Source organism: Amycolatopsis sp. NPDC021455 (assembly GCF_040640995.1).
GTDB lineage: Bacteria > Actinomycetota > Actinomycetes > Mycobacteriales > Pseudonocardiaceae > Amycolatopsis.
Window position 1 is genome coordinate 9812 of record NZ_JBFACT010000010.1, and the last position, 55999, is coordinate 65810.

A 55999-nucleotide genomic window follows, 5' to 3' on the forward strand; every position below is an offset into this window, starting at 1 on the left:
CTTCGGCGGGTCGGCCTGGGTCGCGCCGAGGGCGGCGAGCATTGCTGTTCGGTTCTTCGGCGGGTCGGCCTGGGTCGCGCCGAGGGCGGCGAGCATTGCTGTTCGGTTCTTCGGCGGGTCGGCCTGGGTCGCGCCGAGGGCGGCGAGCATCGCTCTCCGCTTCTTCCGCCGGGCCCGCGCCGCCGCCGTCGCGCGGGTCATCGCGTCCTCCGGCGAGCCAAGCCGAACCCCGCCGCAGCCGTCGCGGCCACCCCGAGAGCGGCGAACACCGCCGTCCGCTTCCGCGGAGCCGAAGCCGGCGCCGGCGCCGGCGCCGGCGCGTCGAGCCCACCGGCCAGCAACTCCGCCAGGTGCACGCCTTCCCGGCCGCCGCTGTCCAGCTCGTGCAGCTGGGTGCGGCAGCTGAACCCGTCGGCCAGCACCGCCGTCTCCCGCGACGCCTCCCGGACCCGGGGCAGCAGCACCCGCTCGGCGCACGCCTTCGAAACCTCCAGGTGTCCCTTCTCGAAGCCGAAGTTGCCCGCCAGGCCGCAGCACCCGGAGTCGAGGTGCTCGGCGTCGACTCCCGCCGCTTCCAGGAGCTTCCGGTCGGCTTCCCAGCCCATGATCGCGTGCTGGTGGCAGTGGACCTGCGCGATCGCCTTCGCGCCGCGCCCCAGCCGCGGCGGGCGGTAGCCGGGGGAGTGCTCGGTGAGCAGCTCGGCCAGCGTCACCGTCTGCGCGCGCAGCCGCCGGACGTCCTGGTCGCCCGGGAACAGCTCGTACGCGTCGGAGCGGAACACCGCCGTGCAGCTGGGTTCCAGGCCCACGACCAGCCCGCCGTCGTGCAGGTGCGGGGCCAGCTCGCGGACCGTGCGGGCCAGGATGTGCTTGGCCGCGCCCAGCTGCCCGGTCGAGATCCACGTCAGCCCGCAGCACACCGGCGCCGACGGCATCGTCACCCGCCACCCGGCGTCCTCCATGAGCCGGATCGCGGCCTGCCCGACGTGCGGGTGGAAGGAGTTGGTGAACGTGTCCGGCCACAGCAGCACCGTGCCGCGGGCCCCGGTGCCGGACGGCCCGCGCCGGGCGAACCACTGCTGCAGGGTTTCCCCGGCGAACTTCGGGATCTCCCGGTCCTCCACACCCGCGGCGAGGGTGGCCGGCCGGGACAGGCCGGGCGCGTGGGTGAGGGCGTTCACCACGCGCCCGGCCCGCAGCCTGCCGACGACCTGGGCGAACGCCGGCAGCCAGCCCATCGTCCAGTCCGAACGCGGCCGCCGCCACGGGCGCCCCTCGTAGTGGTGGCTGAGGAACTCCGCCTTGTACGTCGCCATGTCCACCTTGGCCGGACAGTCGGTCTTGCATCCCTTGCAGGCCAAGCAAAGATCCAGGGCTTCACGCACGTCGCCGGAGCGCCAGCCCTCGCCGACGGGGCTGTCCCCGTGGCCGTCGAGCATCTCGAACAGCAGCCGCGCCCGCCCGCGCGTGGAGTGCTCCTCCTCGCCGGTCACCTGGTACGACGGGCACATGACCTGCCCGCCGCTCGTGGTGTGCTGCCGGCACCGGCCGACGCCGACGCAGCGGTTCGCGGCCTGGGCGAACGAGCCGCCGTCGTCGGGGAAGCGGAAGTGCAGGTCCTGCGGGTCGGCGGGCGACCAGCCGGCGCCGAGGCGCAGGTTCTCGTCGAGCCGGTAGGGGGCGACGACCTTGCCCGGGTTCATCCGGTTCCCGGGGTCGAAGACGGCCTTCAGCCTGCCGAACGCCGTCACCAGGTCCTCGCCGAACATCTTCGGCAGCAGCTCGCCGCGGGACTGGCCGTCGCCGTGCTCGCCGGAGAACGAGCCGCCCATGGCGGCGACCAGGTCGGCGGCGCGTTCCATGAACCGCCGGTAGGCGGCGACACCGCCGGCGGAGTAGAGGTCGAACGGGATGCGGGTGTGCACGCAGCCCTGGCCGAAGTGGCCGTACAGGCTCGGGCCCGTGTCGCCGGCGTAGCCGAACTCTTCGTACAGCGCGGTCAGCTTCCGCAGGTACTCGCCGAGCCGGTCGGGCGCGACGGCGGAGTCTTCCCAGCCTTCGAAGGTGTCGGCCCGGCCCGGCAGGTGCGCGGTGGCGCCCAACCCGGCTTCGCGGACCTGCCAGAGCTCGTTCTCGCGTTCGGGGTCGTCCAGGAACTCGACGTCGGCCTCGTGCTCGGTGTCGTGGAGGGCCTCGAGCATCTTGTGCGCCTGCCGCTCGGCTTCTTCGTGCGTCCCGGCGGCGAACTGCACCATGAGGAACGCGCGGCCCTCCGGCAGCTCGCCCAGCGCCTTCGGGTTCATGTGCTTGATCTGCTGGTCGCGGATCAGCTTGTGGTCGACGCCTTCGAGGGCGACCGGCTCGTGCGGGAGGATGGACGGCACGGCGTCGGCGGCCTTCGCGATGTCCGGGTAGCCGAGGACGACGAGCGTCCGTTCGGGCAGCACCGGGACCAGCTCCAGCTCCGCACGCAGCACGGTGACCAAAGTGGACTCGCTGCCGACGAGCAGCCCGGCGACGTCGAAGTGGTGCTCCGGCAGCAGGGAGTCGAGGTTGTACCCCGAGACGCGGCGCGGGATGTCCGGGTACCGGCGGCGGATCTCCCCGGCGTACTCGTCGCGCAGCCGGCGCAGCTGCCGGTAGATCGCGGCGCGCGGATCGCCCCGGTGCTCGATCGAAGCGTACTCCTCGTCGGTGGTTTCCCCGCACCAGAACCGGGTGCCGTCGTAGGTGAGGACTTCCAGGCGCCTGATGTTGTCGACGACCTTGCCGGTCCGCTGGGCCGTGGCGCCGCACGAGTTGTTGCCGATCATCCCGCCGAGCGTGCAGTTCATGTGCGTCGCCGGTTCCGGCCCGAACCGCAGGCCGGTGTCCGCGAGCTGCCGGTTCAGCTCGTCGAGCACGATCCCCGGCTGCACCACGCAGGTGCGCGCGTCGGCGTCGACCGACTCGAGCCGGTGGCAGTACTTCGAAAAGTCGAGCACGACGGCGGTGTTGGTGCACTGGCCGGCGAGGCTGGTGCCCCCGCCGCGGGACAGGACCGGCGCCCCGAACTCCCGCGCCACCGCGATCGCCGCGACGGCGTCCTCCGGCGTCCGCGGCAGCACGACGCCGAGGGGGACCTGGCGGAAGTTGGACGCGTCGGTCGAGTACGCCGCGCGTGTTCCGCGGTCGAAGCGCACTTCGCCGTCGACGCGCTCGCGCAGGGCCGCGGCGAGACCGGCGAAGTCGTCGTGGCGCAGCACGGGGTCGGGCAGCTGGACGGTTCCCATCGCGGATCCTCCTTCAGAGTGCGTACTCGGCCGCGGTTCCGGCGCGGAAGGTCAGTCCGTGCCCGGGCGCGGCCATCGACGGCGTCACGGTGCCGCCCGCGGGGTCGAGGCAGCCGTCGAAGAACAGCCGCTCGATCCGGTCGTGGTCGGCGAACCACTCGATGTGCCGGAAGTTCTGGGTGGCCACGGCGGCGTGCGCGGAGAGGTTCGGCGCGCAGTGCGCCGAGACCTCCCGGCCGGCCGCGGCGGCCAGCGCCGTGGCCCGCCGCCATTCGGTGAAACCGCCGCACCGGGTGACGTCGACCTGCAGGCAGTCGACAACGGGGAGCAGGCGGGCGAAGTAGGGCAGGTCGTAGCCGTACTCCCCGGCGGCGATGTCCGGGCCGCCGGCCGTGCGCAGCCGGGCGAGGCCGTCCAGGTCGTCGCTGGACACCGGTTCTTCGAACCAGGTGACTCCCGCGTCTCTCAGCGGTGCCAGCAGCCGGCCCGCCTCGCCGGCCGGATAGGCGCCGTTGGCGTCCACGTACAGCGCCGTGTCGTCGCCGATCACCTTGCGCGCCAAGCCGACCCGCGCGAGATCGCGGTCGGGCGACTCGCCGATCTTGATCTTCACGCGCGGGATGCGCTGCTCGTGCGCCCAATGGCTCAGCTGGGCGGTCAGCTCGTCATCGGAGAGGGTGGTGAAGCCGCCGCTGCCGTACACGGCGACCTCGTCGTGCGCCCGGCCGAGCAGCCTGCTCACGGGCAGCCCGAGCGACCGGGCCGCGGCGTCCCACAACGCGATGTCGACCGCCGACATCGCGCACGAGACCAGGCCGGGCCGGCCGAGGTTGCGGATCGCGTGCCGCATGGCCGCCCAGCAGGCGGGCACGTCGAGCACCGGGCGGCCGCGGACGGCGCCCGCGAGCACGCCCTCGACCAGCGGCACGCAGGCCGCGTCCGCGTACGTCCAGCCCAGCCCGGTGACGTCCCCGCCTTCGACGTGCACCACGACGATCGTGGTGGCGTCCCAGGCGAGGGTCCCGTCGGCTTCGGGCTGCGGGGTCGGCACCCGGTAGGCCCGGGCGCCGACCCGCTCGATCGTGGTCACCGGTTCTTCCCGGGCAGGAACTCCTGCAGCTTCGTCTTGACGCCCTGGGCGACGAGGTGGAAGGCGTCGGGGTCGCCCTTGAGGACGGCCTGGGCGGCCGACTTCACCTGCTCGAACGTGGCGTGCGGCGGGATCGGTGGCACCTCCGGGTCGCAGCGGACGTCCAGCACCGCCGGCTTGCCCGCGGCCAGCGCGGTGTCCCAGGCCGAGGCCAGCTGATCCGGCTTGTCGACCGTGACCGCGGCCAGCCCGAGCGAGAGGGCGAAACCGGCGTAGTCGACGTCGGGCAGGGTCTGCGACTCCTCGAACTTCGGCGCGCCGCCCATCGCGCGCAGCTCCCACGTGACCTGGTTCAGGTCGTTGTTGTGGAACACGCAGATCACGCAGCGCGGGTCGCTCCACAGCGTGTGGTAGCGCGCGATGGTGATCAGCTCGGCGAGGCCGTTCATCTGCATCGCGCCGTCGCCGACGAGCGCGATCACCGGCCGGTCCGGGTGGGCGAACTTCGCGCCGATGGCGTACGGCACGCCCGGGCCCATGGTGGCCAGCGTGCCCGACAGCGACCCGCGGATGTCGCCCCGGATGCGGAGGTTGCGCGCGTACCAGTTGGTGGAGGAGCCGGAGTCCGCGGTGACGATGGCGTTCTCCGGGATCCGCTTCGACAGCTCGTTGACGACGGCCATCGGGTTCACCGGATCGGCGTCGACGGCGGCTTCCTTGTCGACGGTCTCCCACCAGGACGCGACGTTCTTCTCGATCGTCTCGCGCCACGAGCGGTCCGGCTTGCTCTTCAGCCGCGGCAGCAGCGCCCGCAGCGTGGCCGCGCTGTCCCCGACGAGGTTGACCTCGGTCGGGTAGCGCATCCCGATGAACCGGCCGTCGAGGTCGATCTGCACCGCCCGCGCCTGGCCGAAGTCCGGCAGGAACTGGCTGTACGGGAAGTTCGAGCCGACGATCAGCAGCGTGTCGCAGTCGCGCATCAGCTCGTAGCTCGGCCGGGTGCCGAGCAGCCCGATCGAGCCGGTCACCCACGGCAGGTCGTCGGGCAGGACGTCCTTGCCCAGCAACGCCTTCGCCACGCCCGCGCCGGTGACCTCGGCGACCTGGCGGACCTCCTCGGCCGCGCCGCGCGCGCCCTGCCCGACCAGGATGGCGACCTTCTCGCCGGCGTTGAGCACCTCGGCCGCCGCGTCGAGGTCCACCTCGGGCGGGACCGGGGCCGGCCACGCCGTGCTCGGCGGGCTGGACGGCACCTGCTTGAACGCGTGCTGCGGCGGGGTGTACTCCTCTTCCTGCAGGTCCGCCGGGATGATCAGGGCGGTCGGGCAGCGGGACGACTCGGCCGTCCGGATCGCCCGGTCGAGCGCGTTCGGCAGCTGCTCGGCGACGTTGACCTCGACGAGGTATTCGCTCGCGACGTCCTTGTAGAGCGCCTGCAGGTCGACTTCCTGCTGGTAGCTGCCGCCCATCGCGCTGCGCGCGGTCTGCCCGACGATCGCGACCACCGGGACGTGGTCGAGCTTGGCGTCGTAGAGCCCGTTCAGCAGGTGGATCGCGCCCGGGCCGGAGGTGGCCATGCAGACGCCGACCTTGCCGCTGAACTTCGCGTAGCCGACCGCCGAGAAGGCGGCCATCTCCTCGTGCCGCGCCTGCACGAAGCGCGGCTGGTTGTCCGCCTTGCCGAACGAGGCGACGAGTCCGTTGATCCCGTCGCCCGGGTAGGCGAAGACCTGCTCCACTCCCCATTCGCGCAAGCGCTGGAGCAGGTGGTCACCGACTGTCTGGCTCATGAGTACTCCCTTGGGCGTGCGATGCCGCTTGCGTGAGCGCCTCGTGCACCCGGCGGGCCACCACGGCGGGCCGCGGCCGCGCCGGTTCCGGCCACCGGGCCAGGACCGCGGGCTCTTCCGCGCCGTCCGGTTCGACGGCCAGGCACCACCCGCCGCCGTCGGTCCACGACAGCATCAGGAACCGGCCCGCCCGCCGGGCGGCGAGGGCGATGTAGGCGGTCGAAGCTGCTGTCGGACTGCCGTACTCGCTCCACGACGCGGCCGGTTCGACGCCCAGCAGCTCGGCGACGGTCTCGACGTAGTCGCGCAGGGCCGCGGCCTCGACGTGCCCGGGATCGGGTTTCACCGGCGCGGACGCCTCCTTTCGTGGTCGCCTTCGGCGCTCACGAATCGCTGTACCCGCTTTCGCCGTCTACCATACTTGCGTGACGCAAACGTGGCGACTGCAAGAGGAGACGGACGCGGCTCTGGCCGCGCTCCGGGCGATGGTGGCGATCGCGGACTCGACCGTCGGGCGGAACACCGAACAGCTGACGCTGACCCAGTTCCGCGCCCTGCGGGTGGTGGCCGACCGGACCCCGGTCACCATGGGCAAGGTGGCCCGCGAGCTGGCCCTGAACCCGTCCTCGGTCACCCGGGCGTGTGATCGGCTGGTGACCCTGAACCTGCTGGAAAAGGCGGCCAATCCGCTGAACCGGCGGGAGACGCTGCTGGCGCCGACGGCGGCGGGCCGTCAGCTGGTCGAGCGCGTGGACCACGACCGGCGGCAGGTGCTGACCGCCGTGCTGGACCGGCTCGATCCCGAAGCCCGCGCCGCGGTGACGATCGCGTTCGGCCGGTTCGCCGGAGCGGTCGAAGCGTACGAATCGGATTTTCCCTCATTGTTGCGTGACGCAAACCAAATCACCCGAAAATAACGTTTGCCGCGCGGGCGGGCGGGTATCCGGCGGTCGTCCGCCCACGATCGGAGGTCCTTGCGGTGGGAAAGCGCGACGGAATCACCCAGCCCTGGGGGACCAGGACGCCCTACGGGCCGGGGGAGCCGTGGCCGGCCCGGGTGGACAGCCGCCTCGCCGACGGCGTGGCGCCCGCCGACGTCGAACGGTGGGTCCGCAGCGCCGCGGTGCTGCACTCCAACGGCGACGGCCTCGACATCGCGGTGGCCGGCGGCCGGATCGCCGGGGTCCGCGGCCGCGCCGACGACCGCGTCAACCGCGGGCGGCTCGACCCGAAGGACCTCTTCGGCTGGCAGGCGAACTCGTCGCCGGACCGGCTGACGACCCCGCTGGTGCGCAGGCACGGCGAACTCGTGGCGGCGAGCTGGGACGAGGCGATGGACGTGATCGTCCGGCGCAGCGAGGAACTGCTCGACGAGCAGGGGCCCGGCGCGCTCGGGTTCTACACCAGCGGCCAGCTGTTCGCCGAGGAGTACTACACGCTCGCCGCGATCGCCCGCGGCGGCCTGGGCACCAACCACCTCGACGGCAACACCCGGCTCTGCACCGCGACCGCGGCCGCCGCGCTGAAGGAGTCCTTCGGCTGCGACGGCCAGCCGTCGTCCTACACCGACGTCGACCACGCCGACGTCATCGCCCTCTTCGGGCACAACATGGCCGAAACGCAGGCCGTCCTCTGGTCGCGTGTCCTCGACCGGCTCGCCGGGCCGAACCCGCCGGCGGTGCTCTGCGTCGATCCGCGCGACACCCCGGTCGCCCGGGCGGCGACGCTGCACCTGGCGCCGCTGCCCGGGACCAACGTCGCGCTCATGAACGGGCTCCTGCACGAGATCATCGAGCACGGCTGGGCCGACCGCGACTACGTGGAACGCCGCACGGTCGGCTACGACGACCTCGCGGCGATGGTCGCGGACTACCCGCCGGAGCGGGCCGCCGAGATCTGCGGCGTCGACGCCGAGCGGATCCGCGAAGCCGCCCGGCTGCTCGGCACCGCCGAGCGGCTGCTGTGCACGGTGCTGCAGGGGTTCTACCAGTCGCACCAGGCCTCCGCGGCCGCAGTGCAGGTGAACAACCTCGTCCTGCTGCGCGGCATGCTCGGCAAGCCGGGCGCCGGCGTGCTGCAGATGAACGGCCAGCCCACCGCGGAGAACACCCGCGAATGCGGCGCCGACGGCGACCTGACCGGGTTCCGCAACTGGGCCAACGACTCCCACGTCGCCGAGCTGGCGAAGCTGTGGAACGTCGAGCAGAGCAAGATCCCGCACTACGGGCCGCCGACGCACCTCATGCAGATGCTGCGGTACGCCGAAACCGGCACCCTGCGGTTCCTCTGGGTGTCGGCCACCAACCCGGCCGTGTCCCTGCCCGAGCTGCGCCGCATCAGGTCCATTTTGGACTCCTCGCGGCTGTTCCTGGTGGTGCAGGACGCGTTCCTCACCGAGACCGCCGAGTTCGCCGACGTCGTGCTGCCCGCGGCGCTCTGGGGCGAGAAGACCGGCACCTTCACCAACGCCGACCGCACGGTGCACCTGTCGGAAAAGGCGGTCGAGCCGCCCGGGCAGGCCCGGGCGGACCTGGACATCTTCCTCGACTACGCGCGGCGGATGGACTTCCGGGGCAACGACGGCGAACCGTTCCCGCAGTGGCACGACGCCGAAACGGCGTTCGAGGCGTGGAAGCGCGCGTCGGCCGGGCGGCCGTGCGACTACAGCGGGTTGAGCTATGCGAAACTGCGCGAAGTCAGCGGCATCCAGTGGCCGTGCACTTCGGACAGTCCGGACGGGACCGAACGGCTCTACGCCGACGGGAAGTTCTTCGCCCAGCCCGACTACTGCGAAAGCTACGGCCGAGATCTCGTCACCGGGGCGCCGATGGAACCCGTCGAGTACCGGGCGATGAACCCGGACGGCAAGGCCATGCTCAAGGCCGCCGAGTACGTCCCGCCGCATGAAACGCCGGACGCGGACCACCCGTTCTTCCTGATCAACGGCCGGACTCTCTACCACTTCCACACGCGCACGAAGACCGGCCGCGCCCCGGAGCTGCAGGCGGCCGCGCCGGAGGTCTGGCTCGAGGTGTCCGAACGGGACGCGGCCGCCGCGGGGCTCGCCGAAGGCGACCTCGCGGAGGTCTCGACACCCCGCGGCGCCGTCCACGCCCGCGTCCGGATCGGCGGGATCCGCGACGGCGTGCTGTTCCTGCCGTTCCACTACGGCTACTGGGACGTCGATCACGCGGCGGGCAAGGACGGCGACCGTGCCGCCAACGAGCTCACCTTCACCGACTGGGACCCGGTGTCCAAGCAGCCGCTGTTCAAGACCGCCGCGGCCGCGCTGCGCCGGATCGGCCCGGCGGCGCCGCGGCCGGAGCCGGTGCCCGCGGCCGTCGACGAGGAGGTCGTCCGATGAAGCTCGACCTCGTCCTGCGGGAGCTGCACCGTTCCGAGACGACCTTGGCCAAGGACCTGCTGAAGACCTCGGACCGCCACCACGCGGAGCACGAGGTCCACCACGTCGCCCGCGACCTGGCCGGCTGGTCGGCGGCGCACCTCCGCGCCATCGCCCGCGCCGGCCGGGAGCACGGCCTGGACCTCGACGAGGACGTCCCGGGCCCCGGCCCGCTCGAGCCGCTGCGGACGGCACTGGCCGAGCTGAGCGGCCGCCGTCCGGAGCCGGGCCTGCTGCTGCTCGCGGACCTGCGCCGCCTGCACCGCCGGGCGGCGGGGGTGTCGCTCGACTGGGAGCTGCTCGCCCAGGCCGCACAGGCGGCGAAGGACCCCGGCCTGCTGGAGCTGGCGAGCGGCTGCCACCCGCAGACGCTGCGGCAGCTGAAGTGGACCAACGCGATGCTCAAGGTGCTCTCGCCGCAGATCCTGACGAGCTAGGTTAGCCGCCGGACGCCCGGGTACAGCGTGATCATGCTGCCCACGGTGACGGACCTGGCCGAGCTGACCCGGCTCTTCGAGGAGGAAGGCGACGGCGACCTCTACGTCCGCTGGTCCCGCGGCCCGGACGCCGATCTCGGCGCCGAGGAGTCGAGCCGGGACGGGCTGACGGGTATCGCGCTGCCCGGCCTGTCGGCGAACTCGCTGCGCCGCGAGCCGTGGTGGGGCGGCCGCTCGATCCGGTTGTGGCTGGCGCGCCGCCTCTACGACTACGAGCACCTGCGCGACCTGCGGGGCCCGGACGTCCGCCCCTGGGTCCTGCGCGCCCGCGAAATCGCCCGCGGCCCGGACAACGAGCCGTTGGTCGTGGACGCGCGGCCGCTGGCTTGGGTGGCCGATGAGGTTTTGCGGGAGGCGCAGCGTCTGGTCGACGAGCAGGGGTCGCGTGAGTGGGGTCCGATGGACCGGCGGGCCGCCCGCTGACCTCACCCGCCTCCGGCGCCCCTGAGGAACACCAGCGGGTTGTCGCCGAAGCGGGCGAGGGTGCGTTGCCGCAGCACCGAGCTGACCGCGGCCGCCGCGACGCCCCAGAGCGCGATCACCACGACCACCGCCGGCGTCGGGAGGACCCGGTCCAGGAAGGCGAGGTTCACGGTGGCGACGACCGACGCGATCCGGGCCAGGCGGTGGTACCAGCGCCGGGAGCCGTCCGCGAAGACCCTGGTGCCGGCGAGGTAGGCCGCCAGGCCCGCGGTGAGGAGCCACACCGCCGCCGGGGGCGGGGACTCGTGCAGCGAAAGGTTCATCCCGGCCGCGACGAGCAGCAACGCGAACGCCGGGGTGAGGTGGCCGCCGGCGTACAGCGAGTAGGCGAGCGCCGGGTTGCCGCCGGAGAGACCCAGCATGCGCTCGTAGATCTCCGCGGCCGACGTGAAGTACATCCACCACAACGCGCCCGCGAGCACCAGGCCGCCGACGGTGACCAGCCAGTACGCGACGTCGTCGGCGGGGCGTTCGAGCGCCGCGGTGCCGACCGTCAGCACCAGCTCGCCGAGCAGGAGGATCATGAACAGCCCGAAGCGCTCCGCGAGGTGCGCGGAGTCGACCGCGAGGCCCGGGTCGCGCGGCGGGGCGAGCATCGCCCGCCACCGCGTCTCGCGCGTGGGCCGCTCCCGTGGTTCGCCGCGCCGCCGGTCCCGTTCGCCGAGGAGCAGCGCCCCCGCCTCCTGCAGCAGGGCCACCGTCCACAGCCCCCAGCTGCTGGGCAGGATCGCCGAGACGCCGAACAGGACCGCGGAGAGCGCGTAGGCCCTGGTGATCCGGCGCTGGTCGAGCCCGGGGCCGGCCAGCCAGCGGTGGGCGGCCGACAGGATCACGCGGACGACGGCGATCGCCACCGCGAAGACCGCGGGATGTCCCTCGAAGACGTGGTGCACCTGGGTCGCGGCGATCGCGCAGGGGATCGTGCCGGCGAGCACGAACAGCCGGTCGGCCATCCGGCTGTCGTCGCCGCGGCGGTTGTAGAGCACGGCGAAGCCGATCCACGTCCACCACAGCGTCACGAACAGGCCCAGCGCGGCGGCGACGCGCGCCCAGTGCGGCTCCGCGACGATGCTGTGCGCCACCTGGCCCACCGCGAACACGAAGACCAGATCGAAGTACAGCTCGACCCAGCCGACGCGCTTTCCGTGCCCGGCCGCGGCGCCGGTTCTCTCGTCCTCATCGGTCACGGCGGGGATTCTGCCGCCTGGCGGCCCGCGGGGTCCCCGCCGGGCCGCCGAGCTCACCTCCTTCAGAGGATGCAGAGCAGGGAACAGGCCCTGGCCGAGGACCAGTCCGTGGCGGACGGCGGTGTCCCCGGCGGCACGTTCACCGGCACGTAGGTCACCTTCGCCTTGTTGGTGATCGGGAACAGGCTCAGCAGCGCGTACGTCGTGCAGTACACCTGCTTCGCCTGGCCCGCCTGCAGCGTGAACGGACCCGTCCGGCACGACGGCTCCACGCTGTCCACCACCTGCGCGGAGGTGATCCCCACCGGACCGTGGTTCGTCACCGTGATCCGCCAGTACGCCGACGCGGAGAGCACGCCGAGGAGACCCACCGGGGCCTGTTTCGCCCACGGTCCGGCGCCGCCCGGGCCGCACTGGGCCGGGTGGACCGCCGTGCAGATCTCCTTCTCCACGGTCACCTTCGGGGTGCACGCGGCGCCCGGGGCCACCGGGAGCGTCACCGTGTTGGAGGTGAACGAGCCCGTCGAGTCGGTGCCGGCCGCCGTGTTCGCCACCGACGTCACCGTGCAGTCCGCGGCGATCGCCGTGCGGAAGCACAGCTGGGGTGCGTCACCCGCGAAGTCGGCCACCAGCGAGCCGCTGAAGCCCGCCGCGCTGTGCAGGACCAGCGTCGTCGTCACGGTGATCGACGGGTGCGCTGCTACCGAAACGCCGGTCAGGTCGACCGAGCCGTCCGGGGCGAAGCCCGGCGTCGGCACCACGGCGCCGTCCTGGTCGACGACCGTCACCCGTGATGCCGCGAAGTCGACGTTCGTCGGATCGACGCCCATCAGCCGCGCCGAGGTGTAGCCCTGGACGTGACTTCCGCCGTCGCAAGAGAAGTCGCCCGGTTTCAGCGTCACCTGCCCGCCGGAACGGACACACGGCGTGGCTCCCGTGATCGGGTCCATCGAGAACAGCACGCCCGCGTCGCCGAGGGCGATCAGGCAGCCCGACGGCGGGTCGTACGCGTACCCGTAGTCCCGCGTGGCTCCGCCGTTCACCGAGGGGTGCGTGATCGGGCCCGGCAGGCCCGCGCACGCCGTCCCCGTCGTCCAGTCGTGGCACACCGCCGCGCCCGGGTTGCCGCCGTTCCAGATCGCCAGGTAACTGCGCACGTGGCCGTTCGGATCGGTGACGACCTCCGGGTCGAAGACATAGCTCCCGCCCGTCAGCGCCGCCGCGACCGGCGGCGCCGGCAACGGCGTCCCGTCGAGCGCGTAGCACGTCGTGACGTTCGTGCCGCCGGTCGTCGACGAGCACGCGCCCACCGGAGCGCCGGTCGTGCTGAAGGCCGTGTAGGCGTTGTAGGTGTGGTTGCCGGCCGGTCCGGTCGGCCGCGACGAGCCCCAGCCGGCGCACGCGGTGGCCGTCGCCGGGTCGAAGCAGCCCAGTGCCGGCTGGAGCGCGGCGCCCGGATTCGACGTCGAGGCGAACACCTTGCCCGCCACCACGGTCATGGCGCCGTAGACGTACGCCTGGTCGACCGCCGGCAGGATCGGCGCGTACGGCTGGCCGCCGCAGGCGCTCCGCGTGGCGATGGTCCAGCAGACCACCGCGCCGGAGCTGACCACGCCGTAGAGGTTGCCGCCGCTCTCCACGAGCCCCGCGAGGTTGTGCACCGGCGGCGACCCGCCGAGGGCGGCCAGCGGCCAGTACCCGCAGTTGGCCGCGGCGGCCAGGTCGAGGCAGCCGACCCCGGCGGACGTCGCCGTGAGGGCCGGGTAGTAGACCTTCGCCGGGGCCGCGGGATCCCGGACGTACTGCTCGATGAGGGTGGTGGCGATGTCCCCGGCCCCCAGGGTGCCGAGCGGGCCGGGCGCGGTGTTGAGCACCTTCGGCCACGGCCCGCCCGGGCACCGCGCGCCGGTGGCGAGTTCGGTGCAGACCACCTTCGGCGCGGTGGCTCCCGTGTGGTGGTAGATGTTCCACGCCTGCAGCACGCCGGCCGGAGTGCGGTACAGGATCGGCGAGAAGCCGTCGCCGCCGGTCGGGGTGGTGACCGCCTGCACGGGCGGGGTGAGGGCGCCGGACAGCTGCGTCGCGTCGGGACCGGCGGCGGGGTTGGTCGCCCGGACGGCGGTCACGCCGGAGGCCGGTTCGGTGCCGGTGAACGTGCTGCCGTCGGTGGACCACTGCGGGGTCCAGCCGGGTGGCGCGTGCAGCGAGCCGGGCTGGTAGGCCTGGCCCGCGCCGACGGCGTCGGTGATGGTGGCGGCACCGGTCGTGGTGGCGTGGTCTTCGTAGCCGATCACCCAGTTCGCGGTGCCGCCGTGATCGGCCGGGGAACCGGTGCCCTGCACGGACTTCGTCAGCGCGGAGACCGGCGCGGGATCGGCGGCGGCGGGCAGCGGGACGGCGGTGGCCGCCACGAGCACGAGCGGCAGGACCGCCCCCAGGCGGCGCGCACGCATGCGTCTTCGCATGAATGGTCCTCGATTCTTCCGGAGGTTCCGGGAAACGTTTTCCCGGCCGAAGGAAAATCCTATGCCGCACCGGAAGTGCGTTGAAGCGCTCTCACCCGGGCGCCGAAAAGGCGAAACCAACAGCGCAATTCTTGTGTGTTCCCCTGGGGTTTTCACCTGCTGTGACGAGGGCTGTTCCGGCCGGTTCTCACTCGGATGCCGTCAGGTCGTCACTCGATCGGGTAATGGGTAGTCGCCAAAAACGGCCGAATCACCGGGTGGTGAAGAATTATTTCCCGGTCGTCCACAGCCGGTGCGCCAGTTCCAGGAAGGAACTCCGGTCACCGGCGGCCAGGGCGGCGCGGCGATCGGCGTAGACGTCGATGATGGCGTGGGCGCCGGAAATCCGCAGGGCGTGCCGGGGCCCGGGGCGGCGGGGCGCGGTGATGCGCAGCGTGGTCCGGCAGCGCGCGGCGTGGTCGTGGGCGTGCAGCAGGACCCGGATCCCCGAGGCGGCCAGCACCGTGACGCCGCCGAGGTCGAGGACGAGGACCTCCGGAGCGGGATCCTGCGCGAGGCACTGCGAAACGGCGCGCGCCATGATCAGGACGGTCCCGCTGTCGAGCTCTCCGGCCAGCGACACGACGGCGGGGTCGCCGTGGGACCGCGAGGTGGTCAGCCGGTCCGGTCGGGACCGATCGGCCGAAGGCATGGTGCAGGCCACCCTCCCGCTGAGGCGACGGCCAGGGGATGGCTCGGGTTTGAACCAGGGATCGCGACCAGCCTAAAACCGTGCCCCGGGTGGCCACAAACGCCGGCCGGCGCCGTCCCGCGTTCGGAGCAGTGACTACGCGCCGCGGTGGGCGGGCTGGAAGAGCTCGACGAGGTTGCCCGCGGGATCCGCGAGGAGGATCTGCCGCCCGCCGGGGCCGGAGACCACCTCGGTGCGGAAGGCCACGCCGGCGCCGGCCAGCCGCGTGATCTCGGCGTCCAGGTCGGCGACCACGAGGTGGATGCGGTTGCGGCCGGCGGCAGAGGAGTCCTCGGGAGTGGCGCGGGCGCCGGAGCTGGCGGGGCCCGACAGCAGCAGCCGCAGCGGGCCGCGGACGACGTCGGCGAAGGCCGGCGCGGCGCTCATGCGCACCGTGAAGCCCAGGTGGGTGGTGTAGAAGTCGAGGGCCGCCGGGACGTCGTCGACGACGTACCGGACACTCGCGTACTGGTCGGTCACGGCCGGGCCTCCTTGTCTTGCGGCACTGAGAGAACCGGCAGCAGGTGCCGGACGCGCGTGTCGATCTCCGCCGCGGCCCCGGCGAACGAGCCGGGCTCGCGCGACCCCGCCGGGTCGGGGATGCTCCAGTGGCGGCGCCGTGGGTGGTGCGGGAATTCGGGGCAGATCTCGCGGACCTTGTCGCACAACGTGATCACGTGGTCGAACCGGTGGCCGGCGACGGTGTCCAGGTGCCGCGGCCGCTGCCCGGCGACGTCGATGCCGAACTCCTCGCCCAGCACCCGGACCGCGCCGGGGTGCAACGCGGCCTTCGGGTGGCTGCCCGCGCTGGTCACGGTCACCTCCCCGGCGGTTCGGCGGCGCAGCAGCGCTTCGGCGATCGGGGAGCGGGCGCTGTTGCCGGTGCAGACGAACAGCACGGCGACCCGCCGCGGGAGGGGCGGGGTCTCCGGGCGCAACGCGGGGTGCAGGGCCGCGCCGGTTTCGGCCAGCGCGTCCGCGCAGCGGTCGAGGTCCAGGTGGTAGTAGCTGTCGCGGCCGTCGAAGCTGCTGCGCGTGGCGGTCACGAGCCCGCCGCGGCGCAGCAGCCGCAGGTGGTAGGAAACCAGGTTCTGCGGCTGGCCGACGTGCTCCACGAGTTCCCGGACGCGGAGGTCGCCGCCGGCGAGCGCGCTCAGCAGCGACCAGCGCAGCGGGTGCGCGGCCAGCCGGACGAAGGCGGGCGGTTCGGCAGCCATGCCCGGAAAATACATCAAACTGGTTTGATGCACCAGACGCCTGAATGGCCCATCGAGGGTCGCGGGCTCGATGGGCCATTCGCGGACGCCCTCGGCCGTGCGCGGCCGCGGGGAAGGCGTCCGGGAGGGCGAGCGTGGCGGGGTCGCACGATCGTTGGGGGGCGAAAAGATCGGCGCCCCCGCCACGCTCTGCCGGGCCACGAGGGGTGGCGTCCGCGCGCCCGGCGGGGTTCGGGCGACCTAGCCGCGGGCTCCCGGCCGCGGTCCGGTCCCCGAAACACGGACGGTCCAGGGCGGGGCGCCGCACTGCGGGCGCCAGGTGCCGACGTGCACCCATTGGCGGCCCCACGCGTGGGACATCAGGACCGTCGGCCGCTGGCACTGGGGACAGGCCTGCGGCGCCGAGTCGATGGACACCTCGTCCTCCTCCACCCCCGTCTGTGGTCGTGGGGAAGAGGATGGTCCGGAACCCCGCCGGAGTGGACCGGGGAAACTACCCGAACGACTACGCGGGTCGCCGCGGCTGGCCGGCCAGCCACGAAGCCACCTGGGCGCGGGAGGTGAGCCCGAGCTTCACCAGGATGTTCTCGACGTGCCCCTCGACGGTCCGGCCGCTGAGGACGAGACCGGCGGCGATCTCCTTGTTGGTCATTCCCCGGGCCACCAGTTCGGCGATCTCCCGCTGCCGCCGGGTCAGCCCGCCGGGCTCGCTCGTCCGCGCCGCCTTGGCTGCCTGCGCCGGTTTCTCGCCGAGCGCGTACCGGACGACCTCGTCGAGGCCGAAGCGGGACGCCGCCGCGAACGCCGCGTCGAACTCCTCGTCCCCGAGCGCTTTGCGGGCCAGCGTCGCGCACTGCTCGTCGAAGCCCTGGTACGGACTCATCTCGCCGACGCGCGCGCCGCTGAGCCGCCAGACCGCGTGGGAGCCGCCGAGCAGCCGGGCGGTCCGGTCGTGCGCGCCTTCGGACGAGTGGCACCACGCGAGGGCCTCGACGAGGAACGCGAGCAGCGTGCGGTCGGTGAGCCGGAGGGCGACGGCCTCGCGCAGCAGCTCCGCGGCCCGCCTGGGTTCGCCGGCCCGCCAGCGGTGGATCGCGACGGCCCACAGGGCGTAGCCCCGCGACCAGCGTGCCTGGTGCCGTTCGGTCAGGGCGAGGGCCTCTTCCGCGGCGGCCGCGCCACGCGGGTCGTCGAGGAAGAACCGCGCGGCGGCGAGCAGGATCAGCGTGTCGAACACGAGCAGCGCGTCGCCGGCCGTGCGGTACCCCGCGAGCGCGCGCTCCAGCAGTTCGGCGCCACCCTGGAGGTCGCCGGTGAAGAACGCGGCCATCCCGGCACACTCCGCCCGGCCCGCGCGGAGCCGTTCGTCGTCGAACTCTTCGGCCAGCTCGGCGAGCTCGGCCAGCAGCTCGGTGTGCGGCGCGCCGGTCTGGATCGCGAGGAACGCCATGCCGTACAACGCCCGCGCGCGGGTGATCGTGCGCTCTCCGCACAGCTCGAGCCCGCGCCGCAGGTACCGGCACCCCTCCGGGACGAGACCGCCGCCGTACCAGAAGTTCCACAGCGAGGCCGCGATGTCGAGCGCGTGGCCCGCCCGCTCGGGGGTGGCCAGGCAGTGCTCCAGCACGGACCGGAGGTTGGGGTGCTCACGCCGGAGCCGGTCGAGCCACTCCACCTGCTGCGGGCCGAAGCCTTCGGACCGGTACCGCCGGGCGAGGCCGGCGTAGTACCGGGCCTGCCGGGCCCGGACGCCGGGCTCGTCGTCCGCCTCGGCCAGTTTCGCGCCACCGTATTCGCGGACGGTCTCCAGCATGCGGTACCAGGCGTGCCGGCCGAAGGTGCCGTTCCGGCGGCTGATGACCGACTTGTCCAGCAGGCCCGCGACGACGTCCAGCGCGCTGTCGCCGTCGGTCTCGCGGGGCGCGCAGACGTGCTCGGCCGCGTCGAGGTCGAACCCGCCGGGGAACACCGACGCCTGCGCCCACATCCGCTGTTCCGCGGGGGTGCACAGCTCGAAGCTCCAGCCGATCGCCGCTTCCAGGGTCCGCGGCCGGGGCTTCGCGCCGAGCGGACGCGAAGTGAGCAGGCCGAGCCGGTCGTCGAGCCGCTCGACGAGCTGGTCGACCGAAAGCACGCGGAGGCGGACGGCGGCGAGTTCGATGGCGAGCGGGATGCCTTCCAGCCGGCGGCAGATCCGGATCACCGCGGCCCGGTTGTCCGGGGTCAGCTCGAAGCCGGGCGAGACGGCGGCCGCCCGTTCGGCGAACAGCGTCACGGCTTCGACCGGGCTCGCGCCGGTGTCTTCGTCCCCCGGGACGGGCAGCGGCTCGACGTGCAGGATGTGCTCGCCCTCGACGTGCAGCGTGTGCCGGCTGGTGGCGAGCACCCGGAGCCCGGCGGAGACCGCGAGCAGTTTCGCCACCAGCGTCGCGCATTCGTCGGCGACGTGCTCGCAGTTGTCCAGCACCAGGAGCACCTGCTTGTCCTCGAGGTACTCGGCGAGCCCGGCCGACTGGTCGCCGGTGCCGCGCAGCCCGAGCGCCGTCGCCACGGTGCTCGGCAATAGGTGCGGGTCGCCCAGGTCGGCCAGTTCGACGAGCCAGACGCCGTCGGGGAACGCCCGGCGCACGTCCGCGGCGACGCGCAGCGCGAGTCGCGTCTTGCCGACGCCGCCCGCGCCCGTGAGCGTCACCAGCCTGGCCGCGGACAGCCGGCGTTTCGCTTCCGCCAGCTCATGCCGCCTGCCGACGAAGCTGGTCAGCTCGGCCGGCAGGTTGCCCACGCTTCGGCGGGAACGGGCGTGCATGCGCGTGAGTGTAGAGCGGCCGGGAGGTGACAACGCTTTCTAACCACGCTCGTCGTAGATATTGTTAACAATCTGATCGACGATTAGGGTGGCGAGAGTCAAGCTTGTTTGAGCGACGAGGAAATCGCCTTGATCATCGACTGCCACGGCCACTACACGACCGCGCCGGCCGCCCTCGCGGCGTGGCGCGACCGGCAGATCGCCGCACTGGACGGCTCCGCGGCCCCGCCCATCCGCGCCGACCTGCGCATCAGCGACGACGAACTGCGCGAAACGCTCGAGCCGAACCAGCTCCGGCTGATGGACGAGCGCGGGATCGACCTGACGATCTTCTCGCCCCGCGCATCGTTCATGGCCCACCACGTCGGCGGCTTCGAGACGTCGGCGCAGTGGGCGGCGGTCTGCAACGAGCTGTGCCACCGGGTCAGCGAGCTGTACCCCCGCCGGTTCGCCCCCGCGGCGATGCTCCCGCAGTCGCCGGGTGCCGACCCGGCCACCTGCGTCCCCGAGCTGACCCGCTGCGTGGAGGAGTACGGGGCCGTCGCGCTCAACCTCAACCCGGATCCTTCGGGCGGTCATTGGACGGCCCCGCCGCTCACGGACCGGTCCTGGTACCCGGTCTACGAGAAGATGGTGGAGTACGACGTCCCGGCGATGGTGCACGTCAGCACCAGCGTCAACCCCGCGTTCCACACGACGGGCGCGCACTACCTCAACGCGGACACGACCGCGTTCATGCAGCTGGTGCAGGGCGACCTGTTCGCCGACTTCCCGGCGCTGCGGCTGGTGATCCCGCACGGCGGCGGCGCGGTGCCGTACCACTGGGGCCGGTTCCGCGGCCTCGCGGCGGCGCTGGGCAAGCCGTCGCTGGAGGAGCACGTGCTGGGCAACGTCTATTTCGATACGTGCGTGTACCACCAGCCGGGCGTGAACCTGCTGTTCGAGGTGGTGCCGGCCGCGAACGTCCTGTTCGCGTCGGAGATGGTCGGCGCGGTCCGCGGCGTCGACCCGTGCACCGGCCACCACTTCGACGACACCCGCCGGTACGCCGAAGCGGCGGGACTGTCCGAAGAGGACTGGGCGGCGATCCGGGAGCACAACGCCCGTGCCGTCTACCCGCGCCTGGACGCGTCGCTGAAGCGGCAGGGCAGGTGACCGGAGGTGAGGCCCGGCCCGTCGCGCATGAGAGACTCGATCACGGCCGTAGCCGCCGGAGGTCGGGTGGCGCACCGTCGGGGGCGGTCAGCCGAGACCGAGGACGTCATGACTCACCCGCAGTACCCCGGGCAGCCGCAGCAGCAGCCCTACCCGGCGCCAACGCCTCAGCCGGGGCAGCCGTTCCCGCCGGATTCACAGCCGTTTCCCGGGCAGCCGCCTCAGCCGGGTGCGCAGCAGCCGTACCCCGGGCAGTCGCAGCAGCCGTTTCCGGGGCAGCCGCCCTATCCGGCTTCGAGCGGGTTCCCCGCGCAGCCGTACCCCGGCCAGCCGTCGTATCCCGGCACCGCTTACCCGCCGGCGCCCTACCCCGCAATGGGCTACGGGATGCAGCCGCCCAAGCCGAACGGGGCCACCGCGATCATCGCGGGCATCCTCGCCGTCCTCGGCGGGCTGCTCTACCTCGTCGGCCTGATCGGCGGCATCGTCACGCTGGCGAGCCTCGGCCCGCTCTGGATGGGCCTCCTCGTGCTGGTCCAGAACATCGTGCTCGCGGGCACGCTGCTGCCCGGCGGCATCCTCCTGTTCCTGCGCAAGCCGGTGGGCCGGGTGCTCACGATCATCGGCAGCGGGCTCGCCATCCTGCTGTCGCTCGTATCGGTCGTGATGAGCGCGGCCGGCGTCTGGTACTACAGCGGCGGCCTCGGCGGGATGTACGCCGGCGCCGCGTTCGTCGGGCTGCTCATGGTCCTGATCCCCGCCGGGGCGACGCTGGTCCTCGCGATCGTCAAGCCGACCGCGCGCTGGTGCGGCCGCGCCGAACCCGGCTACCCGCCGCGCTGACGGACCGGCTCAGGCCCGGGGCAGGGTCGGGCGCATCGCGGTGACGACGGCCGTGGTGACGGCCGTGTGCATGAGCATCAGGCCCACGACGTTCGCCGCGGTCGCGCCCACGGTCAGCAGCAGCAGGTCCGGGATCCAGGTCAGGACGAGCACCGCGGGAACGATCACGCGCAGCGCACGCGCCGCCCGCGGTGCCCGCCGGACGATCAGCCGCCAGCCGGCCGCGCCCGCGAGGAGGCCGGCGAGGGTCGCCGGCAGGTAGGCGACGGGGGCGAGGCCGATGCCGAGGCCACCGTCGTCGAGCGCGGAAGCCGCCAGCGCGATGGCCGTGTTCACGGCGAGCGCGGCGACGGCGGCCAAGCCGAGCCGGAGCGCCAGGGTCGAGGTCCGGGTGGTGGCGGTGGTCATCGCTCCTCCTTGGGTTGCGTGTTAAACCCAAAGCTAGGTTGAGTTGCGTGTTAAAGTCAAGCGTGGAAGAGCGCAGCGTGGAAAAGCACGAAGAGGGGCCGGTCCGCTGGCTCGACGCCGACCAGCACCGGGCGTGGATCAACCTGGCCAAGGTGCTGCTGACGCTGCCCGGAGCCCTGGAAGGCCAGCTCCTGCGCGACGCCGACCTGACGTTGCTGGGCTACATGATCCTCGCCCGCCTGTCGGCGGTACCCGGCGAGACGCTGCGGATGAGCGAGATCGCGGAGATGGCGAACGGGTCGCTCCCGCGGATTTCCCATGCGGTCGCGCGGCTGGAGGACCGCGGCTGGGTGACCCGGACGGTGTGCACCGGTCAGGGGCGCCGCTTCACGGTGGCCGCCTTGACCGACGCGGGCCGCGCGCACCTCGAGGCCGCGGCGCCCGGCCACGTCGACACCGTGCGCCGGCTGGTCGTCGATCCGCTGGGGGACGACTTCGTGCGCTTCGGTGACGCGGTCGGGCGGATCGTCGAAGTGCTCGGCCTGCCCACGACGATCCTCAAGCCGTAGCGGGCTTCTTGCGGTGGCCGGCGTTGAAGCGCGCCTTCTTCTGACGGTTCCCGCACGTGTTCATGTCGCACCACTTGCGGGTGCGGCTCTGGCTGGTGTCGAAGAAGGCGGCCCGGCACGTAGGTGACGCGCACAAGGCCAGTTTTCCGTCTCGTTCGCCCGCGATGATGCTGATCGCGTCGGCGGCGATCACGCCGAGGGCGTCCTCCACGCGGGAGGCCGAGCTGAGCCGCCACTGCCGCTTGCCCTCGGGGGTCAGCACAGCCGAAGCCCGGCCCTGAATGCTGTGGTCGTTGATGACCCGGACAGCGGACGCGGGGAGCGCGTCCTGGGTCGCGGCGGCCGTCGCGGCGGCGTGGATCGCCTCCCGCAGTTCCCGGGCCAGGACGAGCTGGGCGGGGGTGCAGGAGTCCACGGCGAGGCCGGTCACGGCCAGCCAGTCGACGAGCCGCTGCGGCGTGGGAATGCGCTCCACGGCATCGCCCTGACGCTCCGTCAGTGTCGCCGTGAAGCTGGTCGCCAGCACGCTGCCGAGGCGAAAGCCGGGAAACCCACCACGCATGGAACCACCTTAGCCGGTTGCAGGCCGACTGATGCCATGTTAGAACCGTCTTAGCCGGTTCCGCGATGATCAGGAGGTCTCATGTCCTGTCTCACCAGCGACGTGCGAGCATTCGAAGCCCGCGCATCCGACGCCGACCTCGACGATCTGCGTGCGCGGCTGGCCGCGGCGCGGCTGCCGGAGGCCGAGACGGTCCATCCCGCCGCGTCCGGCGCCCGCCGATGGGACCAGGGTGTCCCGCTCGCCGACCTCGCCGAGGTCGTGGACTACTGGCGCACCGGGTACGACTGGCGGGCGTTCGAAGACCGCCTCGCCGCCATCGGCCAGTTCCGCACGACCATCGACGGCCTGGGCATCCACTTCCTGCACCGCCGGTCCGCGCGGGCGGACGCCACTCCGCTGATCTTGACGCACGGCTGGCCGGGCAGCATCGCCGAGTTCGCCGACGTGGTGGACGAACTGGCCGATCCGGAGGACGCGGCCGCGCCGGCGTTCCACGTCGTGGTTCCCTCGCTGCCGGGTTTCGGTTACAGCGACAAGCCGGCCGCCACCGGGTGGGGCACCGAAAAGATCGCGGCCGCCTGGGTGGAGCTGATGGGGCGGCTCGGGTACGGCGAGTTCGCCGCCCACGGCGGCGACTGGGGAGGCAACATCACCACGGTCCTCGGCGGCCGGTTCCCGGAGCACGTCCTCGGCATCCACACCACGTTCGCGGAGGGCCTGCCCGGGGCGTCCACGGACGGGCTGACGGCGGCCGAGCGCGAATGGGCCGAGGAAACCCGCCACTTCTGGCGCCACCGCGCGGCGTACGCGAAGCAGCAGGCGACCCGGCCGCAGACCATCGGCTACTCGCTCGTCGACTCACCGGTCGGGCTGCTCGCCTGGATCCTCGACAAGTTCGCCGAGTGGTCGGACACCGAGGACAGCCCGTTCGAGACGATTTCCCGGGACCGCGTCCTCGACGACGTCACCCTGTACTGGCTGACGCGGACGGGTGCGTCGGCGGCCCGCATCTACCACGAAAGCCACAACTCGCTCGACCCCGGCCTCCGGGTCGACGTGCCGTCGGCGATCACCGTGTATCCCCGCGACATCGAGAAGTACCCGCGTCCCTGGGCGCGGGAGCGGTACCGGCGGATCGTCCGGTGGCGGTCGCCCGACGCCGGGGGACACTTCCCGTCGCTGGAGGTTCCCGGGTACTTCGTCAAGGACCTGCGAGAGGGTCTCGCGGCCGTGCTGGCCGCGCGTCGGTGACCGTGCCCAGGTGCGCGAGCTGGTCGCGCGCCGCGTTCGCGACATCGGCGCGGACGCCGAGTTCGCCGAGCATCCCGGCGGCCGCCGCCATTTCCGCGGTGCGGCGCACGGCGTGCCGGTGCGAGCCGTCGACCAATCTGTCCACTGTGGACGCGTTCGCGGCGGTCAGTTCGTCGGTGACGACCTTCCGGAGCCAGTCTTCGCAGCCCGCGGCGCGCGCGGCGTACAGGGCTTCGACCACGGCGGCCGACAGTCCCTTGAAGAACACGCTGCGCAGCAGCTTGCGTTCGGCGGCGAGCCCCGGTTCGCCGGCCATGACCTCGACCGCCGCGCCGAAGGGGTTCAGGGTGACGGCGACGGTCCCGGCGGCGTCCCCCGTCGCGAGCATCGGCACTCGCAGGCCACGGCCCGGGACCGGTGCCATGATCGCGACGTCGGCGAACGGCACGCCGTGCCCGGCGGCGATGGCGGCCAGCCGTCGCTTGGTGCCGGGGGACGCGGTGTTCAGGTCCGCCCAGGCCGCGCCCGTCCGCAGCCCGGCGAGGCCGGCTTCGAGCGCGCCGGCGGCGGCCGACGCGCTGTTCACGCTGAGCACCAGATCGGCGCCGTCGGCGGCTTCGGCCTCGGAACGGGTGGCGACGACGCCCTCGGGTGCGGCGACGGCGGGGTCGTACCCGCGTACGGCGGCCCCTGCGGCCGTCAGGTCGCGGGCGAGCGCGCCGCCGGCCTCGCCCAGTCCCAGTACCGCGATGGCTCCGGTCATAGCAGAATCCTCTCGGCAGGATACGATCGAGTACACGATGTGCTCGACAAAATTGTCAACAAACGGAGCCGAGGTATGAGCGGGAGTGCTGTGGACCGGCAGCCGGGGGAGCGTTCCGTGGTGGCGGCCATCCGCGACGCGATCGTCCGCGGCGAGTTCGTGCCCAACCAGCGGCTGGTGGAGGCGGACCTCTCCGGCCAGTTCGCCGCGAGCCGTGCGACGGTGCGCGCCGCGCTGATCGAGCTCACCAACGAGGGGCTCGTCGAGCGGGTGCAGAACCGGGGTGCCCGGGTCCGCGCGGTGTCACTGGAAGAGGCCGTCGAGATCTCCGAGGTCCGGATGATGCTCGAGTCGCTTTGCGCGGCGAAGGCGGCGGAGCGCGTCAACGACGCCGAGGTCGGCGAGCTGCGAGAACTCGGGGAACGGATGCAGATGGCCGTGGCGGGCGGCGACGTCGTCGGGTATTCGCGGCTCAACCAGCGGCTGCACCGCCGGGTCCGGGAGATCAGCGGGCAGCGCACGGCCGCGCAGGTCCTCGAACGGCTGCGCGGCCAGAGCGTCCGACACCAGTTCCGGCTGGCGATGCGGCCCGGGCGGCCGCAGGTCTCGCTGCCGGAGCACCTGGCGATCATCGACGCGATCTGCGCCCACCACCCCGCCGAGGCGGCCGAAGCCGCGCGGGTCCACCTGGCGAGCGTGATCGAGGCGCTGAAGGCGGCCGACGCCGCCGAAGCCGTCCCGCTGCACCCCTGACCTTCCCCTGTCTTGAACGACTCGTTCCTGTCGCCGGACGACAGGAACGAGTCGTTCAAGACATCACGGTGCCGCCCCGGTCAGGTGAGGCCGAAGAACGCGATCGCGGCGGCGGCCATGCCGGCCGCGGGCAGGCTGTGCCCGGCGCCCTGGATGCTGTACGCCTCCACCCGGACGGTGCCGGAGCTGTCGGCGTAGCGGCGGCGGTTCCAGCCGGCCTGGGGCGTGTCGGTGGACGTCGGGTTCTGGCTCAGCCCGAACACGTTGGTCCACTGCTCGATCTCCTCCTGCAGCAGCGAGTACGGCACGAGGGTGTCGGCGGTGCCATGCCACAGCTGGACGCGCGGGCGGGGGCCGGTGTAGCCGGGGTAGGCCTGGCGGACCGCGTCACCCCACTGCTGGGGCGTGCGGTTGGCGCCACCGTTTCCGGTGCACTTGCTGGACCACGGCGGGAAGTCCGCGGCGTTGGCGAAGCAGTTGAAGGGCACGCCCATGAACGCCGCGCCCGCCTTGAACACGTCCGGGTAGAGGGCGAGCATCTCGTTGGTCATCATGCCGCCGGAGGACGAGCCGGTGGCGAAGACGCGGTTCGGGTCGCCGCCGTAGTGCTGCTCGGCGTAGGTCACCATCGACGCGATCGAGACCGGGTCGCTGCCGCCGCCGCGGCGCTTCGCGGCGTCCGACCAGGTGTCGAAGCAGTTCCCGAACCCGGCCTGCTGCTGGGCGCTGGGGTAGATGACGATGAACCCGTACCGGGCGGCGAGCGCGGCGAACTCGCTGCCGGAGTAGAACCCCGGGCCGGAGCCGCCGCAGCCGTGCATGGCGACCACGATCGCCGGGTTGGCCGGATGGGAGTCCGGCACGTAGACGTGCATGCGCATCCCGCCGGGATTGGCGCCGAAGCCCGTCACCTCCACCAGCGACGCGGCCGACGCCGGGGACGGGACCACGGCGGTGGCGATGGTGATCAGCAGGGTGCTGACGAATGTCACGAACGCCGTTCTGAATCCACTCATCGGTGACCTCCGGTCGGCGATCCCCCTCGCCGAGCGAGGGTAGGCATATTCGCGACGACCGTCAACGATTCATCAAATATCCGTGCGCTGCGAAACTTTCGAATTCCCGAGAACGTGCGAAAAAGCCCGACAGAAATATTGCGGTCGCGACTGAGATGACGAACAAATGCCGCCCGGTAGGTTGAGTGCCGGTGGATCGGGCGAGGAGGTGGCGCATGCCGGAAGCCGTCGACCCCGCGGGAGACGGGGCCGCACTGGTCGTGCGGCCCGAAGCGCTGCTGCTGGCGGTGTTCGGCGACCACGTGCTGGACCGCGGGATCGCCGTGTCGACCGGCGGTGTCCTCGCGGTGCTCGGCCGCCTCGGCGTCGGCGAGCACGCGACCCGGGCGACGCTGAGCCGGATGAGCCGCCGCGGCCTGCTCCGGACGGTCCGCCGGGGCCGCCAGGCGTTCCTCGCCCTGACCGAGCACGGGACGGCGGTGCTGCGCGACGGCCAGCGCAAGCTCGACGGCGACATCGTCGACCGGCACTGGGACGGCCGGTGGACCCTGCTGAGCTTCTCGGTGCCGGAGACCCGCCGCGCGGACCGGCACGCCCTGCGCACCCGCCTGGGCTGGTTCGGCTTCGGCCTGCTGCGCAGCGGCCTGTGGGTCTCGACGGCGGCCGCGGACATCGCGCCGGCCCTGGCCGAGCTCGACCTGCTCGACCACGCCGAGGTGTTCCGCGCGGAGCCGTTCATGTGGACCGACCCGGCGCGGATCGCCCGGGAGGCCTGGGACCTGCCCCAGATCGCGAACGGCTACGACGAGTTCCTCCGGCGCTGGACCGACCGGGCGTACGGCGATCTCGACGACCTCTCCCAGCGGATCCGCCTGGGCGCGGAATGGCTGCTGCTCATCCGCCGCGACCCGGTCCTGCCGCCGGAACTGCTGCCGGACGGCTGGCCGGGGACGCGCGCCGCGGCCCTGTTCCGCACCCTGCGCCACCAATGGGTCCGGCCGGCCGACAAGCTGGCCGCCGAACTGCTGGAATCCATTGTGGAGGAATGACAGCGACCTCCGGGGCCTTGCGCCCCAATGTGGCATTGGGTGCGTTGAGCGCACCCAATGTGGCGTTCGGTGCGTTGGATGCACCCAACGCCACATTGGGGCGCTTGGGCCGGGGCGTGCCGGGCGGGTGATCGGCGGCGGCCCGAGGTTGTGAGCCCGTCCTGTCGGACGAGCTGCAGCCACGCACGGCGCCCAAAGTGCCGCCGACTTGCCCGCCAAGATTGTTGACAATTTCGTCGACCAGACCGTACCGTGGCGGCATGAAGCCCGTCGTCGTGACCGATCCACCGCGTGCCGACCCGGCGCAGGTGGCGCGCCTGGCGGGCTACGGCGTCGCGACCGTCCACGAAGCGCTCGGCCGCTCCGGCCTGCTCGGCCCGGACCTGCGGCCGATCCAGGACGGCGTCCGCGTCGGCGGTACCGCCGTCACCGTGCTGTGCTGGCCGGGGGACAACCTGATGGTCCACGCGGCCGTCGAGCAGTGCCGCGAAGGCGACATCCTGGTCGTCACCACGACTTCGCCGTGCCGTGACGGCCTCTTCGGCGAGCTGTTCGCCACCGCGCTGCGCCACCGCGGCGTGCGCGGCCTGGTCACCGGCACCGGCGTCCGTGACGTCGCCGAGCTGCGCGCGCTCGGCTTTCCCGTGTGGTCGGCGGCGGTGAGCGCGCAGGGGACCGTCAAGGCGACCGCCGGCGCGGTGAACGTGCCCGTCGTCCTCGGCGGTCAGGTGATCCGCCCGGGCGACGCCGTCCTGGCCGACGACGACGGCGTCATGCGCGTCCGCCGCGAAGATGTCCGAAGTGGACTCGAAGCCGCCCGGGCCAGGCAGGACAAGGAAGCCGCGGCGCGGGAAGCGTTCGCGAACGGGCAGCTGGGCCTCGACCGGTACGGGCTGCGCGCGAAGCTCGAAGCCCTCGGCGTCCGGTACCTGACCGCCGAGGAGTACGCGAAGGAGCAGGCATGACCGGCGTGCGCTGCATGCTCATGCGCGGCGGGACGTCGAAGGGTGCCTACTTCCTCGCCGGCGACCTGCCCGCCGATCCGGCCGCCCGCGACGACGTGCTGCTGCGGATCATGGGCACCCCCGACCCGCGCCAGCTCGACGGGATCGGCGGCGCGCACCCGGTCACCAGCAAGGTGGCCGTCGTGTCCGCGGCGAACGAACCCGGTCACGACGTCGATTACCTGTTCCTGCAGCTCGGCGTGGCGGAGGCGACCGTCTCCGACCGGCAGACCTGCGGCAACCTGCTGGCCGGGGTGGGGCAGTTCGCCGTCGAGCGGGGGCTCGTGCCCGCCGGGGACGAGCACACCACCGTGCGCGTGCGGCTGCTCAACACCGGCACGATCGCCGTCGCGACCTTCCCCACTCCCGGTGGCGAGGTGGACTACCGCGGTGACACGGCCATCTCCGGCGTGCCCGGCACGGCCGCTCCCGTCGAGCTCGAGTTCACCGGGACCGCGGGGTCCGTGTGCGGCAGCCTCCTGCCCACCGGCCACGTCCGCGACGACGTCGGCGGCATCGCGGTGTCCTGTGTGGACAACGGGATGCCGGTCGTCGTGGCGCGGGCGGCCGATCTCGGTGTCACCGGCTGCGAACCGGCCGGGCAGCTGGCCGCCGACACCGCGCTCGCCGGCCGGATCGACGCGCTGCGCACCGAAGCCGGCAAGCTGATGGGACTCGGCGACGTCGGCGCGAGTTCCGTGCCGAAGACCACCCTGGTCGCCGCGCCGCGCGACGGCGGCGCGATCTGCACCCGCACGTTCATCCCCGTCGAGACGCACCCCTCGATCGGCGTCCTCGGTGCCATCAGCGTCGTGACGGCGCTGCTGCTCGACGGCGCCGTCGGCCGGGACCTCCTGGTGACGCCGCCGGCGGGGGAGCCCGTCGAAGTCGAGCACGCGAGCGGGAAGCTCGCGGTCGGCATCGAGCTCGACACCACGGTCACCCCGCCCCGCGTCCGGCGGTCGACGGTGTTCCGCACGGCGCGGAAACTGTTCGACGGCACTGTTTTCCCCCGTCCTTGAGGAGTGCCGACATGCCCGATCCGTCGCCGCGCCACGAGGTCGCGCACCTCGGCCACGTCGAGCTGCGGACCCCCGAACCCGAGCGGAGCCTGGACTTCTTCGTCCGCGTGCTGGGGCTGACCGAGAACGGCACCGACGGCGACTCGGTGTACCTGCGCACCTGGGACGACTACGAGCACCACAGCCTGAAGCTCACCGCGGCGAAGACGTCCGGGGTCGGGCGGACGGCGGTGCGCGCCTCGAGCGAGGACGCCCTCAAGCGTCGCGTGGCCGCGCTGGAGGAACGCGGCTACGGGATCGGCTGGGTCGACGGCGACACCGGGATCGGGCCCACCTACCTGTTCCGCGACCCGGACGGCCACGAGCTCGAGATCTACTGGGAAACCGAGCGCTACCGGCCGCCCGAGCACCTGCGGCCCGCGCTGAAGAACCAGGCGCAGGCGTACCCGGGGCGCGGGGTCGGCGTCCGCCGCCTCGACCACGTCAACTACCTGGCCCGGGACGCGGAAGCCAACGGCCGGTTCGTCTGCGACGTCCTCGGCGGCCGCGTGACCGAGCAGATCCGGCTCGACAGCGGCGTGATTTCCGGACAGTGGACGCATTTCGCGCAGAAGTCGTACGACATCGTCTACACGAACGACTGGACGGGCTCGAACGGGCGCCTGCACCACATCGCGTTCGCGACCGACACCCGCGAAGACATCCTGCGGGCCGCCGACATCGCGCTCGACAACGGCGTGCACATCGAAACCGGGCCGCACAAGCACGCGATCCAGCAGACGTTCTTCCTGTACGTCTACGAACCGGGCGGCAACCGCATCGAGCTGTGCAACCCGACCGCGCGCCTGATCTTCGCGCCGGACTGGGAGCCGGTCACCTGGACCGAGGCCGAGCGGGCGAAGGGGCAGGCGTGGGGGCTCAAGACGATCGAGTCGTTCCACACGCACGGCACCCCGCCGGTGGCCTGAGCGCGGGCCGGCTGGTCCCGCAGCGCAAGCCGGTTTCCGCACGCCGTCCCGGCTACCCCACCCGACACGGCCCGACCACCGGCGGTGGTGGCGGGCGGGCGCAAGCGCTACCGTGAGTTTCCAGGCAACGCTTTGGCGTGACAGCCTGGGGGTGGGGATGGCCGGCGGGCGTCCGGGTGCGACGTGGTCCGCGTTCGGGGTGCGCGGGTTCCGGCTGCTGTGGCTGGCAGGCCTGCTTTCGGTGGCGGGAGACCAGCTGGCGCGGGTCGCGCTGTCGATCCTCGTGTTCCAGCGCACCGGATCCGCGGCCTTGAGCGCGGCTACGTACGCGTTGTCGATGCTGCCCGCGCTCGTTTCGGGGGCGCTGCTGTCGTGGCTGGCCGACCGGTTCCCGCGCCGCCGGGTGCTGGTGGTGTGCGACGTCGTCCGGGCGGCGCTGGTGGGCCTGATGGCCGTGCCCGCGGTCCCCTTGCCGCTGATGGCCGCCTTGCTGGTGCTGGTGCAGCTGGCCGAAGCGCCGTTCTCGGCCGCGCAGGGCGCGGTGCTGCCGGAGCTGCTGGGCTCCCGGTACGAGGCGGGGCAGGCGGTGCAGCAGGTGACGACGCAGCTGTGCCTGGTACTGGGGTTCGCGGCGGCCGCGTTCGTGGTCGCCGGCGTCGGCGCGCACGCCGCGCTGGCGATCGACGCCGCCACTTTCGCCGTTTCCGCCCTGCTGATCCGCGCCGGCCTCGACCGCCACCCGCCGCCGGCCGCGGAACCCGAGGTGGTGGCGACCTGGTGGCGGCGGTCGTGGCGCCAGGTCGCGGCGGGCGCGGTGGTCGTCGGCCGGGACCGCACGCTCGGCACGCTGGTGTGGCTGGGCTGGCTGGCCTTGTTCACCGTCGTCCCCGAGGGGCTCGCGGTGCCGTTCGCCCACCAGGTCGGCGCGGGCGGTGGCTGGATCGGCGTGCTGCTGGCTGCGGAACCGGCGGGCGCGGTCGCCGGCGCCCTGCTGCTGCGGCTGGTCGCCCGGCCGGTGCGGGTGCGCGCCCTCGGCGTGCTCGCGGTGGGGACGGCGGCGCCGCTCGCGGTCTACTGGACCCAGCCGGACCTGGCCACGGCGTTGGCGCTGCTGTTCGTGTCCGGGCTCTGTTCGGCCTACCAGGTCACCGCCGGGGCGACGTTCGTGCAGCTGTCCCCGCCGCCGGTGCGGGGGCGGGCCCTCGGGTTCGCGCGCACCGGGATGATCGCCGGGCAGGGACTGGGAATCGTGGCCGGCGGGCTGCTCGCGCAGTTCGCCGGGCCGGCCACGGCGATCGCCTGGGCGGGCACCGCGGGAGCGCTGGTCGCGCTCGCCGCGGCCGCCGCCTGGTCGCGTCGCCGGCCGGACGCGGTCTCGGCCGCGTTGCCCGCCGAAGCCTGAGTGCTCACCAGCCTTTGTCGCTCATGGCGTGCTCCTTCCGGGTGCGTCCGGCGTGGGGATCGGTCGTGGGGGTTCACCAGCCCTTGTCGCTCATCGGCTCGCCTTTCCGTGCGGTTCGTCCCGCAAATGGTCTCAGCCGTCCGGTCGGGTCGCGCTGTGGGGAATCGGCTGACATCGAGCCGCAACGCGACTACGCTGGGCTACAGGGGGTTACTGTGCTGATCGTTACCGATCCGACCACAGTCACGGCCGCATGGCTTCGCAGCAACGGTTACCTGTCGCGCGGGGGGCGGCCTGCTTTTGGCCGGATCGGTAACGGCGCGGAGCAGGGCGGGGAGGCGCTGCGATGAGCGGAGAGGACACCACCGACGGGGGCTGGGCACCGGTGCGGTGGAAGCTGTGGTCGTTGCCCGGGCGGGTGCGGTTCCTCGTCCTGGTCGTCATCCTGGTGGCGTGCGGCGTGTTCGTGCTCGCCGCCCGGACGCCGCCGACGACGCGGCAGTGGGTGACGGCGGGCTGGCTCGCCGCGGCGGCGTTGCCGCACCTGCACGCGTCACACCTCATCGAACGGCGGCGCCGCGACCGGTCCGGGACGCCCTACGTCGACCTCTGCAGCGTCTGGATCTTCGCCGGGGCGATCGCCCTGCCCCTGGTGCTGGAAGTCGCCCTGGTGGCGGCGATCTACGGCCACCGCTGGCTGCTGGTCAACCGGTTCGACGCGGTCCGGCCACCGCACCGCACGGTGTTCACCGCGGCCACGCTCGCGCTGGCCGCCGGCGCCGCGGCCGCCGTGCTGCGGCTGACCGGGACGCACGAGCACCTCGCGCAGTTCGGCGCCGGCGGCCGGCCGGGCTGGACCGACCTGGCCGCCGTGGTCACCGCGGCCGCGGTGCAGTGGGCGGTCAACACCGCGCTCGTCGGCACGGTCATCGCCTGGACCGTCACCGTCGAGCACCCCCGGCGGCTGCTGGGCAGCGCCTCGGACAACCTGCTGGAGGTCAGCCAGCTGGCGCTCGGCGTGTTCGTGGCGCTCGCGCTGCTGTGGTGGCCGCCCGCGGCGCTGCTGATGATCATCCCGACGTTCGCGCTGCACCAGTGCGTTCAGCTCGACCAGCTCAAGCTGGCCGCCCGCACCGACCACCGCACCGGGCTGCTCAACGCGAAGGCCTGGGACGAACAGGCCGAGCACGCGCTCGAGCGCGCCCGCGCCGGCCGGCGGCGGGTCGGGGTGCTGATGATCGACCTCGACTGGTTCAAGCGCATCAACGACACCCACGGCCACCCGGTCGGCGACGACGTCCTCGCCGCGGTGGCCACCGTCCTGACCAGGGCCGTCCGGCGCGGCGACACGGTCGGCCGGTACGGCGGCGAGGAGTTCGCCGTCCTGCTGCCCGACGTCGACGAAGCCGAAGTCCGCGCGATCGCCGAGCGGATCCGGCTGCGGATCCGCGCGCTGCGCGTCTCCACGCCCACGGGCGAGCCGGTCACGCTGTCGGCGACGATCGGCGCGGCCCTGCACCCGCCGGTGCCGGAGGCCGACCTCGACGGCGTGATCCGCGCGGCCGACGACGCGCTGTACGCGGGCAAGAAAGCCGGCCGCGACCGGGTCGCGCTCGCCGGTCTCTGATCAGTTCCGGCCGGGGTCGGCCGGGCCGCGGTGGTGCTGGAGCGCGAGGCCGTGCTCGTGGTCGAACGTCACCGGGACCTCGGTGCCGACCAGGGGACAAAGCCGCAGTGCTGCGCGCGTCACGGCGTCGTAGAGGTCGCCGGTCGCCGCCGGGCTCGCCGACCGGGTAGGCGAGATCGCCGCGGCCGTCCACCCGGACGCTGCCGCGGCTCGACGTGGCTTCCGCCGAGTAGATGTCCCGTGCCATCTCCTCCGGGTTCCGGGTCGGGAGTTCGCGTCGGGTTACCCCGTGCCGGGTCCCGGAACCATGTTTGCCCGCTCTTCGGGAGGGCATCTCCAGGCCATGGCTGAAGCGGGAATCACCGAGATGTCGGGCCGCGCCGGGGTCATCGCGGCGCTGCGAAGGGTACTGCTGGCGTTCGGGGTCGGTGGTGCGCTCGCCTGCCTCGCCTGGATGGCGTTGTGGCTGGCCATGCACGTCTGATGCCGCGCGGGTGCCGGCCGGGGAGCCCGGCCGGCACCAGGGGATCACTGGCAGGCTTCGCAGTCCGGGTCGTCGATGCGGCAGGCGGCCCCGTCGGTGAGCGGGAAGTCGAAGTCCTCCAGCTCGGGCACGGCGGTGGCGGTTTCGGCCGGGGTGGTCGTAGCGGACATGGCACTCCCTCGAAGACGAACGACAACTACCCGTGTGTAGCGCGGAAGATCGACAGGCATTCCGTGACGCGCGCCACACCTGGTTCAGCGCAGCTTCTCGAGATCGGCGACGAGATCGGTGATCGGCGGCAGCTCGGCGATGCCACGCCGGAAACCGCGGGCGGCCGACCGGTACGAAGGCTCGGCGAGGACGCGGGAAACGGCGCCGGCCAGCCGTTCCGGCGTGAGCCCGGCCGCGTCGACCCGGAGCCCGGCGCCGAGTTCCCGGACGCGCTCGGCGTTCGCCGGCTGGTCGGCGAACAACGGCACCGCCACCATCGGCACCCCGGCCGACAGCGCCTCGCGCACGCCGCTGAACCCCGCGTGCGTCAGGAAGACGTCGCTCGCGGCCAGCAACGCGCGTTGCGGCACGAAGCCCGCCAGCTCGACGTTGTCCGGGCGCGGGCCCGTCCACGACGCCACGGCCTCGTCGCTCCCGAGCGCGACGACGGCCCGCACCCCCACCGTGCCGAGTGCCGCCACCGTGATGGCCGTCAGCTCGGAGTCCGGGGCGAGCAGGGAAGGCACGTTCGAGCCGAAGGCGGCCAGCACGACCGGGCCGTCGCCGGCGGGGGCCACGGCGGGTTCGGGGACGCGGTAGTACCGGTGCCCCGGCGTGCGCAGCGCGGCCGGGTACCACGCCTGCGGCAGCAGACCGGCGGTCAGCGCGGCCGTCGCCGACCCGGACGGCGGCAGCCCGAAGCCGCCCCGCAGGACGTCGAGCCGGGCGGCCAGGTCCGGCACGAGCCGGGGAAGCAGCGGCGCGATGTCGGCCACGGCCGAAGGCACGCCGAGCACCTCGGCGGCCAGGTGCCCGCCGTACTCGTTGGTCTCCCGCACGATCACGTCCGGGCGCCACCCGGCGTCGACGACGTCGGCGGCGAACTTCGCGGTCATCGTGTCGTCGAACAGCGGCACCGGCAGGACCCCGGTCACTTCCGGCCGCCAGTGCCGCATCCGCGCCAGGAGTGACCGGTCCAGCAGTTCGGGCCGCCGCCCCAGTTCCCCGGGCGCGAGCACGGCCGGCAGGACCACGACCGGCACCCCGAGCCGCTCGACGTCGTCCGCGACCGCCGCGCCGGTGGCGATCGCGACCTCGTGACCGGCTTCCCGCGCCGCCCGTGCCAGCGGGACCAGCACGGGCACCAGGTGCGACCGGATCGGCAGCCCGGTCAGCAGAACCCGCATCGCGCCCCCTTGATCCACTCCGGCCCAGCGTAGCCGGACGGCCGGCGACCGAAGGGGCGGAATCCGCTGCCCGGATGGCACACACGGCCGGGTGATCTTCCGGACGGCGAGGGCGCCGAAGCTGCGTTACCGTCGCGGTCGGGGTCCCGGGGGAAGGCAGGAGATGACGATCGACCACGCGGGCGGCCCGGTGCGCAAGCGGGGCCGCCGGGCCCGCCGGCCCGATCCGGACGGCGGCCCGGTCGCGGAGTTCGCGCACGCGCTGCTGGTGCTCAAAGAGGCCGCGGGCGACCCGTCCTACGACCGGATGCGCGCCGAATTCGGGGCGATGGCCTCGAAGTCGGCACTGGCGGCCGCCGCGCGCGGGCTGCAGCTGCCCAGCTGGGAAACGACCTGGGAGTTCGTGCGGCCCCTCGCCGTCACCGTGCTCGGCCGGGACGAAGAAGAGACCCGGCGCGAGTGGCGGGCCCGCTGGGGCGCTGCCCGCCGAGACGGCGACGGCGATGGCGGCGGCGAGACCCGGCCGGGACGCCACGGGTGGCTGCTGGTCGCCGTGGTCGTCGTCGTGGTGGCGGCGGGCGTCGTGGTCGCCGTGAACGTGCCGCGCGCCCGCGGCGGCGGCGAGCCGTCTCTGCCGATCGAAGGCGACGCCTCCAGCCTGGTCGCCGACGTCACCTACCCGGACGGCAGCAAGGTCGCCGTGAACCAGCGGTTCGTCAAGACGTGGCGGTTGCGCAACGCCGGCACGGTCGCGTGGCACGGCCGGTTCCTGCAGCGGCTGCCCCCGCTCGACGGCCTGGACGTCTGCCACACCGATCCGCGCGTGCCGCTGCCGGACGCCGAGCCCGGCGCGGAGGTGGCGGTCAGCGTGCCGGTCCAGGCCCGCGGCACGCCGGGGCCGTGCCAGGTGTTCTGGAAGATGGTCGACTCCGGCGGGCGGTTCTACCTGCCGCAGTCGAGCGGTATCTACTTCCAGGTCGACGTGACCGGCTGAGCCCGGCCCCGCGGGTTTCCGCGGGGCCGGGGCCGGCTCGGCCGAACTCAGATGAAGTAGTCGACGTTGGCGATCAGGCTGGTGCCCATGCCCTTAACCCGGACCTCGAGGTTCGAGGCGGTGTTGGCGGGCCACTTGACCGTCCCGACCCCCGACTTCCCGCAGCCGATGCCCTGCCACGCGTCGGGGTGGGCCGCCTTGCCCATCCGGGCCTCCACGCACGCGGCCTGGTTGGTGCCCGACTGCGTGTTCCACTCGACCCGCAGCTTCCCGCGCCAGCCGCTCGCCGGGCTGGTGTACGAACAGTGCTTGGACACCGGGCCCCACTTGCCCACCGCGCCGGTGGCCGTGCCGGAGCACAGGGCGAAGGTGCTGAGCGTCTCGGCGCCGGCCGGGGCCGCCGTCAGGCCCGACGACAGGGCTGTCAGCGCGACGGCCGTGCCGACGACGGCGGCGACCCGGCCGCGGGCCGGCTTGCTGCTCTTGGTGCGCATGGGAATGTCCGTTTCCTTTCTCGACGGCCGGCGGTCTTCCGCCGGTGCCACCGGAGCCTGTCGGCGTGGCGGGAGACGGCACAAGAAGGGGAATGTCCGGGGAATGTCTTCGCACATCAGGACAATGTTCGGCGGGGTGAGGTGTCCCCGGCGGCCCGCGTGGGTAGTCCCTTCCCGGACGATCACGTGCCGGCGGAAAGGTGGCTCTCGTGCCGCAATGGGCAGAGGCGGGGCTGTGGGGCCTCGTCGGCGGGATCGCGCTGGTCCTCGGCGCCGCGGTCGCGTGGTGGGTGCGCGTGTCCCGCCGGGTCGTCGCCGGGATCATGGCCTTCGGGGCCGGGGTGCTGATCTCCGCGCTGGCCTTCGACCTGGTCGACGAGGCCCAGCGGGCCGGCGGGCTGGGGCCGACCGCCGGCGGGTTCCTCGGCGGTGCGGCCGTGTACGTCGGCATCAACGTGCTGCTGGCCCGGCGGGGTGCCCGGCACCGCAAGCGCTCCGGCGACCAGCAACCGTCCGAACAGGACACCGCGGGCAGCGGGGCCGCCATCGCCGTCGGCGCCCTGCTCGACGGGATCCCGGAATCCGTCGTGCTCGGCGTGTCGCTGCTGGGCGGCGGGGGAGTCGGGATCACGGTGCTGGCGGCGGTGTTCATCTCGAACGTCCCGGAAGGACTCTCCAGCGCCGCGGGCATGAAGGCGGCCGGGCGCGGTGCGGGCTACGTCTTCGGGGTGTGGAGCGGCATCGCCGTGGCCAGCGGGGCCGCGGCGCTGGCCGGCAACCTCCTGCTGCGGACGGCGTCCCCCGCGACCGTCGCCGCGATCACGGCGGTGGCCGCGGGGGCGATCCTGGCCATGATCGCCGACACCATGATCCCGGAGGCGTTCGAACGCACCGAGCTCTACACCGGCCTGCTCGCCACCATCGGCTTCCTGACGGCGTTCGTCATCGGGCACGCCGGCGGCTGACGGTGGGTCTCACCCGGTCTGCTCGCGGATCCAGTCCGCCACGACGTCGACGCGGGCGATCGTCTCGGCGCCGGGCTGGGGGCACGGCGGGCCGGTGTTGACGATGGCCACCAGCGTCCCGCTGTGGTCGTCGTCGGAGAGGAAGAACGGGCCGCCCGAGTCCTGCGGGCACGGGCCGTTCTCGACCGTGCGCGTGCCCACCGGCTGGGCTTCCAGGGTCACCCGGTCGACGCCCGACACCCGGAAGTGCCCGCGTTTGAGGTGGTCGGACGGGCCGAGCACGGTCGCCGAGTGCGAGCCCCAGCCGGCGAACTGGAGCTCTTCACCGACCGAGGGGCGCGTCTCGGCCAGCTTGACCGGGGCGATGCCGGGGACCGGGCTGCTGAGCTTCACCACGGCCAGGTCGTTGACCGGCGACTGCCGGACGTCGACGACCTCGGCCGTGTGCCCGCCGGGATCGCTGTCCTTGAGCCGGCCGACGGTCACCGTCATCGTGTACGGCGACCGGCCGCCGACCCGGACGTCGTGCACGTCGTGGAAGCAGTGCCCGGCGGTGACGACCCACTGCGGCGCCACCAGCGAGCCGCTGCAGGCGCCGCTGCGCACGCCGCCGCCGAGGACGGGGATGTCGTCCGAGGTCAGCTTCGCGTTGAAGGGCAGGATCGGGTTCGGCGCCGGTGGCGTGGTCACGGGCGCCGGGGCCGCGGTGTCGGGCAGGCCTTGCCCGGTCGTCGACGCGGCCAGGACGGGTCCCCCGGCCGCCGCCCCGGTCACGGTGTGGGCGAACGCGAGACCGGCCCCCGCCAGCACCGCGATCCCGGTCGCACGCAGCCGGAAGAGCCGCCGTCGTTCCGAAGTGGTCCTCACACTCTGATGCACGGATGAGGGCCCGGAATGGTTGCGAGATCCGGCCGTTCTCACACCCTCCCACCCGCCGAACCCCGAGCTTTCACGTGAAAGCTCGGGGTCATCCACGGGCGGGGCGCTCTCCGGCGCAGTCGCCGGTGTCCCCGTCCGCCAGCATGCGGCGGTTCGCCTCGCCGAGCCCGTCGGCCAGCGCGCTCAGCTGGTCCGGGGTCAGGACGTCGATCAGGAGCTCGCGCACCAGGGCGACGTGCCCGGGCGCGGCCCGTTCCAGCAGGGCCATGCCCTCGTCGGTGAGGCCGGCGTAGACGGCGCGGGGGTCGCTCTCGCACGCGCGGCGGCGCACCAGCCCGGCCTGTTCCAGCTGGCCGACCTGGTAGGTCAGCCCGCTCTTGGAGTTGGACACCGCGCAGGCCAGCTCGGCCATCCGCAGCTCGCGATCCGGGGCCCCGGACAGCCGGGCCAGGATCACGTACTGCAGGTGGGAGATTCCCGAGTCCTGCTTGAGCTGCTGGTCCAGCCGCCGGTTGAGCAGCTCGTAGGTGCCGAGGAACGCGTTCCAGGCGCGCTTCTCCTCGGCGTTCAGCCACCGCGGACGACCCATGTCACAACGGTACCTGTTGTTCAAATTCGAACTCAAGGGGTACGGTCGGTCCCAGGTTCAAATTTGAACGAGACAGGAGCCACCATGATCCCCGCCGCCACCGTCCGCACCCGGGTGCGGGTCCCGCTGCGTTTCGCCGACGGCTACTCGGCGACGGCGGAGGTCGTGACCTTCGACGGCCTCGCCGACGGCCGCGAGCACCTCGCCCTGGTCTTCGGCGACCCCGCGACCCCGCTCGTCCGGATGCACTCCGAGTGCCTGACCGGGGACGTGTTCGGCTCCGCCCGCTGCGACTGCGGGCCCCAGCTGCGCGAGGCCGTCCAGCGCATCGACAGTGCCGGCGGCGTGCTGCTCTACCTGCGTCAGGAGGGTCGCGGCATCGGGCTGTACGCCAAGCTCGACGCGTACGCGCTGCAGGACGCCGGTCTCGACACCTACCAGGCGAACACCGCGCTCGGCCTGCCCGAGGACGCCCGCGACTACACCGCCGCCGCCCAGATGCTCACCGCGCTGGGCATCGGCGAGGTCGACCTGCTCACCAACAACCCGGACAAGGTCCGGCAGCTGAGCGAGCGGGGCATCACGGTCGCCGAGACGGTGCCCACCGGCGTGCACGCCAACCCCGACAACCTCCGCTACCTGCACGCGAAGGTGCGGCACACGAGCCACACGCTCACCCTGCCCGAGCTGGCCGGCTGAGGCACGTACCCGGAGGGTCGGTTCGCGTGCCTGGAGGGTCGGTTCGCGTCAGCGCCGGGCGGCGGCGGTGGCCAGCTGCTCGGTGATCTCGGCCAGCAGCTCGGTGGCCGCGTCGCCGAGCGCGGCCAGGTCGGCCAGCGTCGTGCCTTCGGTCGTCACGGGCACAGTTCCTCCTCCAGGGCGTCGTGGCGGGCGACGACGGCTTCGGCGAACGCGGTGTGGACGCGCAGGTACTCGTCGCGGCCGACGGCCGTGTCGGCCCATTCGTGCCAGCGGATGTGCGCCTCGGCGACGTCGACCTTCGCGGCCGCCGCCACCGTGGCGGGCGAGGTGCCGGCGAGGATCGCGTGGTGCATGAGGGACGGCGAGGAGCGCCGGGCGAGCTCGGCCAGCGCGGCGAGGCGGGCGAGCTCCGCGAGCGTGCCGGACGTGACCGGGCGGCGCCGCGGCCGGGGGACCGGTCGCGGGTCCTCGAGGCCGTCGGTCAGGACACTGGTCATCAAACGACTCCTGGGGCGGAAGCGGCTGAAGCAACCCGAACGGCGGACGTTTACCCGGGTCAAGGCCGGGTAAACGCCGCCGCTCGTGATCTCCGTCTCACCAGGTCAGGTGACCGCTCAGGTGAAGCGGACGCGCCCGCAGTGCCACGGGATCCGCTGCGGCCGCACGCTTTCCAGGGTCGGGACGACCGGGGCGATCGTGCCGTCGCGGCGGAACGTCAGCTTGTCGATCGTCGTTTCGCGGTGGGTGCCGTCGCCGCCCGGGATGCCGAAGCGGTGGTAGGCGAGGTACCAGTCGTCGGTGCCCGGGACCTGCAGCATCGAGCTGTGGCCGGTGCCGAGGACGCCGAGGTGGGCGTCCTTGCTCAGGATCACGCCGTGGTTGGTGAACGGCCCGGTCGGGCTCGGCGCCGTGGCGTAGCCGACGCGGTAGTCCTCGCTGCGGGTGTCGTCGATCGACCAGCTCAGGTAGTAGGTGCCCGTCCGCTCGACCATGAACAGCCCTTCGCGGAAGTCGTCGAGGCCGGTCAGGCGGGTGATCTTCGTCGGGTCGTAGGACACCATGTCCTCGTTCAGCGGGACGACGTAGGCGTTGCCGTTGCCCCAGTACAGGTACGGCTGCCCGGTGTGGTCGATGAACACCGCCGGGTCGATCGCCTGGCCGCCGTCGGGGTTCTTCGCGATCAGCGGCTTGCCCGAGTCGACGAACGGGCCGGTCGGCGAGTCGCTCACCGCGACGCCGATCTTGGCCTCGGCGCAGAAGTAGAAGTAGTACTTCCCGTTGCGCTTCGCGATCGTCGGCGCCCAGGCGTTCTTGTCCGCCCAGCTCACGTCCTTGCCCAGGTCGAGGATGACGCCCTCGTCCTTCCAGTCGACGAGGTTCTTCGACGACCACGCCGAGAACTTCGTGCCGCTCCAGCCGTCGAAGCCGTCGGTGGTCGGGTACAGGTAGTACGTGTCGCCGAACGCGACGATGTTCGGGTCGGCGTTGTAGCCCGGGAGGACCGGGCTGCGCACCTCGTGCGCCTCGACAGTCCACACGCGACGGTCGCCGCCCGCGCCGGTGACGGTGAACTTCTTCGGCGAGGCCAGGTTCACCGGCTTCCCGTTGTCCGGCTTGATGGTGGCGCCCGGCGCCAGGCCGAACTTCGGCGCGAGCCGGCGCAGGTCGGTGCCCGGCTTCACCGGCAGCACGACGGTCCCGGCGCCGGAGTCGATGACGGCGGGCGTCTTGAGCGCGCCGAGTTCCACCGACCGGATCGCGGTGCTGTTCGAGGGCAGGGTGGCGACCTCGAGCCCGGTCAGCGCCCGGTTGTAGAGCCGCACGTCCTTCATCTTGCCGGTCAGGGTCTTGTCGCTCGCGTACACCGAGCGGCCGAGGTAGTTCGCCGCCGTGACCCCGCCGCCGAGGTCGGACGGCTTGATCGTGGCGTTCGTGTTGCGGGCGACCTCCACGCCGTCGAGGTAGAGCACCTCGACGCCGTTGCCGACCGTGAGGGTCACGTTCTTCCACACCCCGCGCGGCAGTCCGCGCCCGGAGTCGGCTCCCTGCTCGGTGCTCCAGTTGCCGGTCGCGATGGCGCCGCGGAAGCCGCCGCTCGCGGTCCCGCCGGTGGTGAACAGGTAGCCGTTGCCCACGCCGTCCTTGCCCGTGTTGCCCAGGCCCCACAGGAAGTACGGCGTCTGCTGGCTCGGATCGACCAGCACGTCGGCCGACACGGTGGCCGCGGTGGCCCCGGTGAGCAGGTTGTTCGGCAGCTGGACGTGCCCGTTCCTGCCGCCGAAGGCCAGCGCGCCGTCGCTCCACGAGACGTCACCGGCGAGGGCGCCGTCGTAGCCGTGGCCGGTGGTGTCCGCCGCGACCGTGCCCGACTTGGCGTCGAGCGGCCAGTGCGCGACCAGGCCGTTCGCGTCGGCCTTCACCGGCGCCGGGGGCGCGCTGAGCCGGTTCATCTCGGCCTGCGTGACCGGCAGGACGGTGCCGTGCCGGGGCGACGCGGGCAGGTGCGCGCCGGTCGACATCGTCCACTTGCCCGAGTTCAGGTCGGTGGTCTCGAACGGGACGTAGCCGCGGCCGCCGAACTCGTCGATGAACAGGTACCACTTGTTCTCGGTGTTGGACTTGAACCCGGTCGGCCCTTCGCCCGCGGACAGGCCCGGGCTGGTCGCCGTCGCCTTGCCGATGCAGTCGGCGACGAAGCCGTAGTGCGGGTCGAGCAGGTCGGTGGCCTTCTCCTCGGTGATGAACTTGGAGCACGGCGTCGACGACGTGTTGTCCCGCTCGTCCTTGGTGAACCGGTAGTAGGTGTCCTGGTTCTTGATCACCGTCGAGTCGATCACCGAGTAACCCGGGTCGATCCACACCTGCGGCGCGCTGAAGGTGTGGAAGTCGCGCGTGGTCGCGTACATCATCCGGTTGTAGCTGTCGCCGAGGTGGTTCGGGTCGTTCTCGGCGTAGAGCTTCGACGCCCAGTAGACGACGTAGGTCCCGCGCTTGGCGTCCCAGAACGCCTCCGGGGCCCACGTGTTGCCGGCGGTCGGCGGGGACACCTGGACGCTGCGCTGGCGCGACCAGTGCGCCAGGTCGGTGGACTCCCAGACCATGATCGACCGGCTGCCCGTGCGCTGGGCGGCGTCCCAGCCGCGGCCGGCGTAGATCCGCAGGTCGGTGGCCAGCAGGTAGAACTTGTCGCCGTCGGGGGAGCGCAGGATGAACGGGTCGCGCACGCCCAGCTCGCCGAGGCTCGACTTGAGCACCGGCTGGCCGTTGTTGAGCTCGGTCCAGTTCAGCGGGTCGTTGCCCTTGCTGATGGCCGAGTAGACCTGCTCGCCGTTGGACGTGCCTTCGCCGGTGAAGTAGAAGAAGCTGTAGCCGGCCAAGGGTTCCTGGACCGGCTTCGGGACCACGGTGGCGGTGAACCGCCGGGTGGTGCTCTCGCGGCCGAGGCTGACCTTCGCGGTCAGGACGACCTTCGCGGGCGCGGCGCCGGTCGCCGGCCGGGTGACCTCGCCGGTCGGGGTGATCACGGCGGGAGCGGACGACGTCCAGGTGACGCTCGTGCCGTCCGCGCCGCTCGTCGGCAGCGTGAGGTTGCCGCGGACGTCGTCGATGTCGGGCACGGAGAGCGTGTTCGCGGCGGCGCGGACTCCCGCGCCGGTGTCGGGGCCCGGCGCCGCACCGGCACCGGCGCTGCCGAGGGGGACGAGTGCGGCCGCGACGGCCAGCACGACGCCGAAACGGCGCGGGGAGAACAACCTCATCGTTGTCGGTTCCTTCGGGGCACGTCGGGGACCAGCGCATGTTAACGTTAACATGCTTCGCAGTAGCTGACCTTAAGGTTCCCGTGTCCGATGGTCAAGCCCCGGAAGGAGGGTGCGGCCGCGGATTCCATGAAGGGCACCCTCATGGCGCTTGTGTCCACGAGGGTGCCCCTCATGGCACCCGGGCGTGCTGGTGTCCCTTGTGGACGGACGATCACCGCGGTGTGGTCGAGGCGGTCGCCGTGGTGCGGCTCGCCTGTTCGGCTTGCTTGCGCTGGATCGCTTCCTGGGCTCGCTGCAGCTTGTCGTGCCAGGCTCCTGAATCGTTCATCATGGTGTGCTCCGAGGGGACGGGGAAGTCCGGATTCCGGTGACGTGAAAGGGAAGTACCCACGATTTCCGCCGGTCAACCCGGCCCGGTGTGCTCCACCAGGGTGACAAAGTCAGCCGGCGTGGAGCAGCCGCGCGGCGATTTCGTCGCGCGGGTAGGGCGTCTTGCGGCTCTCACCGTGCAGGGCGAAGTAGAAGTCGTTGACGACGGTCGCCACCGGGGCGTAGCGGCGGAGGAGCGCTGCCGCCCGCGGAGGCAGCTCCGGTACTTCGCGCCCCGCCGCGCATTCGCGGACGAAGTCGTTGCGGACGCGGGGATGCGGCCAGCCGCCGCGGCCGCGGTCGGTCAGGTGGGTGGCGATCCAGTTGACCAGCTGGGTCACGACGTAGCTCCGGTCGTGGCCCGCGTGGTCGGCGAGGAACGCCGCTTCGGCGTCGGCGAGCTCGAACCCCGGCGACACGGTCAGCCCGAAGTCGGTGAGGTAGAGCCGTTTCCCGTCGGTGACGATGTTGCGGAAGTGCGCGTCGAAGTGCTGGACGCCCTGCCCGCCCAGGAAACCCGTGATGGCGCGGAGGTCCTCGTCGACCAGGTCGAGCGCGTCCGGGGTGCTCAGCCAGTCGGCGAGGCTCCACGGGCGGTGTTCGAGGAAGAGCACGAGGTCGGTCGAAGACCCGGCGAGCGCTTCGAGCCGGCGCCGCACGCCGGGGTCGCCGTGCCAGAACGCGACGTCCCGCTCGAGCTCGGCCCGCCCGGGTGGTTCGCGGCGCAGCCCGGGCAGGACACGCCAGTGGTGCAGGAGCAGGAAGTTCTCGCACTGTCCGGTGTGGACCCATCGGCTCGTCATGCGGTGGGCTTCCAGCTCCCGCCAGGCGCCGCCGCCCGCCGAGCCGACGCCGTAGTGGGACTCCGGCGGCAGGCCGTAGAGGTCGGCCGTCGAGTGCTCGTGCCGCAGCTCGACGTCGGTGAGGGCGACCCGCTTGACGAACACGGGCTCGCCCGCCACCCGCAGCAGCCAGGTCGACCCGCCGATCCCGCTGCCCAGGGGCCGCGCCGACGCGAGGAGGCCGTCGCCGGCCTCCGCCAGCGCCGCCGAGACGCGGTCGTGGCGCGCGATCCGATCATTCACCCGTACGACCGTACCGTCGAGGAGTGGACCTCCGCTGCCATCCGATGAATTCTTGACGAACCAGCGCGATGGCGCGGCGACCATTGACACAACTCGTCGTCGGCTCTAACTTCGACACGCAAGACATCGGATGTCCAGCCCGGTTCCCGGGTCCGTCCGCCGACCGATGTGCACCCCTGCCGAACTCGTCGTCAGGAAGGACACACCGACGATGCCGGAATTCCCCCGCAGGACCGTCCTGCGTTCCCTCGCCGTCTCCGTTCTCGCCGTCCCGGTCGTGCTGGGCGCGGCCCTGCCGGCCCAGGCGGCCCCGCTGTGGCACCCCGACCCCGCCTCCGACGGGCTGAAGGCCTTCGAGGGCATCGAGGCCGACCGCGGCAACCACCACCCCGACCGCAAGTACGTCGTCGTCGAAGGCGACCACTACCGGTTCAACATCTGGAAGGACGACCGAGACACCACCGGCGGCGGCGACCGCCAGCGCACCGAGTCGAAGGGCATGGTGCAGAACGGCACCACGCTGAAGATGCACAACGGCGAGACCTGGACGATCTCCTACGAGATGTACATCCCGGCCTCGCTGCACGGCACCAGCAAGTTCACCCACATCTTCCAGACGAAGACGCCGTCGACCAACGGCGGCCCGTGGGTGACGCTGGACCTGACCCGCAGCGGGAGCAAGGAGATGCTCAACGCCCGCGCCTACGCCAACTCGGGCTCGCCGAGCATCGCGGCCACCGACCTGGCGCCGCTGCGGAACAAGTGGATCACCATCGAGTGGACGTTCACGCCGGGCTCGAAGGGCAAGGCCGCGTGCGTCATCCGCAACGGCACCGGCTCCGGCGCGGCGGTCGCCGCGCAGGGCAGCATGACCAGCGTGAACATCCCCGACCAGGGCGACTACGTCCGCCCGAAGTGGGGGATCTACCGCTCGGTCGAGAGCGCCTCGTCCGACATCCTCGACACCTACCTGCTGTTCCGGAACTACACGGCGGCCCGCAAGTAGGTGCGCGTTCGCGCGACCAGGGTGACACTGGCGGCATGAAGGTCGTCGACGGGCAGCGTGGCGCGTACCGTCCGTCGACGACCCCGTCGACCGCGCCGCCGGGGCTGCGCCGCGGTCCGCTGCTGGTCACGGCCGTCTTCGCGGCCCTCGGCGGCGCGGTGATCCCGGCGGCCGCGTTGCCCGCGCTGTGGCGGGTCTGGCAGCTGTACGCGATGCTGTTCGGCGCGGTGGCCGCCGTCGGGATCGTCGCCGCCGTCGTGGCGCTCGGCCGGCCGACCCGCAAGACGGCGCACTTCGGGGCGCTCGCGGCGGCCGGGGCGCTCGTCCTGTGGGTGGTCAGCCGTCCGCTCGGCCTGCTGACGCGGTTCGACCCCTGGCAGCCGGCCGACACCGTGGCCGGCTTCACGGACTACGTGGCCGCCGGGCTGCAGGTCATCGCCGTGCTCGGCTTTCTCTTCGTGGCCCGGCGCCGGGCGCACCCGTGGCCGTCCGCCGCGCGGCGGGTGACGGCGTGGATCATGCTGTTCCCGGTGCTCGTGGCGGTGCTCGCGACCGGCGTGGCGGGCGCCGTCGCGGCCGGTGACTCCGCCACCGGGCCGGTCGCTTCGACGCTGCTCGACAGCGGAACAGGCACGTTCGAGTACTGCCGTCCCGACGGCGTGCCGCTGGCGATGGACCTCCGCCGTCCCCGCGCGGACGGCCCGCCGCCCCCGGTCGCGCTCTTCCTGCACGGCGGCGGCCTGGTGGTCGGCAACCGCAAGCCGAACGGCCCGGGCGCGCTGCTCGCCGGCCCGCGGTCCGGGCCGCTGCGGGACGAGCTGGTGGCCCGCGGGTTCGCCGTCGCCTCGATCGACTTCCGCCTCGCGCCCGCCGCGCCGTGGCCGGCCCCGCTCACCGACGCCCGCTGCGCGGTCCGGTTCCTCAAGGCCAACGCGGCCGCGCTGGCCGTCGACCCGGCCCGGATCGCCGTGGTGGGCACCGGCACGGGCGGCACGCTGGCGGCCCTCCTCGGCGTCGCGCGCGGCCCGGACACCGGCCAGTACCCGGGGCAGGACAGCACGGTCCGCGCGGTCGCGGCGCTGTCGGCGCCCGCGGACTTCGGCCTCGCAGGCCTGGGCCCGCTCACCCGCGCGTCGGTGCTCGTCGCGCTGGGCCGCTCGCCGGCGGCACTCCGCGAGGCGAGCCCGCTGACGCATGCCGGTCCGGGCGCGCCGCCGTTCCTCATCGGTGACGGCGGCCGGAAGTCGGCCGAGTTCGCCGCCCGCCTGCGCGCCGCGGGCGTCCCGGTGACGGAAGGGGCGACGACCGACCGCACGGTCGGGCAGTTCCTGGCCGCCACCGTGGGCTGAGGCTTGCCCTGGAGCGCACTCCAGGTCATACCGTGGCAGGCACGCCAACCATGTCAGGAGCATGCTTCATGGAACTCGGTTTCCACCTTCCCATCTTCGACATCGACGGGGGCACCACCGCCATCGCCGGCGAGCTCGCCCGCGTCGGCGCCGCGGCGGAGGAGGCCGGCGCGACCTGGTTGTCCTTCATGGACCACTACTTCCAGATCGAGCCGACCGGCCTCCCCGCCGAGTCGAACATGCTCGAGGGGTACACGACGCTGGGCTACCTCGCCGCGCACACGTCCCGGATCGACCTCGGCCTGCTCGTCACCGGCGTGACCTACCGGCACCCGGGCCTGCTCGCGAAGATCGTCACCACGCTCGACGTCCTCTCCGGCGGCCGGGCCACCCTCGGTATCGGCGCCGCCTGGTTCGAGCGCGAGCACCAGGGGATGGGCGTGCCGTTCCCGCCGGTCGCCGAGCGCTTCGAGCGGCTGGAGGAGACGCTGCGCATCTGCGGGCAGATGTGGGACCCGGAGAACAACGGCCCGTTCGAGGGCAAGCACTACCGGCTGGCGGAGACGCTCTGCTCGCCGCAGCCGATCAACCGCCCGAAGGTGCTCATCGGCGGCGGCGGGGAACGCAAGACGCTGCGGCTCGTCGCGCAGTACGGCGACGCGTGCAACCTCTTCGCGTCCTCGCCCGAGGACGTCGCGCACAAGCTGGACGTGCTGCGCCGCCACTGCGACGACCTCGGCCGCGACTACGACGCGATCCGCAAGACGGTCCTGGCCAACAACCCGCGGCCGGCGCCGGAGACCCGCGACGAGTTCGTCCGCGCCATGGCGGACTACGCGAAGCTCGGGGTGCGGACGGCGATCGTCACGCCGACCACCGGCTCCCCGGCCGCGTGGATCGAGGGCATGGCCCCGGCCGTGCCGCAGCTGGCCGACCTCGGCTGAACCCGGCCGGACCGCCCCGGGCATCCGCCCGGGGCGGTTTCCGTTAACCCGGGGCTTACCCGGGCTTTGGTAGGCATGGGGTGAACCGGCGGGCCGCCGGTTCCAGGTGCCACGCGCCGTTTTCTCTTTTGTCCACTGTGGACGTTCCGGTTTTTCCTTGCACGAGGCGGTGAACCGCCCCGGCCGCCGCGCCGTGTGCCCTGGTGAGGTGGCGACCGGAAAGGAGGGGCTGATGCCCCACACGCGCACGGCAGGACGACACCGCAAACCTGCGACAATCGGACTCGCAGCGCTGTTGGGAGTCGCGGGAGCGACCGCGACGGCGATCGCCTTGAGCAGCCCGGCCGGCAATGCGGCCACGGAAAGCTGCGGTGGTCTGGACACGGCGTTGCAGAACAACCTGACGTTCATCAAGGGCCAGCAGCTGGCCCCGGACAGCCAGTCGGCGGCCCGGATAGCGAACCGCCAGGCGGTGGTCGACCAGCTCAAGCAAAGGCGCGCGGCAGCGGGCTGCGACAAGCAGATGGCGGCGAACGCCGTGGCGGCCGAGTGCGCGGCGGTGGCCGGGACGGCCGAGCAGGCCGCGCGGAACGACGAGGCCGAGCAGAACGGCAAGGCGAACGGGAAGGGCTCGGCCAAGCAGAAGGGCATGGCCGGGCAGAACGGCATGGCGAACGAGAACGGCATGGCCGATCAGCAGGGCATGGCGAATGAGAACGGCATGGCCGGTGGGAACGGGATGGCCGGCGAGAACGGCATGGCTGCGCAGAAGGGCGCGGCGAAACAGAAGGGCATGGCCGAGCAGAACGGCATGGCCGATCAACAGGGCATGGCGGACCAGAACGGCATGGCCGGCGAGAACGGCATGGCCGGGCAGCAGGGCGCGGCGGCCAAGAAGCAGGCCGAAAACGGGTCCGGCGCCCGGAACGGCAAGGCCCAGAAGAAGGACAAGGCCGCCGAGAAGGCCGCCGCCGAGAACGCGGCCGCCGCGCAGAACTGTGCGGTGGTCGAGCAGTGCGTGGCCCAGGCCGCCGGGGTGAATGACGCCAACGGCATGGCGAACCAGAACGGCAAGGCCGAGGGGAACGACGCGGCCGGCCGGAACGGGATGGCGAACCAGAACGGGATGGCCGATCAGCAGGGCGCCGCCGGGAACAACGGCATGGCGAACGGCAAGGGCGCGGCCGAGCAGAACGGCATGGCCGACCAGAACGGCATGGCGGATCAGCAGGGCATGGCGGATCAGAACGGCATGGCGAACGAGAACGGCATGGCAGCGCAGAAGGGCATGGCAGCGCAGAAGGGCGCGGCCAAGCAGAACGGCAAGGCCGACCAGAACGGCAAGGCCGACCAGAACGGCAAGGCCGACCAGAACGGGATGGCCGACCAGCAGGGCGCCGCTGAGAACAACGGCATGGCCGGTCAGCAGGCGGCTGCCGTCTCCGCGCAGGAGTGCGCCGCCATCCTCGACTGCGTGGCCCAGGCCGCCGCCGACCCCGCCGCGGCCGCCGGGCAGCAGGACATGGCCGCCGAGGAGAACAAGAAGGCCAAGGACCAGGCCGACGCGAACGGCATGGCGGACCAGCAGGGCGCCGCCGGGAACAAGGCCGAGGCGAACAAGGCCGAACAGAAGAACAACAAGGCCGAACAGAACAAGAAAGGCCAGGCCGCCCAGGCGGATGCCGCGGAAAACGCGGCCGCGGTCGCGGCACGGTGTGTGGCAGCCTCGGCCGGCGCGGCCACGGGGACGGCGACCGCCACCCCGAGCACCCGGTAGACGGCGCCTGATCTGCGGCCGCATCGAGGTAGGGGCCGTGTTCGCGGGAATACTCGTGAGCCCGGAAGCAGTGCCCGGCGCGTGGCCGCAGCGAGTGCACGGGGCCGTGTCCGCGGGGGAACTCGCGAGCCCGGAAGCAGTGCCCGGCGCGTGGCCGCATCGAGTGCGCGGAGCTGTGCCCGCGGGGATGGTGCGCCGCTCCGAACACCGGCAGCCAGTGTCCGACCGAGTGCACGAAGCCGTGGCCAGCGGGGTGCTGACCACCACCCCGAGCGCCCGGTAAACCGGGCCTGACCTGCGGCCCACCCACCGGCAGGCCCGGCCCCGCCGCCCTCACCGGCGGGGCCGGGCCTGCCCGTGCGGGAACTCCGGCCCGTCGCCGTCCGTTGATCGGGTGGAGGCCAGTACTCTGGTGCTCCGCAACGACCGACGACAGCACGAGGCTTCAGTGACCACCGACCCGGCGGCCCAGGACGCTTCCCTGCGCGAGGCGGCCGACGAGCTCGCCGTCGCCGGGCAGCTCCCGCGGTTTCTCCTGATGTACAAGTTCGCCATCGAAGAGCTGATGACGAAGCTGCGCATCCTCAGCGAGGAGTTCGACTTCGTCCACCGGCACGACCCGATCGAGCACATCACGAGCCGGGTGAAGCGGCCGGAGGCGATCAAGGAGAAGGTGCGGCGCCGGGGTCTCGGTGGCGACTGGGTGTCCGCGGCCGCGGCTCTCGACGACATCGCCGGCATCCGCGTGGTCTGCCCGTTCGTCTCCGACGTCTACGAGGTCGCGCGGATGCTCACCGCGCAGGACGACGTCGAGCTGCTGCGCACCAAGGACTACATCGCCGGACCGAAGGCCAACGGCTACCGCAGCCTGCACCTGATCGTGCGCATCCCGGTGTTCCTCTCCGACCGGGTGGAAAAGGTCAAGGTGGAGGTCCAGCTCCGCACCATCGCCATGGACTTCTGGGCGGCGGTGGAGCACAAACTCTCGTACAAGTACCGCGACAGCGTCCCACCCGACTTCGCCGGCGAGCTCGCGGCGGCGGCCCGGACGGCCGCGGACCTCGACGCCCGGATGGCGGCGCTCCACGAACGCATCCGCTGAACCGCCCGCGCGCTACGGATTCCGCCCGGATCGTTCGCCGACCGGCGCCAGCAGGACGCCCAGCGCGAGCAGCTCGGTCAGCGCCATCCCGCGTTCCACCAGGCCGAGCGGGATGAGCGTCCACCAGCGGCCGTCGTCCAGGGCGGCCACCACGACCGCGCCCAGGATGACCGCGAACCAGCCCAGTGACGCGATCGCGAGCACTCGCGCCAGCCAGCGTCGCCCGGGGGACGCGGGGAACGCTGTCCGCGCCGCCACCAGCACTGCCAGCGGCAACGCGACGAACGCCACCACGCTGGCGATCCGGTGCAGCGTGCCGCCGAAGTCCGCGCGGGAGACCGTCGCCCAGTCCGGCTTCGGGAAGGCCACGATGACCAGCAGCCCGACCGTCCACAGTGCACCCAGGACGGCCGCCGGCACCGGGAGCCGCCGCTGGCGGGCCAGGACCGCCAGTCCCGCGGCCGACCCGAGCGCGACCAGGACCACCGCGAGGTCGAAGACCCACTTGTGGTCGGACAGGCCGTACTCGCTGATCGTGCGGCGGGTGACGCTGATCTCGTCGGTCGGCGGGATGACCTGCAGCAGCAGCACCAAGCCGGCGCCGATCACCAGTGCGGCGAGACCCGTCAGCGACACCGCGACCGACAGCCGTCGCGCAGGGATCGTGACCATGGACCGACAGTAGCCGACCGGGGGTTGAACTCCCGGTGAAAGGCACCTCCGCGGGAACGCTGTACAACTTCCGGCGGTTACCCCGGCCGGATTTCCTCCATTATGGTCGCTCGCTACCGGTAGGTCCGTCCTGCCGGCCACGGTCAAGGAGGTCTTTTCCTGTGGGGAATTCACCAAGACGGCTAGTGATGCTGGCTTCGGCCGTCGCGCTGGCCGGAACGTTCGTCGCGTTGCCGTCCGGCACCGCGGGCGCGGCGCAGAACATCCTGCGTGCCGACAAGGCGGTCCCACGCTCGTGCTTCGCCAAAGCGCTGCCCAAGGGGACGTCGGGCGCCGACCGCCGCGAGCTCACGTCCACGGTGGACGGTCTGGTCCAGGCCCGGCTCAAGCCGGTCCAGGGCGCCGAGGGCGACTGGGACGTCGCCGTGTTCGACAAGGCCACGGGCGCCGTCGTCGCCGCCTCGACGGCGTTGCGTTCCCACGAACTCGCCGAGAGCTTCGTGAAGAAGGGGCAAGAGCTCGTCGTCCAGGGCTGCCGGTACGGCGGCTCGGCCGGCCAGGTCCAGCTCGGCGTCGACTTCCTGGCGCTGACCCCGCAGGGCACGCCGACCGGCACCGCCGCGGCGACGCAGCGCGCGGAGCTCGTCCGCGTCGAGACGCCCACGCGCGCCGACAAGAACAAGCTGACCGCCCTCGGTCTGGACGTCACCGAGAAGGGTGACGCGACCGGGGTCGAGGTCGTCCTCGCCGGCGACGCCGACCGCCAGACGCTCAAGAACAGCGGCTTCAAGTCGAAGGTGATCGAGGCCGACCTCTCGGCCAAGTCCGTCCAGGACGCGAAGGCCGACCGCCAGTACGCCGCGAAGACCGCCGCGTCGGCGCTGCCGTCCGGGCGCACCAGCTACCGGCACCTCTACGAGTACAACTACGAGCTGAAGGAGCTGGCCCGCAAGAACCCGGCTCTCGTCTCGGCGTTCACCATGCCGGAATCGACGTGGGAGGGCCGTGACGTCGTCGGCGTCGAAATCGCCACCGACGTCAAGAACCTGACCGACGGCAAGCCGGTGAACTTCACCATGGGCGTGCACCACGCCCGGGAATGGCCGGCCGGCGAGCACGTCATGGAATGGGCGTACGAGCTGGTCAACGGCTACTCGCGCGATGCCTCGATCCGGTCGCTGGTGAGCAAGACACGCAACATCGTCGTGCCGATCATCAACCCGGACGGCTTCGAGATCTCCCGCGAGGCCGAGCCCAAGGGCGACTTCACCCGGTTCGACTACGAGATGAAGCGCAAGAACTGCAACGTCAGCGACTCGCCGCCGCAGTACGCCACCGGCGTGTGCAAGGCGAACCCGGGCGGCCGCCTGCGCGGCACCGACCCGAACCGCAACTACGCGGGCTTCTGGGGCGGCAACGGCGCCGAGCTGGCCTGGAGCGGCGACACCTTCCGCGGCTCCGCGCCGTTCAGCGAGCCCGAGGTCCGGAACGTGCGCTCGATCGTGTCCTCGCGCCAGGTGACCAACCTGCTGACGATGCACACCGTCGCCGCGCTGGTGCTGCGCCCGCCGGGCGTGGCGGACGTCCGCCCGCCGCTGGAGGAGCCGCAGTACAAGGCCCTCGGCGACAAGCTGGCCTCGCGCAACGGCTACACCAGCGAGCCGAGCTGGGCGCTCTACGACACCACCGGCACCACCGAGGACTGGTCGTACTGGGCCACCGGTGGCTGGGGCTTCACCATCGAGGTCGGCGGCAACGGCTTCCACGGGCCCTACGCCGACAGCGTCGTGGCCGAGTACGCGGGCCTGGCCCCCGCGGCCGGTGCCGGCAAGGGTGGCAACCGCCAGGCGTTCCTGGACATGCTGGGCAACGCCGCCGACCCGCAGCAGCACTCGACGCTGATCGGCTCGGCGCCCAAGGGCTACCAGCTCAAGCTGCACAAGACGTTCCAGACGCCGACGTCGCCGGTGCTGCAGCCGGACGGCTCCACCAAGCCGCCGATCTACTACACCGACGACCTGAACTCGAAGTTCACCGCCACCGGCGGCCGGTTCGCCTGGTCGGTCAACCCGTCGACGCGGCCGTACGTGGCCGGCCGGTACGGGCGCACCCCGCAAGGCCCGGCCCAGCAGGGCTTCGCGGTCACCAACCCCGCGGGCGTGCCGCCGATCAACCAGAACTACCCGACGGACGCGACGGGGGAGTCGTTCACCTTCCACGTCGACGGCCTGCCGAAGGTGGACAACGGCAAGTTCAGCGTCGACATCAACTGGAAGAACCCCACGACCGACTGGGACCTGTACGTCTACGACGCGGCGGGCAACCTGGTCAGCTCGTCGGCGAACGGCGGCACGACGTCCGAGCACGCCGTGCTGTTCGACCCGCCGGCCGGCGACTACAAGGCCGTGGTGGTCAACTACGACCAGACCGACCCGAACGTCCCCGACGACTGGACCGGTGACGTGTCGTTCGCGTCCCCGATCCCGCCGACGTACGGGACGAAGGAGGCCTACCAGCTGACCTGCTCCACGCCGAACGGCAAGCTCGTCGGCGTGGCGGACGTCTACGTCGACCGCGCCCAGACGGTCGACGTCGGCGAGGTCTGCACCCGGTCCGCGCACGCGCAGAAGCAGCGCGCTTCGGGCGGCGTCCGCTAGGTTCGCCGAAATCCGTGAAGGCCTCCTTACCGGCTCTTATGGCCGGTAAGGAGGCCTTCACGGCGTTGCGGCGAGGGCGAGGCCGAGGACCACGAGGATCGTGCCCACGACGCGGTTGAGGGCCGGTTTGGCGTGCGCGTACCAGCGTTGGGTGGCGGGGGAAGAGAAGAGCAGGGCCACGCCCAGGTGCCAGGCGGCCGAGGCGGCGACGATCAGCGCGACCGCGGCGGCCTTGACGGCCGTGGGTTCGGACGGTGGCAGGGTCGCGGTGAGGACGCTGCCGAAGAACGCGGCCGCCTTCGGGTTGGTGAGGTTGCTGACCACGCCTTGGCGGAAAGCGCTGCCATGGCCCGCGGGTGGGGCCGTTTCCGGGGCGCGGGCTCGAAGCCACAGCCGCATCCCGAGCCAGGCGAGGTACGCGCCGCAGACCACGCGCAACGCCGTCGCCAGCCACGGTGTGCGGGCCAGCACGCTGCCGAGCCCGAAGACCGCGACCGCGGCCAGCAGGCCGCCCGCCGCGACCACCCCGAGCGCGACGGCCACCGCGGCGCGCCGGGTGCCTGCCGCGGCGGTGTGCGCGATCAGCACGAAGTTCGGGCCGGGGGAGACCGCCGCCGGGAGGTAGGCCAGCACCACGGTGCCCAGTACGGCGGCGGAGTTCATACCTGCGCGCCCGCGTCGAAGTCCGTGAATGGCACATTCACGGACTTCAAGTCCCTCGATGTGCCATTCACGGCTTTCCGCTGACCAGGGCCGCCATCTTGCGGATCGTGATCCCCCGGTCCAGGACGGCCGACGGCGGCAACCGGACGTCGAGGCGTTCGGCGACCAGCGCCTCGATGCGGGCGCCGTGCAGCGACTCGCCGCCCAGCTCGTCCAGGCCGGTGTCCGGGTCGGGGGAACGCAGGAACAGCACCTCGGCCCAGATGGCGGCGACGGCGTCGAGCACGTCGTCGCTCCCGGCGGGCGCCGAGCCGAGCGAGGCGACCAGCGCGCGGCGGTTCACCTTGCCGGTGGCCGAGCGCGGGATCTCCGCGACCCGTGCGAACCGGTCCGGGCCGCGGCCGGAGGCCCGTGCGCAGTGACGGCGGAGGTCGTCGTCGGTCGTCTCCCCGGAAACGGTGACGACGGCGACCACGGCCTCGCCGAGGACCGGGTCCGCCGCGCCGGCGACCACGACGTCGGTCACGCCCGGATGCCCGGCCAGGACGTTTTCCAGCTCCTCGGGGAAGACCTTCTCGCCGGCGCGGTTGATCACGTCGTCGCGGCGTCCGGACAGCACCAGGTCGCCGTCGTCGGTGAGCCGGCCGAGGTCGCCCGTGTCGAGCCAGCCGCCGGGGTGCCCGATCAGCGGTCCATCCACAGTGGACAGATAGCCGGGGCAGACGTGGGGCCCGCGCACCATGATCTCGCCCAGCGCCCGCACGGTGACTTCGCA

Annotated in this window: 52 protein-coding genes (1 of these 52 only partly in view); 25 read left to right on the plus strand and 27 right to left on the minus strand. The window is 72.5% G+C overall.

Features of this window, described 5'->3' with window-relative positions; genetic code table 11:
• The 5 genes from AB0G28_RS15375 to AB0G28_RS15395 all read right to left on the minus strand — a co-directional run.
• The coding region (locus tag AB0G28_RS15375; protein ID WP_361088589.1) for a hypothetical protein at positions 1-201 on the minus strand (201 nt) is incomplete at its 3' end.
• Positions 198-3272: an FAD-binding and (Fe-S)-binding domain-containing protein gene (locus AB0G28_RS15380; RefSeq protein ID WP_361088591.1), complete on the minus strand. Its 3075-nt coding sequence runs from the start codon at positions 3270-3272 to the stop codon at positions 198-200. The genes AB0G28_RS15375 and AB0G28_RS15380, both read right to left, overlap by 4 nt.
• 13 nt (positions 3273-3285) lie before the next feature.
• On the minus strand, positions 3286-4362 hold the full coding sequence (locus AB0G28_RS15385) for an enolase C-terminal domain-like protein (RefSeq protein WP_361088593.1): 1077 nt from the start codon (positions 4360-4362) through the stop codon (positions 3286-3288).
• Positions 4359-6152, minus strand: a complete 1794-nt coding sequence (locus AB0G28_RS15390) for a thiamine pyrophosphate-requiring protein (RefSeq protein ID WP_361088595.1) — start codon at positions 6150-6152, stop codon at positions 4359-4361. The genes AB0G28_RS15385 and AB0G28_RS15390 overlap by 4 nt, the downstream gene beginning before the upstream one ends.
• On the minus strand, positions 6133-6498 hold the full coding sequence (locus AB0G28_RS15395) for a DUF6292 family protein (protein ID WP_361088597.1): 366 nt from the start codon (positions 6496-6498) through the stop codon (positions 6133-6135). The genes AB0G28_RS15390 and AB0G28_RS15395 overlap by 20 nt, the downstream gene beginning before the upstream one ends.
• 79 nt (positions 6499-6577) lie before the next feature.
• Between AB0G28_RS15395 and AB0G28_RS15400 the strand changes: the two genes are divergently transcribed.
• The 4 genes from AB0G28_RS15400 to AB0G28_RS15415 all read left to right on the plus strand — a co-directional run bounded on the left by AB0G28_RS15400 (position 6578) and on the right by AB0G28_RS15415 (position 10475).
• Positions 6578-7069 (plus strand): MarR family transcriptional regulator, encoded by a 492-nt coding sequence (locus AB0G28_RS15400; protein ID WP_361088599.1) that lies wholly within the window; start codon positions 6578-6580, stop codon positions 7067-7069.
• 62 nt (positions 7070-7131) lie between these two features.
• Positions 7132-9516, plus strand: a complete 2385-nt coding sequence (locus tag AB0G28_RS15405) for a nitrate reductase (protein ID WP_361088601.1) — start codon at positions 7132-7134, stop codon at positions 9514-9516.
• The gene (locus AB0G28_RS15410; protein ID WP_361088603.1) at positions 9513-9992 is read left to right on the plus strand and encodes a hypothetical protein; all 480 of its coding nucleotides are present in this window, start codon (positions 9513-9515) and stop codon (positions 9990-9992) included. The genes AB0G28_RS15405 and AB0G28_RS15410 overlap by 4 nt, the downstream gene beginning before the upstream one ends.
• Before the next feature lie 33 nt (positions 9993-10025).
• Positions 10026-10475: a DUF6098 family protein gene (locus AB0G28_RS15415; protein WP_361088604.1), complete on the plus strand. Its 450-nt coding sequence runs from the start codon at positions 10026-10028 to the stop codon at positions 10473-10475.
• A 2-nt stretch (positions 10476-10477) separates the two neighbouring features.
• Here the strand turns inward: AB0G28_RS15415 and AB0G28_RS15420 are convergent, their stop codons facing one another.
• The 6 genes from AB0G28_RS15420 to AB0G28_RS15445 all read right to left on the minus strand — a co-directional run bounded on the left by AB0G28_RS15420 (position 10478) and on the right by AB0G28_RS15445 (position 18940).
• On the minus strand, positions 10478-11722 hold the full coding sequence (locus AB0G28_RS15420) for a low temperature requirement protein A (RefSeq protein WP_361088605.1): 1245 nt from the start codon (positions 11720-11722) through the stop codon (positions 10478-10480).
• Between the two features lie 62 nt (positions 11723-11784).
• Positions 11785-14187 carry a hypothetical protein gene (locus AB0G28_RS15425; RefSeq protein WP_361088606.1) on the minus strand — a complete coding sequence of 801 codons (2403 nt, stop codon included), beginning with the start codon at positions 14185-14187 and terminating at the stop codon, positions 11785-11787.
• Positions 14188-14455: 268 nt separating this feature from the next.
• Positions 14456-14878 (minus strand): STAS domain-containing protein, encoded by a 423-nt coding sequence (locus AB0G28_RS15430; protein ID WP_361088608.1) that lies wholly within the window; start codon positions 14876-14878, stop codon positions 14456-14458.
• A gap of 135 nt (positions 14879-15013) precedes the next feature.
• Complete coding sequence (locus AB0G28_RS15435; protein ID WP_361088610.1) at positions 15014-15397, minus strand: VOC family protein; 384 nt, start codon at positions 15395-15397, stop codon at positions 15014-15016.
• A complete protein-coding gene (locus tag AB0G28_RS15440) occupies positions 15394-16134 on the minus strand; it encodes an ArsR family transcriptional regulator (protein ID WP_361088612.1) in 741 nt (246 codons plus the stop codon). The genes AB0G28_RS15435 and AB0G28_RS15440 overlap by 4 nt, the downstream gene beginning before the upstream one ends.
• Before the next feature lie 505 nt (positions 16135-16639).
• On the minus strand, positions 16640-18940 hold the full coding sequence (locus AB0G28_RS15445; protein WP_361088614.1) for a LuxR C-terminal-related transcriptional regulator: 2301 nt from the start codon (positions 18938-18940) through the stop codon (positions 16640-16642).
• Positions 18941-19048: 108 nt separating this feature from the next.
• On the opposite strand from AB0G28_RS15445, the gene AB0G28_RS15450 reads away from it, so the two are divergent.
• Together AB0G28_RS15450 and AB0G28_RS15455 are read left to right on the plus strand one after the other, a co-directional pair.
• Positions 19049-20095 carry an amidohydrolase family protein gene (locus tag AB0G28_RS15450; protein WP_361088616.1) on the plus strand — a complete coding sequence of 349 codons (1047 nt, stop codon included), beginning with the start codon at positions 19049-19051 and terminating at the stop codon, positions 20093-20095.
• Positions 20096-20203: 108 nt separating this feature from the next.
• Positions 20204-20938 carry a hypothetical protein gene (locus AB0G28_RS15455; protein ID WP_361088618.1) on the plus strand — a complete coding sequence of 245 codons (735 nt, stop codon included), beginning with the start codon at positions 20204-20206 and terminating at the stop codon, positions 20936-20938.
• Positions 20939-20947: 9 nt separating this feature from the next.
• Here AB0G28_RS15455 and AB0G28_RS15460 read toward each other — a convergent pair whose 3' ends face one another.
• A complete protein-coding gene (locus AB0G28_RS15460; protein ID WP_361088620.1) occupies positions 20948-21346 on the minus strand; it encodes a DUF6069 family protein in 399 nt (132 codons plus the stop codon).
• A gap of 77 nt (positions 21347-21423) precedes the next feature.
• On the opposite strand from AB0G28_RS15460, the gene AB0G28_RS15465 reads away from it, so the two are divergent.
• Positions 21424-21915 carry a MarR family transcriptional regulator gene (locus AB0G28_RS15465; RefSeq protein WP_361088622.1) on the plus strand — a complete coding sequence of 164 codons (492 nt, stop codon included), beginning with the start codon at positions 21424-21426 and terminating at the stop codon, positions 21913-21915.
• Here AB0G28_RS15465 and AB0G28_RS15470 read toward each other — a convergent pair.
• Complete coding sequence (locus tag AB0G28_RS15470) at positions 21905-22477, minus strand: CGNR zinc finger domain-containing protein (RefSeq protein ID WP_361088624.1); 573 nt, start codon at positions 22475-22477, stop codon at positions 21905-21907. The two genes, AB0G28_RS15465 and AB0G28_RS15470, sit on opposite strands and share 11 nt — an antisense overlap.
• Positions 22478-22558: 81 nt before the next feature.
• Between AB0G28_RS15470 and AB0G28_RS15475 the strand changes: the two genes are divergently transcribed.
• Positions 22559-23731, plus strand: coding sequence for an epoxide hydrolase family protein (locus tag AB0G28_RS15475; RefSeq protein ID WP_361088626.1), 1173 nt, complete (start codon positions 22559-22561; stop codon positions 23729-23731).
• Here the strand turns inward: AB0G28_RS15475 and AB0G28_RS15480 are convergent.
• Positions 23682-24494, minus strand: a complete 813-nt coding sequence (locus tag AB0G28_RS15480) for a DUF1932 domain-containing protein (protein WP_361088628.1) — start codon at positions 24492-24494, stop codon at positions 23682-23684. The genes AB0G28_RS15475 and AB0G28_RS15480 overlap by 50 nt on opposite strands.
• A gap of 75 nt (positions 24495-24569) precedes the next feature.
• Here AB0G28_RS15480 and AB0G28_RS15485 point away from each other — a divergent pair, with 75 nt between their 5' ends.
• Positions 24570-25247: a GntR family transcriptional regulator gene (locus AB0G28_RS15485; RefSeq protein ID WP_361088630.1), complete on the plus strand. Its 678-nt coding sequence runs from the start codon at positions 24570-24572 to the stop codon at positions 25245-25247.
• An 80-nt stretch (positions 25248-25327) separates the two neighbouring features.
• Here AB0G28_RS15485 and AB0G28_RS15490 read toward each other — a convergent pair whose 3' ends face one another.
• Entirely contained in the window at positions 25328-26263 is a 936-nt protein-coding gene (locus tag AB0G28_RS15490; RefSeq protein WP_361088632.1) for a PHB depolymerase family esterase, read from the minus strand.
• A 215-nt stretch (positions 26264-26478) separates the two neighbouring features.
• Here AB0G28_RS15490 and AB0G28_RS15495 point away from each other — a divergent pair, with 215 nt between their 5' ends.
• The 6 genes from AB0G28_RS15495 to AB0G28_RS15520 all read left to right on the plus strand — a co-directional run bounded on the left by AB0G28_RS15495 (position 26479) and on the right by AB0G28_RS15520 (position 33335).
• Positions 26479-27312 carry a PaaX family transcriptional regulator C-terminal domain-containing protein gene (locus AB0G28_RS15495; protein ID WP_361088634.1) on the plus strand — a complete coding sequence of 278 codons (834 nt, stop codon included), beginning with the start codon at positions 26479-26481 and terminating at the stop codon, positions 27310-27312.
• A 260-nt stretch (positions 27313-27572) separates the two neighbouring features.
• Positions 27573-28277: a 4-carboxy-4-hydroxy-2-oxoadipate aldolase/oxaloacetate decarboxylase gene (locus AB0G28_RS15500; RefSeq protein ID WP_361088636.1), complete on the plus strand. Its 705-nt coding sequence runs from the start codon at positions 27573-27575 to the stop codon at positions 28275-28277.
• Complete coding sequence (locus AB0G28_RS15505) at positions 28274-29338, plus strand: 4-oxalomesaconate tautomerase (protein ID WP_361088638.1); 1065 nt, start codon at positions 28274-28276, stop codon at positions 29336-29338. The genes AB0G28_RS15500 and AB0G28_RS15505 overlap by 4 nt, the downstream gene beginning before the upstream one ends.
• Before the next feature lie 11 nt (positions 29339-29349).
• On the plus strand, positions 29350-30306 hold the full coding sequence (locus AB0G28_RS15510; protein ID WP_361088640.1) for a catechol 2,3-dioxygenase: 957 nt from the start codon (positions 29350-29352) through the stop codon (positions 30304-30306).
• 157 nt (positions 30307-30463) lie between these two features.
• Entirely contained in the window at positions 30464-31708 is a 1245-nt protein-coding gene (locus AB0G28_RS15515) for an MFS transporter (protein WP_361088642.1), read from the plus strand.
• 346 nt (positions 31709-32054) lie between these two features.
• Positions 32055-33335 (plus strand): GGDEF domain-containing protein, encoded by a 1281-nt coding sequence (locus tag AB0G28_RS15520; RefSeq protein ID WP_361088644.1) that lies wholly within the window; start codon positions 32055-32057, stop codon positions 33333-33335.
• Here the strand turns inward: AB0G28_RS15520 and AB0G28_RS15525 are convergent, their stop codons facing one another.
• On the minus strand, positions 33336-33458 hold the full coding sequence (locus tag AB0G28_RS15525; protein ID WP_361088646.1) for a hypothetical protein: 123 nt from the start codon (positions 33456-33458) through the stop codon (positions 33336-33338).
• A 220-nt stretch (positions 33459-33678) separates the two neighbouring features.
• Here AB0G28_RS15525 and AB0G28_RS15530 point away from each other — a divergent pair, with 220 nt between their 5' ends.
• Positions 33679-33819, plus strand: coding sequence for a hypothetical protein (locus AB0G28_RS15530; RefSeq protein WP_361088648.1), 141 nt, complete (start codon positions 33679-33681; stop codon positions 33817-33819).
• Between the two features lie 44 nt (positions 33820-33863).
• Here AB0G28_RS15530 and AB0G28_RS15535 read toward each other — a convergent pair whose 3' ends face one another.
• Both AB0G28_RS15535 and AB0G28_RS15540 read right to left on the minus strand, forming a co-directional pair.
• The gene (locus tag AB0G28_RS15535; RefSeq protein ID WP_276209766.1) at positions 33864-33989 is read right to left on the minus strand and encodes a hypothetical protein; all 126 of its coding nucleotides are present in this window, start codon (positions 33987-33989) and stop codon (positions 33864-33866) included.
• 84 nt (positions 33990-34073) lie between these two features.
• Entirely contained in the window at positions 34074-35216 is a 1143-nt protein-coding gene (locus AB0G28_RS15540) for a glycosyltransferase (RefSeq protein ID WP_361088650.1), read from the minus strand.
• Positions 35217-35379: 163 nt separating this feature from the next.
• Between AB0G28_RS15540 and AB0G28_RS15545 the strand changes: the two genes are divergently transcribed.
• Positions 35380-36210, plus strand: a complete 831-nt coding sequence (locus AB0G28_RS15545; protein ID WP_361088652.1) for an NBR1-Ig-like domain-containing protein — start codon at positions 35380-35382, stop codon at positions 36208-36210.
• Positions 36211-36257: 47 nt separating this feature from the next.
• Here the strand turns inward: AB0G28_RS15545 and AB0G28_RS15550 are convergent, their stop codons facing one another.
• Entirely contained in the window at positions 36258-36704 is a 447-nt protein-coding gene (locus tag AB0G28_RS15550) for a hypothetical protein (protein ID WP_361088654.1), read from the minus strand.
• Between the two features lie 209 nt (positions 36705-36913).
• Between AB0G28_RS15550 and AB0G28_RS15555 the strand changes: the two genes are divergently transcribed.
• Positions 36914-37669: a ZIP family zinc transporter gene (locus tag AB0G28_RS15555; protein ID WP_361088655.1), complete on the plus strand. Its 756-nt coding sequence runs from the start codon at positions 36914-36916 to the stop codon at positions 37667-37669.
• 9 nt (positions 37670-37678) lie between these two features.
• Here the strand turns inward: AB0G28_RS15555 and AB0G28_RS15560 are convergent, their stop codons facing one another.
• Together AB0G28_RS15560 and AB0G28_RS15565 are read right to left on the minus strand one after the other, a co-directional pair.
• Positions 37679-38536, minus strand: coding sequence for a trypsin-like serine protease (locus AB0G28_RS15560; protein ID WP_361088657.1), 858 nt, complete (start codon positions 38534-38536; stop codon positions 37679-37681).
• Between the two features lie 100 nt (positions 38537-38636).
• On the minus strand, positions 38637-39137 hold the full coding sequence (locus AB0G28_RS15565) for a MarR family transcriptional regulator (protein ID WP_361088659.1): 501 nt from the start codon (positions 39135-39137) through the stop codon (positions 38637-38639).
• 84 nt (positions 39138-39221) lie between these two features.
• On the opposite strand from AB0G28_RS15565, the gene ribA reads away from it, so the two are divergent.
• Complete coding sequence (ribA, locus tag AB0G28_RS15570) at positions 39222-39836, plus strand: GTP cyclohydrolase II (RefSeq protein ID WP_361088661.1); 615 nt, start codon at positions 39222-39224, stop codon at positions 39834-39836.
• Between the two features lie 155 nt (positions 39837-39991).
• Here the strand turns inward: ribA and AB0G28_RS15575 are convergent, their stop codons facing one another.
• The 3 genes from AB0G28_RS15575 to AB0G28_RS15585 form a co-directional block, all read right to left on the minus strand.
• Entirely contained in the window at positions 39992-40336 is a 345-nt protein-coding gene (locus AB0G28_RS15575) for a hypothetical protein (protein ID WP_361088663.1), read from the minus strand.
• A gap of 117 nt (positions 40337-40453) precedes the next feature.
• The gene (locus tag AB0G28_RS15580) at positions 40454-43597 is read right to left on the minus strand and encodes a family 43 glycosylhydrolase (RefSeq protein ID WP_361088665.1); all 3144 of its coding nucleotides are present in this window, start codon (positions 43595-43597) and stop codon (positions 40454-40456) included.
• A gap of 443 nt (positions 43598-44040) precedes the next feature.
• Positions 44041-45054 carry a hypothetical protein gene (locus tag AB0G28_RS15585; protein ID WP_361088667.1) on the minus strand — a complete coding sequence of 338 codons (1014 nt, stop codon included), beginning with the start codon at positions 45052-45054 and terminating at the stop codon, positions 44041-44043.
• Between the two features lie 211 nt (positions 45055-45265).
• Between AB0G28_RS15585 and AB0G28_RS15590 the strand changes: the two genes are divergently transcribed.
• The 5 genes from AB0G28_RS15590 to AB0G28_RS15610 all read left to right on the plus strand — a co-directional run bounded on the left by AB0G28_RS15590 (position 45266) and on the right by AB0G28_RS15610 (position 51232).
• Positions 45266-46060: a hypothetical protein gene (locus AB0G28_RS15590; RefSeq protein ID WP_361088669.1), complete on the plus strand. Its 795-nt coding sequence runs from the start codon at positions 45266-45268 to the stop codon at positions 46058-46060.
• A gap of 35 nt (positions 46061-46095) precedes the next feature.
• A complete protein-coding gene (locus AB0G28_RS15595) occupies positions 46096-47409 on the plus strand; it encodes an alpha/beta hydrolase (RefSeq protein WP_361088671.1) in 1314 nt (437 codons plus the stop codon).
• 68 nt (positions 47410-47477) lie between these two features.
• The gene (locus AB0G28_RS15600) at positions 47478-48353 is read left to right on the plus strand and encodes an LLM class F420-dependent oxidoreductase (protein ID WP_361088673.1); all 876 of its coding nucleotides are present in this window, start codon (positions 47478-47480) and stop codon (positions 48351-48353) included.
• Between the two features lie 232 nt (positions 48354-48585).
• Positions 48586-50130: a hypothetical protein gene (locus tag AB0G28_RS15605; protein WP_361088675.1), complete on the plus strand. Its 1545-nt coding sequence runs from the start codon at positions 48586-48588 to the stop codon at positions 50128-50130.
• Between the two features lie 448 nt (positions 50131-50578).
• Positions 50579-51232, plus strand: coding sequence for a GTP pyrophosphokinase family protein (locus AB0G28_RS15610; protein ID WP_361088677.1), 654 nt, complete (start codon positions 50579-50581; stop codon positions 51230-51232).
• Between the two features lie 12 nt (positions 51233-51244).
• On the opposite strand, the gene AB0G28_RS15615 is transcribed toward AB0G28_RS15610, so the two are convergent.
• Positions 51245-51904, minus strand: coding sequence for a DUF998 domain-containing protein (locus tag AB0G28_RS15615; RefSeq protein WP_361088679.1), 660 nt, complete (start codon positions 51902-51904; stop codon positions 51245-51247).
• A 188-nt stretch (positions 51905-52092) separates the two neighbouring features.
• Between AB0G28_RS15615 and AB0G28_RS15620 the strand changes: the two genes are divergently transcribed.
• The gene (locus AB0G28_RS15620; protein WP_361088681.1) at positions 52093-54561 is read left to right on the plus strand and encodes a M14 family zinc carboxypeptidase; all 2469 of its coding nucleotides are present in this window, start codon (positions 52093-52095) and stop codon (positions 54559-54561) included.
• Between the two features lie 57 nt (positions 54562-54618).
• Here AB0G28_RS15620 and AB0G28_RS15625 read toward each other — a convergent pair whose 3' ends face one another.
• Entirely contained in the window at positions 54619-55224 is a 606-nt protein-coding gene (locus AB0G28_RS15625; RefSeq protein ID WP_361088683.1) for a LysE family transporter, read from the minus strand.
• A gap of 67 nt (positions 55225-55291) precedes the next feature.
• Positions 55292-55999, minus strand: the 3' portion of a protein-coding gene (locus AB0G28_RS15630) for a non-ribosomal peptide synthetase (protein ID WP_361088685.1). The gene runs 885 nt beyond the window's last position; 708 of the gene's 1593 nt are visible here — the last part of the coding sequence; its start codon lies beyond the right edge, outside the window — the gene reads right to left on this strand; its stop codon occupies positions 55292-55294.

Excerpts from the sequence above, each read along its gene's own strand:
- AB0G28_RS15380 (WP_361088591.1), bottom strand. The coding sequence starts at position 3,272 with ATGGGAACCGTCCAGCTGCCCGACCCCGTGCTGCGCCACGACGACTTC.
- AB0G28_RS15390 (WP_361088595.1), bottom strand. The coding sequence starts at position 6,152 with ATGAGCCAGACAGTCGGTGACCACCTGCTCCAGCGCTTGCGCGAATGG.
- AB0G28_RS15410 (WP_361088603.1), top strand. The coding sequence starts at position 9,513 with ATGAAGCTCGACCTCGTCCTGCGGGAGCTGCACCGTTCCGAGACGACC.
- AB0G28_RS15415 (WP_361088604.1), top strand. The coding sequence starts at position 10,026 with ATGCTGCCCACGGTGACGGACCTGGCCGAGCTGACCCGGCTCTTCGAG.
- AB0G28_RS15425 (WP_361088606.1), bottom strand. The coding sequence starts at position 14,187 with ATGCGAAGACGCATGCGTGCGCGCCGCCTGGGGGCGGTCCTGCCGCTC.
- AB0G28_RS15430 (WP_361088608.1), bottom strand. The coding sequence starts at position 14,878 with ATGCCTTCGGCCGATCGGTCCCGACCGGACCGGCTGACCACCTCGCGG.
- AB0G28_RS15440 (WP_361088612.1), bottom strand. The coding sequence starts at position 16,134 with ATGGCTGCCGAACCGCCCGCCTTCGTCCGGCTGGCCGCGCACCCGCTG.
- AB0G28_RS15445 (WP_361088614.1), bottom strand. The coding sequence starts at position 18,940 with ATGCACGCCCGTTCCCGCCGAAGCGTGGGCAACCTGCCGGCCGAGCTG.
- AB0G28_RS15455 (WP_361088618.1), top strand. The coding sequence starts at position 20,204 with ATGACTCACCCGCAGTACCCCGGGCAGCCGCAGCAGCAGCCCTACCCG.
- AB0G28_RS15460 (WP_361088620.1), bottom strand. The coding sequence starts at position 21,346 with ATGACCACCGCCACCACCCGGACCTCGACCCTGGCGCTCCGGCTCGGC.
- AB0G28_RS15470 (WP_361088624.1), bottom strand. The coding sequence starts at position 22,477 with ATGCGTGGTGGGTTTCCCGGCTTTCGCCTCGGCAGCGTGCTGGCGACC.
- AB0G28_RS15475 (WP_361088626.1), top strand. The coding sequence starts at position 22,559 with ATGTCCTGTCTCACCAGCGACGTGCGAGCATTCGAAGCCCGCGCATCC.
- AB0G28_RS15480 (WP_361088628.1), bottom strand. The coding sequence starts at position 24,494 with ATGACCGGAGCCATCGCGGTACTGGGACTGGGCGAGGCCGGCGGCGCG.
- AB0G28_RS15485 (WP_361088630.1), top strand. The coding sequence starts at position 24,570 with ATGAGCGGGAGTGCTGTGGACCGGCAGCCGGGGGAGCGTTCCGTGGTG.
- AB0G28_RS15490 (WP_361088632.1), bottom strand. The coding sequence starts at position 26,263 with ATGAGTGGATTCAGAACGGCGTTCGTGACATTCGTCAGCACCCTGCTG.
- AB0G28_RS15495 (WP_361088634.1), top strand. The coding sequence starts at position 26,479 with ATGCCGGAAGCCGTCGACCCCGCGGGAGACGGGGCCGCACTGGTCGTG.
- AB0G28_RS15500 (WP_361088636.1), top strand. The coding sequence starts at position 27,573 with ATGAAGCCCGTCGTCGTGACCGATCCACCGCGTGCCGACCCGGCGCAG.
- AB0G28_RS15505 (WP_361088638.1), top strand. The coding sequence starts at position 28,274 with ATGACCGGCGTGCGCTGCATGCTCATGCGCGGCGGGACGTCGAAGGGT.
- AB0G28_RS15510 (WP_361088640.1), top strand. The coding sequence starts at position 29,350 with ATGCCCGATCCGTCGCCGCGCCACGAGGTCGCGCACCTCGGCCACGTC.
- AB0G28_RS15515 (WP_361088642.1), top strand. The coding sequence starts at position 30,464 with ATGGCCGGCGGGCGTCCGGGTGCGACGTGGTCCGCGTTCGGGGTGCGC.
- AB0G28_RS15520 (WP_361088644.1), top strand. The coding sequence starts at position 32,055 with ATGAGCGGAGAGGACACCACCGACGGGGGCTGGGCACCGGTGCGGTGG.
- AB0G28_RS15530 (WP_361088648.1), top strand. The coding sequence starts at position 33,679 with ATGGCTGAAGCGGGAATCACCGAGATGTCGGGCCGCGCCGGGGTCATC.
- AB0G28_RS15535 (WP_276209766.1), bottom strand. The coding sequence starts at position 33,989 with ATGTCCGCTACGACCACCCCGGCCGAAACCGCCACCGCCGTGCCCGAG.
- AB0G28_RS15540 (WP_361088650.1), bottom strand. The coding sequence starts at position 35,216 with ATGCGGGTTCTGCTGACCGGGCTGCCGATCCGGTCGCACCTGGTGCCC.
- AB0G28_RS15545 (WP_361088652.1), top strand. The coding sequence starts at position 35,380 with ATGACGATCGACCACGCGGGCGGCCCGGTGCGCAAGCGGGGCCGCCGG.
- AB0G28_RS15550 (WP_361088654.1), bottom strand. The coding sequence starts at position 36,704 with ATGCGCACCAAGAGCAGCAAGCCGGCCCGCGGCCGGGTCGCCGCCGTC.
- AB0G28_RS15565 (WP_361088659.1), bottom strand. The coding sequence starts at position 39,137 with ATGGGTCGTCCGCGGTGGCTGAACGCCGAGGAGAAGCGCGCCTGGAAC.
- ribA (WP_361088661.1), top strand. The coding sequence starts at position 39,222 with ATGATCCCCGCCGCCACCGTCCGCACCCGGGTGCGGGTCCCGCTGCGT.
- AB0G28_RS15575 (WP_361088663.1), bottom strand. The coding sequence starts at position 40,336 with ATGACCAGTGTCCTGACCGACGGCCTCGAGGACCCGCGACCGGTCCCC.
- AB0G28_RS15580 (WP_361088665.1), bottom strand. The coding sequence starts at position 43,597 with ATGAGGTTGTTCTCCCCGCGCCGTTTCGGCGTCGTGCTGGCCGTCGCG.
- AB0G28_RS15590 (WP_361088669.1), top strand. The coding sequence starts at position 45,266 with ATGCCGGAATTCCCCCGCAGGACCGTCCTGCGTTCCCTCGCCGTCTCC.
- AB0G28_RS15595 (WP_361088671.1), top strand. The coding sequence starts at position 46,096 with ATGAAGGTCGTCGACGGGCAGCGTGGCGCGTACCGTCCGTCGACGACC.
- AB0G28_RS15600 (WP_361088673.1), top strand. The coding sequence starts at position 47,478 with ATGGAACTCGGTTTCCACCTTCCCATCTTCGACATCGACGGGGGCACC.
- AB0G28_RS15605 (WP_361088675.1), top strand. The coding sequence starts at position 48,586 with ATGCCCCACACGCGCACGGCAGGACGACACCGCAAACCTGCGACAATC.
- AB0G28_RS15615 (WP_361088679.1), bottom strand. The coding sequence starts at position 51,904 with ATGGTCACGATCCCTGCGCGACGGCTGTCGGTCGCGGTGTCGCTGACG.
- AB0G28_RS15620 (WP_361088681.1), top strand. The coding sequence starts at position 52,093 with ATGCTGGCTTCGGCCGTCGCGCTGGCCGGAACGTTCGTCGCGTTGCCG.
- AB0G28_RS15625 (WP_361088683.1), bottom strand. The coding sequence starts at position 55,224 with ATGAACTCCGCCGCCGTACTGGGCACCGTGGTGCTGGCCTACCTCCCG.